The organism is Chitinophaga sp. sic0106 (assembly GCF_019219075.1).
GTDB lineage: Bacteria > Bacteroidota > Bacteroidia > Chitinophagales > Chitinophagaceae > Chitinophaga.
Map to the genome: position 1 here is coordinate 1 of NZ_JAHUWJ010000029.1, position 57,671 is coordinate 57,671.

General features: G+C 48.5%; 38 protein-coding genes (1 of these 38 running past the window's edge). 24 read left to right on the forward strand and 14 right to left on the reverse strand.

Annotation, left to right across the window (positions count from 1 at the left end):
• Positions 1 to 286 precede the first annotated feature (286 nt).
• The 7 genes from KW844_RS27390 (at position 287) to KW844_RS27420 (ending at position 9,539) form a co-directional block, all read left to right on the forward strand.
• The gene (locus KW844_RS27390; RefSeq protein WP_218379962.1) at positions 287 to 1,165 is read left to right on the forward strand and encodes an energy transducer TonB; all 879 of its coding nucleotides are present in this window, start codon (positions 287 to 289) and stop codon (positions 1,163 to 1,165) included.
• A 363-nt stretch (positions 1,166 to 1,528) separates the two neighbouring features.
• Positions 1,529 to 4,108, forward strand: a complete 2,580-nt coding sequence (locus KW844_RS27395; protein WP_218379963.1) for a phosphoenolpyruvate carboxylase — start codon at positions 1,529 to 1,531, stop codon at positions 4,106 to 4,108.
• A gap of 380 nt (positions 4,109 to 4,488) precedes the next feature.
• Positions 4,489 to 5,910 (forward strand): NADP-dependent phosphogluconate dehydrogenase, encoded by a 1,422-nt coding sequence (gene gndA, locus KW844_RS27400; RefSeq protein WP_218379964.1) that lies wholly within the window; start codon positions 4,489 to 4,491, stop codon positions 5,908 to 5,910.
• A 19-nt stretch (positions 5,911 to 5,929) separates the two neighbouring features.
• Positions 5,930 to 7,435 carry a glucose-6-phosphate dehydrogenase gene (gene zwf, locus KW844_RS27405; RefSeq protein WP_218379965.1) on the forward strand — a complete coding sequence of 502 codons (1,506 nt, stop codon included), beginning with the start codon at positions 5,930 to 5,932 and terminating at the stop codon, positions 7,433 to 7,435.
• Between the two features lie 96 nt (positions 7,436 to 7,531).
• Entirely contained in the window at positions 7,532 to 8,254 is a 723-nt protein-coding gene (pgl, locus tag KW844_RS27410; RefSeq protein ID WP_218379966.1) for a 6-phosphogluconolactonase, read from the forward strand.
• 182 nt (positions 8,255 to 8,436) lie between these two features.
• Complete coding sequence (locus KW844_RS27415) at positions 8,437 to 9,210, forward strand: amidohydrolase family protein (RefSeq protein ID WP_218379967.1); 774 nt, start codon at positions 8,437 to 8,439, stop codon at positions 9,208 to 9,210.
• Between the two features lie 152 nt (positions 9,211 to 9,362).
• Complete coding sequence (locus tag KW844_RS27420; RefSeq protein WP_218379968.1) at positions 9,363 to 9,539, forward strand: hypothetical protein; 177 nt, start codon at positions 9,363 to 9,365, stop codon at positions 9,537 to 9,539.
• Between the two features lie 85 nt (positions 9,540 to 9,624).
• Here KW844_RS27420 and KW844_RS27425 read toward each other — a convergent pair whose 3' ends face one another.
• Positions 9,625 to 11,208, reverse strand: a complete 1,584-nt coding sequence (locus KW844_RS27425; protein WP_218379969.1) for an FMN-binding glutamate synthase family protein — start codon at positions 11,206 to 11,208, stop codon at positions 9,625 to 9,627.
• Positions 11,209 to 11,602: 394 nt separating this feature from the next.
• Between KW844_RS27425 and KW844_RS27430 the strand changes: the two genes are divergently transcribed.
• From KW844_RS27430 to KW844_RS27450, 5 genes are all read left to right on the forward strand, one after another.
• Entirely contained in the window at positions 11,603 to 14,203 is a 2,601-nt protein-coding gene (locus tag KW844_RS27430) for a family 20 glycosylhydrolase (RefSeq protein ID WP_218379970.1), read from the forward strand.
• 246 nt (positions 14,204 to 14,449) lie between these two features.
• Positions 14,450 to 16,627, forward strand: a complete 2,178-nt coding sequence (locus KW844_RS27435) for a DUF5916 domain-containing protein (RefSeq protein ID WP_370626520.1) — start codon at positions 14,450 to 14,452, stop codon at positions 16,625 to 16,627.
• Positions 16,628 to 16,963: 336 nt separating this feature from the next.
• Positions 16,964 to 18,289, forward strand: a complete 1,326-nt coding sequence (locus KW844_RS27440; RefSeq protein ID WP_218379971.1) for a TlpA disulfide reductase family protein — start codon at positions 16,964 to 16,966, stop codon at positions 18,287 to 18,289.
• Between the two features lie 240 nt (positions 18,290 to 18,529).
• Entirely contained in the window at positions 18,530 to 18,808 is a 279-nt protein-coding gene (locus KW844_RS27445) for an HTH domain-containing protein (protein WP_218379972.1), read from the forward strand.
• Positions 18,809 to 19,245: 437 nt separating this feature from the next.
• Complete coding sequence (locus tag KW844_RS27450; RefSeq protein ID WP_218379973.1) at positions 19,246 to 19,947, forward strand: LytTR family DNA-binding domain-containing protein; 702 nt, start codon at positions 19,246 to 19,248, stop codon at positions 19,945 to 19,947.
• On the opposite strand, the gene KW844_RS27455 is transcribed toward KW844_RS27450, so the two are convergent.
• From KW844_RS27455 to KW844_RS27485, 7 genes are all read right to left on the reverse strand, one after another.
• A complete protein-coding gene (locus KW844_RS27455; protein ID WP_218379974.1) occupies positions 19,944 to 20,642 on the reverse strand; it encodes a virulence factor in 699 nt (232 codons plus the stop codon). The genes KW844_RS27450 and KW844_RS27455 overlap by 4 nt on opposite strands.
• Positions 20,643 to 20,717: 75 nt before the next feature.
• Positions 20,718 to 23,240, reverse strand: coding sequence for a phosphatidylglycerol lysyltransferase domain-containing protein (locus tag KW844_RS27460; RefSeq protein WP_255578657.1), 2,523 nt, complete (start codon positions 23,238 to 23,240; stop codon positions 20,718 to 20,720).
• Between the two features lie 157 nt (positions 23,241 to 23,397).
• Complete coding sequence (locus tag KW844_RS27465) at positions 23,398 to 24,942, reverse strand: hypothetical protein (RefSeq protein ID WP_218379976.1); 1,545 nt, start codon at positions 24,940 to 24,942, stop codon at positions 23,398 to 23,400.
• Positions 24,943 to 25,048: 106 nt separating this feature from the next.
• Positions 25,049 to 25,699, reverse strand: a complete 651-nt coding sequence (locus KW844_RS27470) for a hypothetical protein (RefSeq protein ID WP_218379977.1) — start codon at positions 25,697 to 25,699, stop codon at positions 25,049 to 25,051.
• A 34-nt stretch (positions 25,700 to 25,733) separates the two neighbouring features.
• The gene (locus KW844_RS27475) at positions 25,734 to 27,392 is read right to left on the reverse strand and encodes a hypothetical protein (protein WP_218379978.1); all 1,659 of its coding nucleotides are present in this window, start codon (positions 27,390 to 27,392) and stop codon (positions 25,734 to 25,736) included.
• A gap of 184 nt (positions 27,393 to 27,576) precedes the next feature.
• The gene (locus KW844_RS27480; RefSeq protein ID WP_218379979.1) at positions 27,577 to 28,002 is read right to left on the reverse strand and encodes a universal stress protein; all 426 of its coding nucleotides are present in this window, start codon (positions 28,000 to 28,002) and stop codon (positions 27,577 to 27,579) included.
• Positions 28,003 to 28,057: 55 nt separating this feature from the next.
• Positions 28,058 to 28,630: a TetR/AcrR family transcriptional regulator gene (locus KW844_RS27485; protein WP_218379980.1), complete on the reverse strand. Its 573-nt coding sequence runs from the start codon at positions 28,628 to 28,630 to the stop codon at positions 28,058 to 28,060.
• A 706-nt stretch (positions 28,631 to 29,336) separates the two neighbouring features.
• On the opposite strand from KW844_RS27485, the gene KW844_RS27490 reads away from it, so the two are divergent.
• The 9 genes from KW844_RS27490 to KW844_RS27530 all read left to right on the forward strand — a co-directional run bounded on the left by KW844_RS27490 (position 29,337) and on the right by KW844_RS27530 (position 45,153).
• Positions 29,337 to 31,121 (forward strand): alpha-L-fucosidase, encoded by a 1,785-nt coding sequence (locus tag KW844_RS27490; RefSeq protein WP_255578658.1) that lies wholly within the window; start codon positions 29,337 to 29,339, stop codon positions 31,119 to 31,121.
• Positions 31,122 to 31,136: 15 nt separating this feature from the next.
• Complete coding sequence (locus KW844_RS27495; RefSeq protein ID WP_218379981.1) at positions 31,137 to 33,284, forward strand: alpha-galactosidase; 2,148 nt, start codon at positions 31,137 to 31,139, stop codon at positions 33,282 to 33,284.
• A 31-nt stretch (positions 33,285 to 33,315) separates the two neighbouring features.
• Entirely contained in the window at positions 33,316 to 34,659 is a 1,344-nt protein-coding gene (locus KW844_RS27500) for an alpha-L-fucosidase (RefSeq protein ID WP_218379982.1), read from the forward strand.
• Positions 34,660 to 35,548: 889 nt separating this feature from the next.
• Entirely contained in the window at positions 35,549 to 36,157 is a 609-nt protein-coding gene (locus tag KW844_RS27505) for a response regulator transcription factor (RefSeq protein ID WP_218379983.1), read from the forward strand.
• Positions 36,158 to 36,678: 521 nt separating this feature from the next.
• Positions 36,679 to 39,135, forward strand: a complete 2,457-nt coding sequence (locus KW844_RS27510) for a glycoside hydrolase family 2 TIM barrel-domain containing protein (protein ID WP_255578659.1) — start codon at positions 36,679 to 36,681, stop codon at positions 39,133 to 39,135.
• A gap of 18 nt (positions 39,136 to 39,153) precedes the next feature.
• The gene (locus KW844_RS27515; protein ID WP_218379984.1) at positions 39,154 to 41,691 is read left to right on the forward strand and encodes a glycoside hydrolase N-terminal domain-containing protein; all 2,538 of its coding nucleotides are present in this window, start codon (positions 39,154 to 39,156) and stop codon (positions 41,689 to 41,691) included.
• Positions 41,692 to 41,703: 12 nt separating this feature from the next.
• Positions 41,704 to 43,578, forward strand: coding sequence for an alpha-L-fucosidase (locus KW844_RS27520; RefSeq protein ID WP_218379985.1), 1,875 nt, complete (start codon positions 41,704 to 41,706; stop codon positions 43,576 to 43,578).
• 64 nt (positions 43,579 to 43,642) lie between these two features.
• Complete coding sequence (locus KW844_RS27525) at positions 43,643 to 44,770, forward strand: alginate lyase family protein (RefSeq protein ID WP_255578660.1); 1,128 nt, start codon at positions 43,643 to 43,645, stop codon at positions 44,768 to 44,770.
• A 149-nt stretch (positions 44,771 to 44,919) separates the two neighbouring features.
• Positions 44,920 to 45,153: a hypothetical protein gene (locus tag KW844_RS27530; protein ID WP_218379987.1), complete on the forward strand. Its 234-nt coding sequence runs from the start codon at positions 44,920 to 44,922 to the stop codon at positions 45,151 to 45,153.
• Here KW844_RS27530 and KW844_RS27535 read toward each other — a convergent pair.
• Positions 45,150 to 46,451 (reverse strand): tol-pal system YbgF family protein, encoded by a 1,302-nt coding sequence (locus tag KW844_RS27535; protein WP_218379988.1) that lies wholly within the window; start codon positions 46,449 to 46,451, stop codon positions 45,150 to 45,152. The two genes, KW844_RS27530 and KW844_RS27535, sit on opposite strands and share 4 nt — an antisense overlap.
• A 195-nt stretch (positions 46,452 to 46,646) precedes the next feature.
• Here KW844_RS27535 and KW844_RS27540 point away from each other — a divergent pair, with 195 nt between their 5' ends.
• Positions 46,647 to 47,570 carry a FecR family protein gene (locus KW844_RS27540; RefSeq protein ID WP_218379989.1) on the forward strand — a complete coding sequence of 308 codons (924 nt, stop codon included), beginning with the start codon at positions 46,647 to 46,649 and terminating at the stop codon, positions 47,568 to 47,570.
• Between the two features lie 284 nt (positions 47,571 to 47,854).
• Here the strand turns inward: KW844_RS27540 and uxuA are convergent, their stop codons facing one another.
• From uxuA to KW844_RS27555, 3 genes are all read right to left on the reverse strand, one after another.
• The gene (gene uxuA / locus KW844_RS27545; protein WP_218379990.1) at positions 47,855 to 49,030 is read right to left on the reverse strand and encodes a mannonate dehydratase; all 1,176 of its coding nucleotides are present in this window, start codon (positions 49,028 to 49,030) and stop codon (positions 47,855 to 47,857) included.
• A 246-nt stretch (positions 49,031 to 49,276) separates the two neighbouring features.
• Positions 49,277 to 50,596: a glycerate kinase gene (locus KW844_RS27550; protein ID WP_218379991.1), complete on the reverse strand. Its 1,320-nt coding sequence runs from the start codon at positions 50,594 to 50,596 to the stop codon at positions 49,277 to 49,279.
• A 71-nt stretch (positions 50,597 to 50,667) separates the two neighbouring features.
• Entirely contained in the window at positions 50,668 to 51,093 is a 426-nt protein-coding gene (locus KW844_RS27555) for a hypothetical protein (RefSeq protein WP_218379992.1), read from the reverse strand.
• A gap of 195 nt (positions 51,094 to 51,288) precedes the next feature.
• Between KW844_RS27555 and KW844_RS27560 the strand changes: the two genes are divergently transcribed.
• A complete protein-coding gene (locus tag KW844_RS27560; protein ID WP_218379993.1) occupies positions 51,289 to 54,336 on the forward strand; it encodes an amidohydrolase family protein in 3,048 nt (1,015 codons plus the stop codon).
• 24 nt (positions 54,337 to 54,360) lie between these two features.
• Positions 54,361 to 55,638, forward strand: a complete 1,278-nt coding sequence (locus KW844_RS27565) for an amidohydrolase family protein (protein ID WP_218379994.1) — start codon at positions 54,361 to 54,363, stop codon at positions 55,636 to 55,638.
• 69 nt (positions 55,639 to 55,707) lie between these two features.
• Here the strand turns inward: KW844_RS27565 and tyrS are convergent, their stop codons facing one another.
• On the reverse strand, positions 55,708 to 56,991 hold the full coding sequence (tyrS, locus tag KW844_RS27570) for a tyrosine--tRNA ligase (protein WP_218379995.1): 1,284 nt from the start codon (positions 56,989 to 56,991) through the stop codon (positions 55,708 to 55,710).
• A 192-nt stretch (positions 56,992 to 57,183) separates the two neighbouring features.
• Positions 57,184 to 57,671, reverse strand: partial view of a dTDP-4-dehydrorhamnose reductase gene (rfbD, locus tag KW844_RS27575; protein ID WP_218379996.1) — the 3' portion only. Its footprint extends 382 nt past the window's final position; only the last 488 of its 870 coding nucleotides appear in the window; its start codon lies off the right edge, out of view; its stop codon occupies positions 57,184 to 57,186.

The window sequence follows — 57,671 nt, forward strand, 5'->3', positions numbered from 1 at the left end:
AACTACTACTATTGGAAAACAACCCACCAAATGAACTTATTCTAACAAACCGCCGTATGCGGAACCGCATGTACGGTGGTGTGAGAGGACAGTGAGGGAAATAATCCCTCACTTCCTACTCGATTTATATAGATCTTCGCTGTATTGATTCTACTGTGCCGCATGCTGTTGTAGGGCGTTCATTGCTTACATTTCTTAATTGCCTCTTGTTATATTTCTTATCATACCGCGAAACCACGGCACCAACAGCATTCCCATCTCCCGAAAAAAAATTTATGAAAACCGTATGGAAAAATATTTTCTGCATCATCTAGTAGAAAAGCAATTTACCATGGACTCAACTAAAATCCCACGGGAAGAATTCCTCGACATCCTCTTCGCAGGCAGGAACAAGGACTATGGCGCTTATGAACTGCGTAGCCGCTATGATCGTCGTGTACGCAATGCCGTTATAGGTACTGCATCAATGGTGATGGTATTAGTAGGTGGTTACCTGGCTAACATCTCCATGGCAGCTGATAAAGATGGTATCAAACCCTTTGTTCACGTGCTTCCGCCGCCAATAGATCCGATTTACGAAAGGCCGGAGGATGCTCCACCGCCACCACCACCACCTCCTGCAACGCCTGCACCACCACCTGCTGCACCAACCAGCCAGTATGTAGCACCAGTAGTTGCTGAAGACAATGAGGCAACCGATTTACCGCCACAGGAAGAATTACGCAACAACGTAATTGGCTTTGAAAACAAAGCAGGCGTAGAAGGTGGGTCAGATGTGTTGACTGATCTGGGACCTGGTACCAGCGGCGTTGTAACACCACCGGTAACCCACAGAGAAGAAGGCCCTGCAATCTTTGTAGAGATCATGCCTGAATTTCCTGGTGGAGAAGCTGCCTTGTCTAAATTCCTGCAAAACGCGGTTCGCTATCCGGTAACAGCCCAGGAAAATGGCATTGAAGGAACTATTCCTGTACAATTTGTGGTAGGAAAAGATGGTAGTATCACTGACGTGAAGTTGATCGGGGCACATAAAGGCGGAGGCCTGGAAGAAGAAGCACTGCGCGTAATCCGCAAAATGCCTAAGTGGAAACCCGGCCGCCAGAATGGTCAAAATGTAGCTGTGTATTTCACGCTTCCCATCCGTTTCACATTGACTCATAACTAATAATCATCGAAAAAATAGTACACCTTCCGCCAGAAGCCTGATACTTTATTATTAGTTAACACGAATCAATCAACATTGGTAACCCCGGGTGCCTCTGCAATTATGTAGGGGCATCCGCATTTTTTGCACTCCCCATACCGGCCTCAGCTTAGAATTCTACTATAAATACCCGATTTTCGCATTCATAATCCTAATATATTTATAAAATCAGCTATTCTTATTAGATAAAATTCAAACAATTAGTTTATCCGTGAAAAAATAATTAAAAAATAATGAGTTTGGTATATAAACAACTAAACGGAATTATTATTAATTTAACGGCCGCTTAGTTAGGCAAGTACAACCAAACCAAGGATAATAGTTATGGAAGCTCCGGTAAATAATTCGCTGCAACAGTTTAAGAATCTGGTTGGGACAAAGTTTCAGCTTTATAACAGCCTCTTCACCTCGCTGCCTTTTCACAGGGTGGAAAAGACAGGGATATTCCTGTCCCTATTCCTCCTCCACTGCGAAGAGAGCTACGCGAAGGGTATGAGTCCACAAGAAATCATGGACTCCTTTTTCGACCAATACACCACCTATACAGAGGACCAAAAGAAGGTGGACCTGCTCTTCAGGTTTGTGCAGTACGCGGAAAGACAGGTAGTATTGTTCGACGCCCTCGAAGATGCTGCCTTCCGCCATATTCGCGACATGCAGGGAACCGGTACCCTCCGGCACCTACAGTCCGAAGTGGTCCAGGAACAGGCGCAGGACAGGTTAAGGGAGAAGTTGAAAGACTTTTCTGTACGACTCGTACTCACCGCACATCCTACACAGTTCTATCCAAGCGAAGTACTGGGTATCATCAACGATCTGGCTAAAGCCCTCATCGAAGACAATACCGCACAGGTAAATATGTACCTCCAGCAACTGGGTAAAACACCTTTCTTTAAAAAAGAAAAACCAACCCCATACGATGAAGCCATCAGCCTCGTGTGGTTCCTGGAAAATATTTTTTACCAGGCCGGCGGCCGTATTATGTCGTTTATGAAAGCGCAGTTCCCTGACGCGATCAGCGATGATACAGACGTGCTGAGGATGGGATTCTGGCCAGGCGGGGACCGCGACGGGAACCCGTTCGTAAACGCGCCTACCACCATAGAAGTAGCCGCAGCACTGCGTAACAGCATCCTCAAATGCTACTTCCGCGAAGTTCGCAACCTTAAACGCCGTCTCACCTTTAAACGGGTGGAAAACGTTGTGACAGCCCTGGAAGCAAAGCTCTCCCGCAACCTCTTCCAGCCAGGCCACGTATTCGATATCTCCCAGAAAGAAATACTCGAAACCCTGGCGGATATACGAAAAACCATCATTGATGAGCATAACGGCCTCTTTGTACACCTGGTAGATAACCTCGCCAGCAAAGTGCAGATCTTCGGTCTCTTCTTTGCCACACTGGATATACGACAGGATAGCTCCGTACACGAAGCCCTCCTCGATACCATTGCGACCGTTTCTCCTGCGCTGCCGGATAACTACGCCAGCCTCGATGAAAACGGGAAAATCAATGCCCTGCTGAATGTAAGCCAGAAAGTAGATACCGCACTGCTGGAAAAACAGCTGCATAAAGACACCATCGACACCATCGGCTCCATCAAACAGATACAGCAAACCAACGGAGAGGAAGGGTGCAACCGCTACATCATCAGCCACAGCACCAGTGTACTCAACGTTATTGAAGTATATGGCCTGTTCCTGCTCAGCGGCTGGAAAAAAGAAGAAATCACGGTAGATATTGTGCCGCTCTTCGAAACCATCGATGACCTCCGCCATGCCGGCCAGGTAATGAAAAACCTGTACGAAAACGCCGACTACCGCGAGCACCTCCGCAGAAGAGGATGCAAGCAAACCATTATGCTCGGCTTCTCCGACGGTACCAAAGATGGTGGCTACCTCATGGCCAACTGGAGTATCTACAAAGCAAAAGAAGAACTCTCCGCCATTTCCAAAGAATACAATATCAGCGTCGTATTCTTCGACGGTCGTGGAGGTCCTCCTGCACGCGGTGGTGGAAAAACCCACCAGTTCTACGCCAGTATGGGTCGCAACATTGCCAATAAAGAAATACAACAAACCATACAGGGCCAAACCATCAGCTCCAACTTCGGAACAGTGGACGCCGCCCAGTTTAATATGGAACAACTGGTGCATGCCGGTATTTCCAACGAATTGTTCTCTTCCCGGGAAGTCACCCTCTCCAAAGATGAGGAGCAACTGCTGCAATCCCTCGCGGATGCTGGTTATACCTCCTATAATAAATTAAAAAATCATCCTTTCTTCCTCGAGTACCTGGACCACGCCAGTCCGCTCAGGTACTACGCTGAAGCAAATATCGGGAGTCGCCCGAGCAAGCGCAATGCCTCTGCCAAGCTCAATCTGAACGACCTCCGCGCCGTACCATACGTAGGCGCCTGGAGTCAGCTGAAACAAAACGTTCCCGGCTATTATGGCGTGGGTAGCGCATTGCAGCAGCTCGATGAGCAAGGCAAGTGGGAAGCCCTGGAGCATTTATATAAACATTCCCTGTTTTTCCGCACCCTGCTGGATAACTGTGAAATGGCCATGAAAAAAAGCTATTTCCCGCTTACGGCATACCTGTCCAAACATCCGCAGTACGGAGAAGTATGGAATATGATTTACAGTGAGTATGAACTGACCAAAAAGTACCTGCTTCGCCTCAACGGTGAGTCGGAACTAATGGCCGGTAGCCCGATAGATCATTTGTCCATCCAGATGAGGGAAAGGATCGTGCTGCCATTGCTCACCGCCCAGCAGTTTGCGTTGCTGCGTATCCGTGAGCTGGATGCACAGCCTGGCAACGGCCATGGCAAAGAAGTATGGGAAAAACTAGTCATGCGTTGCAGCTTCGGCATTATCAATGCCGGCCGCAATAGTGCCTAGGCCAACTATATACAGGTAAAGATTGTTGGAACTTGTGTAGTTGTTTGTTTAGAAGAGGAGTTTGTTGATAATAGCCTTTTGTATCGGTAACACAGATAGGGATGAACAGGTGAACACTGTTTTGAAATTGTAAAAATTTTGATAACAGCCTGATTACCATATTCCCATTTTTATGCTGTACCCCGGTATTTTAATAACGGCGCTATTATCGGCAAACTCCTTTACTATTACCGGCTTCAGGCACCGGTACCAGCATGTGGTAAATGGCCTGCCCATAACAGCACCGGGCTCTCGGGACGGTGCGGAACATTAAAAAAATTGCGCCCTGCGCGAAAAACTAACTACTTTTACACCTCCATTTATAGTAACTATTCTTCATTATGGCAAACAGCTTATATGATTTTGGAATGATCGGACTGGGAGTAATGGGTCGCAACCTGTTGCTCAACATGGCTGATCATGGCTTTTCCGTTATCGGCTTTGATAAAGACGCCACCAAGACAGGCGCACTGGAGTCCGCCGCTACCCCAGGTACTACCGTTAAAGGTGTAGCTGACCTGGCAGCTATGGTTCAACAACTGGAGCGCCCACGCAAATTAATGATGCTGGTGCCTGCAGGCCAACCTGTCGATGATGTCATCGCTTCCCTGCTGCCTTTACTGGAGCCGGGCGATGTGGTAATAGATGGTGGGAACTCCCACTATACCGATACACTCCGCAGGGTAAAATACCTCCGCGAAAAAAATATCCACTTCATGGGTATTGGCGTTTCCGGTGGTGAAAAAGGCGCCCGCACCGGCCCGAGCATTATGCCGGGTGGTGACCTGGAAGCCTATGCTAAGGTGAAACCTATGCTGGAAGCTATTGCTGCTAAAGTAAATGGTACGCCATGCGTAGCCTACCTGGGTAAAGAAGGTGCCGGACACTATGTGAAAATGGTTCATAACGGTATCGAATATGCCATTATGCAGCTTATCAGCGAGGCATACTCCCTCCTGAAAAAAGGTGCAGGCCTCGATAACGACCAGCTCCACAAAGTATTCGACAGCTGGAACAAAGGCTCCCTGCAATCTTTTCTCGTAGAAATTACCGCAGATATTTTCCTGCAAAAAGATGATAAAACCAGTGCACGCCTGGTAGATGTGATTTCCGATAAAGCTGGTTCCAAAGGTACCGGTAAATGGACCTCACAGGATGCCATGGAACTGCCGGTAGCAGTACCTGTAATCGATACAGCGGTGGCTATGCGCACCATCTCCGGTTACAAAGATCAGCGCATCGCTGCTGAACAACTCTACCCGGCACCTGACACCACTATTCACCTGAATACCGAACAGTGGGTCCAACAGGTACACGATGCCCTGTACTTCGCTACCATCCTCAGTTACGCACAGGGGCTGGCTATGCTCAACGAAGGCTCCCGTGAACTGCAGATGGAAATTCCTCTGCCGGAAGTTGTGAAAGTATGGCGCGGCGGATGTATTATTCGTTCTACCCTCCTGGAAGTTTTCACAGAAGCTTACCAGCAAAATACTGACCTGGCAAACATTCTGCTCGACAAAGGTGTTGCCTCCCTGGTATCATCTGTTATCGCTAACACCCGCAGCGTAGTAGCCCATGCCGCTAACGCAGGTATTCCGGCCGCCGGATTTATGTCCGCATTGTCATACTTCGATGCATTCCGCACCGGTAGAATGGCTACCAACCTGATTCAGGCGCAGCGCGATTACTTCGGGGCACATACCTATCAGCGTACAGATATGGCCGGCACTTTCCACACTGAGTGGGAGCATCATAATTAATATCACTAGAATTAAACATATGCAGATCCATAAACGCCCACCTGCCAGCGTACTCTTTATCTTCGGTGGCAGCGGCGATTTAAACTACCGGAAACTTACACCTGCGTTATATAACCTGTTCCTGGACGACTACATGCCGGAACAATTCTCCATCGCAGGCCTTGGCCGCAGTCCTTACAGCGACGAAGACTATCGTAAACACCTGCTGGAAGGTATCAGCAGGTTTAGCCGCCGTAAAGGTGAGCAAAACGGCCACTGGAATGATTTTAGTGGGCATGTGAACTACCTCCAGATGGATGCCGAAGATCCAACCGCTTACGATAAAATCACCGAATACGTAAAAGAGAAAGAGGCAGAATGGGGCGTACATCCAACGGTGATTTTTTACCTGGCAGTAGCACCACAGCTGGTGCCAAACATCGCCACCCATCTGGGTAATCTGAACCTCTGTTCCGATAAGCATTGCACCCGTATCGTGGTGGAAAAGCCATTCGGACACGATCTGCAGAGTGCACATGAACTCAATGAGCTGCTGGCATCTAAATTTACAGAAGAACAAATCTATCGTATAGACCACTACCTGGGTAAAGAAACCGTACAGAACATCCTGGCATTCCGTTTTGCCAATGCCCTGTTCGAACCCGTGTGGAACCGTAACTTCATTGACTTTATCCAGATCACCGCCGCCGAAAGCGTAGGCCTGGAAGGACGTGGCGGTTATTACGAAAGATCCGGCGCCCTGCGTGATATGGTGCAGAACCACATCCTCCAGATCCTTTGTATGGTTGGGATGGAAGCACCTGTTTCGTTCGATGCCAACGAAATCCGTAATAAGAAAGTGGATGTGCTCAACGCCATCCGCCGCATCTCCCCTGAAAAAGTACATGAATACGCGGTACGTGGCCAATACTCCGCCGGCTGGATGAAAGGCCAGCAGGTAGTAGGCTACCGCCAGGAGAAAGGTGTGGACCCTAAGTCCAACACCGATACCTACGCAGCGGTAAAATTCTATATCGATAACTGGCGCTGGCAGGGCGTACCTTTCTATGTACGTACCGGCAAATACATGCACCAGAAAGCGACCAATATCGTTATCCAGTTCAAGGAAGCGCCGCATTACTCGTTCCCTGCGGAAGCTGCACAAACATGGCGTCCTAACCGACTCACCATCAGCATTCAGCCGGAAATGGATATCCGTATCCGCTTCCAGGCAAAACGCCCTGGTCAAACCATGACCCTGGACCCGGTAGATATGACCTTTAACTACGACGCCGCTAATGGTGAACATGCCCCTGAAGCATATGAAACCCTGCTGCTCGATGTGATGGAAGGTGATGCTACCCTGTTTATGCGTGGCGATCAGGTGGATGCAGCCTGGAAAGTAATCATGCCAATCCTGGAAACATGGGAAAACCGCACACCGCAGGACTTCCCTAACTACGCCCCTGATTCATGGGGTCCGGATGAAGCAGATGTACTGGTAGCGCGCGACGGTCACAGCTGGATCAACCTCCCTACCAAGTAATTTTATCGCTCCTGATATTACCTGACTCGGAAGAATTTTTATCCCGTATAAATCTTCTTCCGGGTCATCTTGTTTAATGAAGAAAATTCTGATCACATGGAAATCCATATTGCCAAAGATCCTGCGCAGCTGAGCGAAAACGTAGCCGCCTGGATCAGTAACTATATACTCGAAGTATTGCAGCAACAGGAACGCTTTACCCTCGTGCTCTCCGGCGGAAGCACGCCTAAAGCCCTGTTCGCACTGCTCGCCAAAGAGCCATACAGCCAAATGATTCCCTGGGAACGTATTCATTTTTTTTGGGGAGATGAAAGGGCCGTTCCTTTTGAAGATGAACGTAACAACGCCCGTATGGCCTACGAAGTGCTCCTGGATAAAGTTCCTGTAAACCCGGATTATATTCATGTGATGCGTACCGACATCGATCCGGAAAAATCAGCCGAAGAATATGCGGCTATCCTGCACAAATACTTCGGTAAGGAAGCTACCACCTTTGATCTTGTACTGCTGGGTATGGGAGATGATGGTCATACTCTGTCACTTTTCCCGGGCACTAAAGTAGTGCACGAGAAAAAAGCATGGACGAACGCTTTCTTCCTGGAAGCACAAGATATGTACCGCATCACCCTCACAGCCCCGGTAGTAAATAAATCGGCTGCAGTCCTGTTTATGGCCACCGGCGCCGGTAAAGCCATTACCTTAAAAAATGTAATCCAGGGTACTTTTGATGCCGAAAAATATCCTTCCCAGCTGATTCGCCCTGAAAACGGTGAATTACACTGGTTTGTGGATGAAGCGGCAGCTTCAGCGATGGAGTAAAATCTAAGATTTATTCCGACTGGTTGCCACCACAGGCGGCAACCAGTCGGAATTTGACCGGCCCCGCAGGCGCTGGTCTAATTCCGGCCTCAATAAAAAATCCTTCACATTTCCTTCACGAAATACTGCTTCCCTGTTTCATCAAATTTCAGTAGCTTACATAGTACACAAGCGAAGAGATTATGTTTGAAAAACCCGTGTTCGATGCACATTTGCATATAATTGACCGTCAGCATCCCTTACAGCCGAATCAAGGTTTTCTGCCGTCACCATTTACTGTTACCGACTATCAGCAGCGTACCGCTGACATGGATATAGTTGGTGGCGCTGTTGTATCAGGCTCTTTCCAGGGATTCGATCAAACCTACCTGTTAGCAGCACTGGAGCAACTGGGACCTTCTTTTGTTGGCGTTACACAAATTCCTGCCAGCACCAGCGATGAGGATATTATAAAACTGAATGATGCCGGTGTCAGAGCGGTACGCTTCAACGTACAGCGCGGCGGTTCGGAAAGTATCCGCCACCTGGAAAACCTGGCGCTGCGTGTATACGATCTCGTGAAATGGCATGTGGAGCTGTATATCGATTCCCGCCAGCTCCCGAGTATCTCTACTACACTGAAGAAACTGCCTAAAGTGGTGATTGATCACCTGGGGTTATCCAAGTCAGGGTTTAAATACCTGTTACAGCTGGTGGATAAAGGAGCGATTGTAAAAGCGACCGGATTTAGTCGCTGCGACTTTGATGTGGTGCCTGCCATGAAACAGATTACAGCTATCAATCCGGCAGGGCTGATCTTTGGAACTGATTTGCCGTCGACCCGTGCACCACGGCCGTTTTCCATGAATGATCTGCAGCTGATCCTTCGTAGCTTTTCTGCGGATATGCTTACCCGTGTTTGCAGGGATAATGCACTAAGATTATATAAGCCAGCCGGTACTCCGGTGGCTGGGTAATAATCAATGTAAAAATTTACATTTGTATAAAATTTGTTTGCATTTTATTTTACAAAATTTGTTTGTTGTTTAGGAGTTAATTAATTTTACAGTAATTAAAACTTTGAATCTAACACACAGATAAAATGTCTCAAAATCAATTTAAGTCGATAATGACAGCAATTGGCGCTTTGAATAACAGATTTGACAAGGTGGATGACAGATTGGAAAAGGTTGAAGTTGAATTAAAAGAAGTAAAGGAAGGATTAAAGAAAATAGAACACTGGATTCCATACGAAGCAAACGGGGATATAGCTGCCAACTTAGCCAGAATCACCGGCAGGAATTAAACACTCCAATAAAAATAATGAAGGGCTGATGGCAATTTTGCTATCAGCCCTTTTTCTTTGATACAATATGCTGCAAGCAAGACGCTTATCCCCACTTCTCAATACTAATACCTTCCAGCTGCTGCCGCAAAGCCTCCGTCGCATTACCGTTTACCAGCGCACCCTGCGCAGTGCTGGGATAAATATCTTCAAAAGTTCTTACCTGGTTCATAAACACCCTGCGGTACATATGCCTGCGGGTAACCTGGTGCGGATCAGGCAAGCCCGCCGCTGCAGCCAGTTCCATAGCACTCTCAATAGTATCTCTGTGGTAGTTGGCTACCCGTTGCTTTTTATCACTCACTACCAGGCCTTCCATTAACCACTTGTTCTGTGTGGCCACGCCGGTAGGACAGGTATTGGTATTACAAAGCAATGCCTGAATGCAGCCAATGGCCATCATCATGGCACGGGCGCTGTTACAGGCATCCGCTCCCAGCGCAAGTGCGCGCAGGATATGATAACCTGTCATCACTTTGCCGGAAACAATCAGCCTGATCTCTTTTCGTATATTGAATCCCGTTAGCGTGTCATGTACAAACGCCAACCCATCCATCATAGGCATACCTACTGAATTGGAAAACTCCGGAGGTGCAGCACCGGTGCCACCTTCACCGCCATCCACCGTAATAAAATCCGGGTAAATATTGGTGGCAATCATCGCTTTGCAGATAGCGTAAAATTCGTTCGGCTGACCTATACACAACTTAAAACCTACCGGTTTCCCCTTACTCAATTCCCGCAGCTTTCCAATGAACAGCATCATTTCCCTGGGACTATTGAAAGCAGTATGATAAGGAGGGGAGAACACGGTTGTTCCTGGTTTTACATGCCGGATGGCGGCAATTTCCGGTGTGTTCTTGGAAGCAGGTAATATCCCACCATGGCCTGGCTTAGCACCCTGTGATATTTTCAGTTCCACCATTCTTATCTGTGGCAAAGCCACTTTTTCCGCAAACAGCTCCGGGGAAAAATTACCATTGTCATCCCGGCAACCAAAGTAGCCGGTGCCTATCTGCCAGATGATGTCGCCGCCCTGCCTGAGGTGATGCTCGCTGATGCCACCTTCGCCGGTATTATGTGCGAAGTTGCCGATTTTAGCGCCGCCGTTCAAGGCTTCCACCGCGTTGGCACTGAGGGAGCCGTAGCTCATGGCGCTCACATTCAGGATGCTGGCAGAGTAAGGTTGTGTACAATCTTTACCACCAATCAGCACCCGCGGGTCTTTATCCATTTTGTCAAAATCCTGCGGCTGTATGGAATGGGCCATCCATTCATACCCTTCCGCATATACGTTAAACTGCGTCCCGAAAGGTTGGGAGTCCAGCTCCCGTTTCGCACGCTGGTATACAGTGGATCTGTCGATCCGGTTGATCGGTCGGCCATCAATATCACTCTCCACAAAGTATTGATGCACTTTAGGCCGCATAGCCTCCATCCAGTAACGCATCCTGCCCAGCACCGGGAAGTTGCGGATGATGGCATGCCTGGTTTGCATCATGTCAAATATTCCCATTACAACAATCGGTAAGAGGAGTAGCAACAACCACCATACCCAGGGGAAATAGAACCCCAGCACAATAACTCCTAAAAGACTCAATGCAGAAAAAATGATAAATCTCTTAGCCATAGGACAGATTATTTCCTTGAATTTAAGTTATTTATGTGTGACGCTGAAATTCCGCTGCAGTAGAGCCGCAATGCTTGCGGCTATCCGCTTCAATCCCACTGATCAATAGGATAGCCGCAAGTATTGCGGCGCTACGGTGCCAAAACAAGAACCTCCGACCCACCCAATAGTTCACTAGAAACTGAACCATTGAAATCAATTGCAAAAATTGCAAATTCAATTTTTGCAACGTTTGCATATTTGCATTTTAGTAACTATATTACAACGCGCTACCGGCAATTCAGCCGCCAACCGCATCAACCAGGATTGATATGCCATTATACATAATCCCCGAAGGGACCCGTCTGTGTAGTAGAACATACCATTTTCAGATCTTACATAATTCATCCAATTAATGATGTTTAAGCATTTAAGTAAACTGGTTGCAGTACCTATGGTGATGGCCGCCACAATCCATGTGCAGGCGCAGCAAACACCTTACGATCTCTCGCGTTTAAAATCATCCTGGGAAGTAGTAGAAAATAACTACCAGGGAAAAATGCAGTTCCTTTCTTCTTTTACTTTTATTAACAACGGTAGTAATCCGTTTCCCTCAAAAGACTGGCAGCTGTATTTCAACTTCGTTCGCATGATCAAGCCGGGACAACAACTGCCAGGCGTGAAACTCGAACATGTAAACGGCGATTTGTATCGACTTTCACCTACCGCCGAGTTTAAAGGCATTGCCCCTGGCGACTCCATCAAAGTAAATTTCGCCAGCGATGCCTGGGCCGTAAACTTTACAGATGGTCCTACAGGTATCTACGTAGTGTGGGCAGGACAACCTACCAAAGGTTTTCCTTTGAAAGATTACACCATCCGCCCTTCTACCTCTGCCCGACAGCTGATGCGCTATCCCGGCGATAAAAGTGCGGTAGTAACACCCACACAGATATTTAAACAGAACGCTGTTACCAAAGATATTCCCCTGGCCCAGCTGCCACTGGTTTTCCCAACGCCGGTATCCTACAATACCACCGCGGGCAACCTGGTGCTGGACGCATTCCCGGACATCAAAGCTGATGACCGGCTGGCCGCAAGCGCCCGATTCCTCAATAATGAACTGATTACATTGCTTGGTAAACGTGCTACAGGTAAGGTGGTTATCAATTTCAAAGTGGACGAGTCCCTGGCTGCAGATGCCTACAAGTTAGATGTAACACCGCAAGGTGTCACCATCGCCGCCTCCGATAATGAAGGGGCGTTTTACGGTATTCAGTCCCTGAAAGCCCTGATATCACCTGCCGCATGGGCCGGTATGCCTAAGACTATCAGCATCCCGGCCGTGCAGGTGAGCGATTACCCGCGCTTTAAGTACCGCGCATTTATGATCGATGTAGCCCGCAACTTCCATGATAAAAAGGACCTGCTGCGACTCATCGACGTAATGGCACTCTACAAGCTCAATGTCCTGCACTTCCACTTCAGCGATGATGAAGGCTGGCGCCTGGAAATTCCGGGACTGCCTGAACTCACAGACGTAGGCGCCCGCCGTGGTCATACGCCTGATTTCAAATCTATGCTGCCTCCGTCCTACGGCTCTGGTCCCGACTCTACCAACGCCGCCGGTACCGGTTATTTCAGTCGCGCCGATTTTATCGAGATCCTGAAATATGCAACGGAAAGGCATATACGCGTATTACCCGAAATCGAATCCCCAGGTCACGCACGCGCCGCCGTTAAGTCCATGGAAGTTCGTTACGACCGGCTCGCAGCCCAGGGACGCCAGCAGGAAGCTGCCGAATACCTGCTGACCGACCTCAAGGACAAATCTACCTACCACTCAGTACAGTACTGGAACGACAACGTCATGAACGTAGCCCTTCCATCTACCTATAAATTCCTGGAAAAAGTAATTACTGAAATACAGGCCATGTATAAGGAAGCAGGCGCACCGCTTGCCGCTGTACATATGGGGGGAGATGAAGTGCCACACGGCGTATTTGAGCAGTCGCCGGCTTGTATTGCACTGATGCAGCACGACAAAAACATTAAAAACGTGGACGACCTCTGGTACTACTTCTATCGTAAAGTACACCAGATCCTACAGGCGAAAAACCTGGAAGTAGCAGGATGGGAAGAAACCGGTATGCGCAAAACCACGATTGATGGTAAGGCCGCCAGCATTCCTAACCCCGACTTTGCCAATGATAACTTCCAGCTGAACGTATGGAATAACGTGATTGGTGGCGGACAGGAAGACCTCTCGTACCGCCTCGCCAACGCAGGTTATAAAGTTATCCTCTCCGGCGTGAGCAACTTCTATTTCGATATGGCATACATGAAATCCTTTGATGAACCTGGGTTCTACTGGGGTGGATTTGTGGATATCGATAAGCCGTTCTACTTCATACCGTTCGACTACTACAAAAATTCAAAAGTAGATGGTAAAGGTGATCCCGTTACTGCCGCTACTTTCATGGGTAAAGACCGCCTCACCGGTTTCGGTCAGTCCAATATCCGCGGTATCCAGGGCCTGCTCTGGAGCGAAACGGTGACCAACTCCGACCGGATGGAATATATGATCTACCCTAAAATGTTAGGACTGGCAGAAAGAGCGTGGGCACAAGATCCGGCATGGGCTACAGAAAAGGATTCCGCGAAAGCAGAGCAGCTGTACAGCCAGGCCTGGAGCGTGTTTACCAACGTGGTAGGCAAGCGTGAACTCCCTCGCCTCGATAAACTCAACGGTGGTTATAATTACCGCATCCCTACTGCCGGTGTGCAGGTAAATGAAGGTGAAGTAAGCGTAAACTCACAGTTCCCCGGAATGGTGATCCGCTATACTACTAACGGTGACGAGCCTACGCAGAAAAGTCCTGTTTATACCGCTCCATTTAAAGCCGGTGGTAAAACGGTGAAAGTGCGCGTGTTCGATACCCGTGGACGGAGCAGTCGCAGCACAACTGTAAAAGTGCCGCAGCCGCAGGAACAACTGAGAAATAACCGCAACTAATAAAATATCTTAAGCTGTTGTTTTCCCGCCGTTGGCGGGAAAACAACAATTGAGTGAAACCAAAAGTGCCACTCCGAAAAAAAACACAAAACACAAACACAAAACACAAGCCTTAGCTGCTTACCTGCTTTGCTGCTTTGCGAGCAAAAAAGACAAACCACAATTCCTTGCAGAAAAAGATCCGCCGCAGGCGGATGACAGATCAACAGTGAGCCGGATATTTCTACGACCCATAATAGATTAACTGTGTTACGAATTCCACGATTACTATGCTTATGCCTCTGCTGGCCAGCATTACTATTTGCACAAAAGAAAAATGAAGCCTGGAAGCTCCCGCTTACCCGTGCTGTATCTCCTGTTAAAATTGATGGCGTCATCGACGAGGAAGCCTGGCGCAATGCCCCTGTGGCAAAGGATTTTCGCATGGTACTACCCATGGATACCAGCGCGGCTAAGCTGCGTACAGAGGTGCGCATGGTGTATGATCAGCAGCGCCTGTACATCCTGGTGGAAAACTATACCGATGGCAGCAAACCTTATATGGTGGAGTCGCTGCGCCGCGATTTCTCCTTCCTGAAAAACGATAACTTCATCCTTTTCATGGACCCGTTTGACGACCAGACCAACGGTTTTGCCTTCGGTGCCAATGCTGCCGGCGCCCAGTGGGACGGCCTCATGTACGATGGCGGTAAGGTGGACCTCAGCTGGGATAACAAGTGGGTGAGCGCCGTGAAAAATTACCCGGATAAATGGGTGTTCGAAGCCGCTATACCGTTTAAGACTATACGATATAAGAAAGGGGTGACCCAATGGGGGATCAACTTTAGCCGCAATGATCTTAAAACAACGGAGAAATCGGCCTGGGCGCCTGTTCCGAGGCAGTTTCCTACTGCCTCCCTGGCCTATACAGGCACTTTGCAGTGGGACAGTACACCGCCGCCTGCGGGCCCTAATATCTCCATAATACCATATTTGCTGGGTGGGGTATCAAAAGATTATGCCGCACACGGCAATACTACCTGGCGCCGGGATGCCGGCCTGGATGCGAAAATAGGTATTACCTCCTCGCTCAACCTGGACCTCACCGTTAACCCTGATTTCTCGCAGGTAGATGTGGATAAACAGGTGACCAACCTGGATCGGTTCGAATTATTTTTTCCGGAGAGACGTCAGTTTTTCCTGGAAAATGGTGATCAGTTTTCCAACTTTGGCTACAGCACGCTAAGGCCCTTTTTTTCGCGGCGTATAGGCCTGGGAGTACCTATTCAGTTTGGCGCCAGACTGAGCGGCAAGCTGAATAAGGATTGGCGGCTCGGTCTTATGAATATGCAAACCGCTGCGAAAGATGAACTGCTGCTGCCGGCGCAAAACTATACGGTGGCCGCTTTGCAGCGCCGTATGTTTACCCGTTCCAATCTGGGTTTCCTGTTTATTAATAAGGAGTCGCTGAACTATACACCTACACAGGAAGCGGGCAAGCCCGTGTATAGCCAGTATAACCGCAACTTCGGGCTGGAATACAACCTGGCCTCCAGCAACAACTTCTGGACGGGCAAGGCGATGGTACTAAAATCGTATAGCCCTGACCGTTCGGGCAGCGACTGGGCTACTGCTGCTAACCTGCAGTACACCAGTAAAGTATGGAACATAGGCTGGCAGCACGAATACGTAGGCCATAATTATAATGCCGAAGTAGGCTATGTGCCACGCCGGGGATATATTAAAGTAGCACCTACTGCTACCCGCTTGTTTTTCCCAGTGTCCGGGCAGGTGCTGAGCCACGGGCCGCAGGTGACTAGCACCTGGTTTATGGATGAGCAGTTTCATCGCACGGATAATGAAACCATGCTGAATTATGGTTTCGTGTTCCGGCAGCGTAATACTTTGAATGTATGGACTTCCAATACCTATATCAGGCTGCTGCAGGAGTTTGATCCTACCAATACGGGGAAGGACAGCCTGGCCGTTAATAGCACGCATAGCTGGAATACCGTGGGGGCCGACTATGTATCACAGCCGCAGCAACTGTTTACCTACGCATTTTCTGCCCGTTACGGCGGCTATTATGCAGGCGGGCGGCGACTCATGCTCAATACCGAGCTTGGCTACCGTTTTCAGCCTTATGTGAGCATTGCGTTGAGCGCCAATTATAATGATATCCGGTTAGGAGCGCCATGGGGCTATAATTCTTTCTGGCTGGTAGGTCCCCGTTTGGATGTAACGATGACGAATACACTGTTTTTCACCGGTTTCATGCAGTATAATGAGCAGATGAAGAACATTAACCTGAATACCCGGCTGCAGTGGAGGTACCGTCCGGCGTCGGATTTATTTATTGTTTATACGGATAACTACCTCCCGGAACCCTTTTACGTCAGGAACCGGGCGCTGGTGTTAAAATTAGTCTACTGGTTTAATCTGTAAATTCTGCAATGGGTTGCGTAGTTGCTAAGTCTTGCTGGTTGGGAGTTCTGATAATTTGATTATCACTCCTAACCAAAATTTTATTTGTTAATCACGCCGTTGTTAAGAAATAATTTACATTCTCACCATTTCACTCATTTATTATTGTATCACAATACGCGGTTAATTTTCTCCACTGCACTAAGCAAGCATTGGGCTACGTAAAGTTTTCATTTACTATCGTTGTGAATACAAGCCCCCTATGGTGTCTACCATGGGGATTTGTGTTTGTATATTAACCGCTGCTTAACGACTGCATAACAATTTCACGATTGGAATGATATTATCATTGTAACAATGTTGTTCTCTAATACCTCCATATCACTATACTTTATTGGTGTGTTATTGTGTATGCAGGCCACTGCGCAGCAGGCCTGTATCACGGGAAAGGTGCCTGGTGGCCGTAATGGGCAGCAGGTGTCGGTGTCCTACTGGGTGCAGCCGGGCATATCCCCGGCGATTACCCAGGAAACGGCCCTGGTGCGGGATTCTTTCTATTGCAGCATTCCGGAGGCACAGGCAGGCCCGTTGTTCTTTTATGCGGATGCAGGGGAGGGCAGGAGCTTTCAGGGCATTATAGGCAGGAATGATAGTATTCATATTATTTTTTCGGGAGATACTATTTTGCTCTCTGGCAGAGGGGCCGCGTGTAGCCGTGTACTATACGTCTGCAAACGTTCCCTGTCCGCCACTACGGGAGACGCTACCCGGCAAATGGAACGGGAAAAGCAGTCGGTGCAGGCAATTGAAACGCAGTTGAGCCGTTGCCGTGATAGTATGCCGGCGGACATGCATGCCTTACTGCGGGCGGATTTGCTGGGACAGGTAGGCTCTCGCATGATCGGTACTTTCTGGCAGCAGGACCCAGACCTCCAGGAAACAATATACCAGCAGCACATCCGGCCGGCCTTACCGGATATTCCGGGTAGTGAACAAAATGCTTTGTCTGCACGCTTTCTGGCTTATCAGCTGGAAAAAGCACAGGTAGATTATTACCGGAGCAGTCATCTGCAATGCACCAACAGCGCCGTGTATGAATGGATTAAAACCCATTATAGCAGCGGGTTACAGGAAAAACTGCTGGCACACCAGCTGTTGATGGCCTTTGCCATGGGCGGCATGGAAGAGGAACTGGAAAACTGCGCAAAGGATTACCTCGCCTTTGTGCACGACCCTATCTGTAAACAGGCAGTAGCCATTCCATATAATAAGATGAAGCGGGGCATCCGCAAAGGCATACCGGCACCGGCTTTTAGTCTGCCCGATTTGCAGGGTAACCCCGTGTCGCTCAGTCAGTTCGCCGGTAAAGTGGTGCTGCTGCACTTTTGTTCCGACGATGATAACCTGTTACCCACCCTCGATGAAATTTCAAAATGTTTTCAGAATGATCCCGTTGCCTTTTTGCATATAGGTATGAAACCCTTTGCTGTAAAGGGTGTTGGGATACAGTTATATCCCGGTGCACAATTTGCCACCATGCAGCAGCAATATAACGTGAACGCATGCCCCACATTAATTGTAATAACCCGCGACGGCAATATTTTCGCAGTGAAGCCGCCAAACCCCGCAGAGGACTACGGTACAGCGCTTACCAATATTATTTACGAGGCATTGCAGCAGTAAAAAAATATGGATTCCTTCCAATAAATAGTGGGGCACTGCGTTTATTATGCGGACTCAGTATAACCGAAAGGACGCGACTGTAGCGCATACGCGCTATTTACATGCAGCAAAATTTATAGAACTACAATTAAATCAAGTTACTAATATTTACATTAAAATATATATATCACAAGCTTGGTTTAATCAGTACAATTCCGTAAATTAAATATTATAACTCATCGTTAAGCCCCTCTATGCCACATGCCAAAGCGTTATTTTGACCGTTTACAGACCATTGATTACCTAATCAGGATCAAAGGCACCGGGAAGCCCGCTCAGTTAGCCAAGCGGCTTCGTATTTCCGAAAGAACACTCTATGAATTCCTCAAAATGATGAAGGAGTTAGGTGCTCCCATTGAATACGACCGGTACAAGGAAAGCTACTATTACTCGGAAAAAGGTGGATTCAATATCAGGTTCACGAAGAACCTGGTCACCGCGAGTGCAGTACTCCTTACCTTCCTGATCACATTGTGGTAATCACGGCCTGATGCTCACTCACTTACGAGTGATGCCGCCGCATTGCACCCCAGGTGCCCAAGATGCCGCAGCCCGACCTTAACCCGCCGGCCGTCAGCATCTTTTGTTAGATCCATCAAACATTGGTGGACAGGGATACTTTTTGTATTCCTGTTCACCTTTTTTTGTTAATTCCTGTTCCGTTAACATTGAGTAAACAATTGACACTTTTATTATCGCCAATTTTATAGCCGGAAGAGTCCTAAAGCAATGTGCCAATGACAACTAATAACAGCCATCAGTGATCGATGAAACAACGAATTTTTTTTCATAACGCGGTTTAGATTAGATTTTTAATACTACGCAGGTTTCTATCGAGTCACCTGCTACTTTTTTAGTCCGGTAAAGCAACCGCACCGGTTTGTGCTTCGTAATAAAAAAAATAATACATCAACTGTATGATGTTAAATTGCCTCATCCTTGGTGACATACCCAACGGATTCCAAAACCTGAAAAGGTTTATCAATGATACCTCCTTTACTTTCCTGGCCAAACACTGCCAGAGCTTCGACGTGGCCATGCCACTCCTCGATACCGAAACCATTCACCTCATCTTCGCCGGTACCCCACCGCCAAAACCGGAAACGCTATTCACAGAAGAACAGCATAGCATGACCGTACTAGTATTATCGTACCCGGACAACAATCCCTACCCGTTCTATGTTTGTCACGAAGAGGTACTGTTTCCCCACCTTACCTACGAAGCTTTTTATAATCTCGTTTACCGACTATATAATATCATCAACATGGAAGGACAACAAACAATTCCCCCAAGAACAACCGATCACTTCATGATCCGCTGTGAAAACCACTTTGAGAAAGTAAAATATGCAGACCTGCGCTACCTGGAAGTAATGGACGATCACATTCTCCTCCATACAAAAGACCAGAAAATAGCCACAAAAGAAAAGCTGGACTGGATCATGGCTCAACTGCCACTGAGCGAGTTTATGCACGTACACCGCTGGTACGTAGTCGGATTTCACCACATCGATCAGCTCGAGGCCGATCACCTGTTCATCGGCTCCGTAAGGATTCCGGTATCCAAAAATATACAGCCGGAAATTGAAAAACGGTATAAAAAACGCTGGACAAACTAATGCGAAAAGCCGGCAATCAACTTACCGGCAACACCCGCCGCATCCTCATCGTAAGTATGCCCGCCAGGTAAAACCAATTTCCTGTAATGCGAAATCGTTAGGTCTGAAAGATTAAAATCTTTCTCTCCTTCCCCAAATACCAATAACAACGGCCTGGAAATCTTATTGATCTCCGCAGGCACACTCATGCCCTTATTGCCGCCCTTACCCATCATATCCGATAAATGTACCTCCAGATCAGTCACCTTACTGGGAGATAAAAGCACCACCTCCTGCACCTCCGCCGCCATAGCCGCCGGTAAGTGAGTGTAAATAAACGGCATTACATCCGCCCCCATCGAATAACCGATCAAAATAATTCCATGATGCGTATTCCACTGCGCCTGGTAAAACCTGACCAGGTTAGCCACATCCCCAGCCGCCTGCACAGGCGTCTTTTTGTTCCAGAAATACTTTAACGCATTCAACGCTACCACAGGATAACTACGCCGCTGGAACTCATCTATCACATTCGCAGAAAATTTCTTCATCCCACCATCACCGGTGATATAAAATATTAAGGGAGATGTAGAGCCCGCCGGTGGCGCTTTTGCCAATACGGGTAAGTTACCTGGCACCGATTGCGCCCCCGCTGAAAATACCCCGGAAAGCAATAGCAACGCCATAAACGTGATAGTAATAAACCTGCTTGTCATAAAATTTTCCATTCATCAAAGGAACAAAGTCCCCCTCGCATTGTTCATGCCAAAAAAACAAGCCTCATCAACGCACTACGGCTGCATCACCTTATTCAGCGCCACCGGCAACTGTAGCAGGTCAAAGTCGTGCTCATACACCAGGTACTTATTGGTCCACTCCGTAGCATATTTACCCTTAAACTCACGCAACCCCTGGTAATGCCGGAAGAAACGCAGCTTTTCATATGCGTACTTCACCATTTTTTCAGCGGTATTCTGAGGCTGACTAATACCAGACATCGGTACCATGCCCAGGTTCAGCGTTTCCAGCCCCTTGGCCTGGGCCTCCTGGATCAGCGCAATAATCAACGCATCCATTACCCCACCCGGTGCGTCGGAACGCTTACGGATCAAATCATAGGTGCAGGCACCAGGCGTATAATCAGGGATGATATTTAAAAATGCCACCACCTCACCTTCGGCATCGGTAACTGTAAACACATCCTGAAGACGGATTTCCGCGGTATCAAAAAGCCCCTGTGAAAAAGTCATTTCCTTTACTTCGTATTGTGCCAGCCACTCGTCGCTCACCGACTTCAGATCAGCCAGCAGCTGGTCCGTTTGTGGCGCCGTGTGCAACTGCGTAGTATAGCCTTTATTGGCCAAACTGTTTAAGCCGTTACGGAGCGATTTCTTGTCCTTACCACTCAAGGTGAAATCACGCAAGTCCATAATGGCTTCTTGCCCAATCAGCATTTTCTTCTTCTTAAGATGATTAAAATAGTAAGTACTATCCTCATCTACCCGGTAAAAAGCAGGACGCAGCCCCATCTTCTTGCATTGCTCCTCAAATTCACTCAGCAAACCTTCCTTATTCAATTCACTGCAAACCGGTTCCTCCAGCACAATTGCAAAACTGCTGGCTACCCGGTACGCCACAAATCCTTCATAGGTATCAGATACAAACAGCAGCTTGTCGCTCCCCACCTTAAAATAATCCATAGGCGAATTGCCATACTGACTCAGGTAGAAACGCGCTTTCTCCATAGCACTGTTACTATGTTTCGTTACTTTCAGATAGGGTCGTATGACGGTATAGAAAAGGAACGCCCACGCACCTACGCCCAGCACCCGTATGGCCGACATAAACTCCTTCCCGAACCGCGTTACCGGCACCAGCCCGTCATCATCCAGCAGCATAAAGCCATGGAATGCATGGCGCAGCGATTGCAGCCAGGTGAACTCCCTGCCAAAATGTTTCACATTCAGAAAATAAAATCCTACTGATCCAAACAGCAACACCACCCCAAAAGTGGCAATGGCCGTTACCACGCCAATATTCACCAGCTGTGGATTACTTTTTACACGGTATTGCCTGGCCGTAACAATCAATATAACGCTGGTCACAAGCGCCAGGGTGGCCTCCTCATAATCGAGTGCCTTACTGATATGCCCTATCACCGATAACAGGGAAACCGACAACGCCACTATCCACGCACTCCGCAAACCACGGAACAGGAAGGTGGCCGTCACCAGCAACACCAGCCCGAGAAATACCACCAGCAGGTTGGAAGCATGTATGGAATCACCGGGAATAAGCGCACGCAGCATATGCATACGTGAAGCTAAAGGCGGCGTTAACACCGAAAAAATATTTACCATCCCCAGTAAGAAAATCAATATCGGAGGTAATATGCGCAGTACGAGATCTTTCCCCTTCAGGGCAAAGGCAAACATACCGGCAATCAGTGGCAGCCAGAATTCAAATAAGCGGAACAATAAGGTGATTTCCAGCGCCTGCAACGACGTATAGCCGTAATTGGTAAGCAGGTAGGCAAGCGATAACTCTATAGCTCCCAGCCCACGCAGGAATGGAGAGATGATCAGGAAAATGGTAGCCACAATGTAGCCTACACAGGCCGCCTCCATACTGGGCGTAGCTCCTACTGCCAGCATGCTGAGGTACAAATGTGCAATGCCCGCCACCTCAATCAGCACAGAAGCCAATATGGTTTTGGTGAAGGCCGGCATCTGCAACTGAAAAGTAAAAATCTCATCAATCTGATGTGCCGCACCAGGAAAGTATTTCGTAAGCAGGCGGTATAAACGCCCCTTGTGCTGCATGGAACGTACAAACAGTACCACGCCTCCCAGCAGCAAACAAATAGTTACCAGCCCCCACGCCGCGTCCCGCATGGAACCGGCATGCAGCATCGCATATAACACAACAGGGATGCCTACCACAAAAACAGATAGTATACCCACAAAACCGTAGATGCCGGAGGCCTGATGAATTTGTTGTTTGTGCAGCTGTTCCTTTTTAAGGCTCTGCGGAAGATAAGCCAGTGAACTGATGCCTCCGGCTGGCAGGAATACAGACAACAGGTTGCGCTTCAGAAAAAGCTCCGTGCTTTTTATCAGGTTCAGTTTTGCACCAATTGATTTAAAACTGTAGACGTACATCGCCGCCTGAAAAAGTATATAGGCTGCCGTTATGACTACACCCAGGAGCACCCATTGACGGTCGGCCCGTTCTATAGCTGGTATCAAAGCTTTGAGCTCATGGCGCTCCGCCCGGAAGAAATAAATTGCCAGGAGTATGAACAGTACTGCCAATAGTTCTTTCCAATGTAATTTTCGTAGAAATGCAGGTATATTAAATTTGTTTCCGCCAGACATAGCTGTATGCTTCAGTGTATTTTATAACTGCAAAGTTAGGTCTTGTTATGCTGCGCCAGCCGCTACCGGTGTACTTTAAGGGGATTTTAATTTCTTATAACCTATTGATAATGATTACTTTTTCAACGTGAATGATTTGACTGTCTTCTCCTATGAACTGCAGGAAGTAGGTGCCGGCGGATAATCCGGACGGTACATTTATTTCGTAGTAGTTGCGGTTTTGCAACGGCTGCGGGAAGGCGGTATAGCCAGCCCGGCGGCCCGGTACATCAATAAGCGCCATCGCTTTAATATGTAATGCGCCTGAATAATATACATGCAACACCGTACCAGCCCTGACAGGATTTGGCCACACCCTGATCTGCCCGTCTACAAATTTGCCTTTCACAAGGCGTATCGGACTGTAAAAGAAGGAACCATCAGTCATGATCACTTTCAGGCGATAGAGCAAGCTTTGTTCTGTGTCCTGTATGTCCAGGGAGTCGTACCCCACAGATACATAGCTGATGCCGTTTGGACTTTTGGTAACCACAAATCCAACTGAATCGAAGTTGGCGGCATCTAACAATTTCCGCTCAATGGAAAATCCGCGCAGAAAATATTCCCGGCTGGTAGCCCAACGCAATGTGATGGAGTCAGAAGCAATATCATTCCTGAAAGCATCAAAAAATTGCAGGGTAGTTTTGCTGGGGCTGTTAAGGATTTCGGCCACCATACTGGTAAAAAATGCACTGTTGCCCTGGAGTTGAAAGCTACGGGTATTGAAAGCGGCATCTGCATCCGGCGCACTGGTGGTGTAGGTACTGGGCGACACTGGCGCGGACCTGGTACGGGAAGTATCCCAGTTACTGCCATTGAAGTAGGCCACGTAGCTGCTGTTGCGGTTAGCTTCAAAATCGGGCCCTTCGTCTGACAATTTATGCACCAGCGTTATACCCATCTGCGTATTGGTTGTTAGCGGATCTATTTGCCAGGTCTTATTTACGGTAGTGCCAAACAAGTTCCGGCCTTGTGTGAGCTGTGCCAGCACACTATCGCTCACGGCTGTACGAACAGTGCTGGTGCCCGACTGCATGCTTACCACGGCAGGCGTATAGGAATCAGGCCGGGTGCCTACCGGGAAAACAATCAGGCCATTGGCGGGTTGTATATTGGAGCGATAAAGGAAACCACTGCCAAAACGGCCCCCGGTAATAATGAAATTACTATCGGAGTAATTGGTGATGATGCCGGGTGTATGATGTCCTACCACCAGGTTCCAGCCGTTAAGAAAAATACTCCCTTTTCGCAGGTCCAGCTCATGGCTGATCTTGAGATCGTTGAGATCGTCGAGCACCAGTCCGGGCGAATTAAATACGCGCAGGTTTGGAAAAATAGTGCCTGCGTTTTGTGTCACATTAAAGCCTCCGCTCACATATTGATACACCACGCCAGGATTTGATCTGCCTGGTTGTATAAACTGAAACCAGCCACCGGTGCCGCTCAGGCCGTCGTTACTTTCATCAAGGATGGAGGCTCCTGTGTTATTGCGCCACCTTAATCCGTAGAAGTTGAGCACAGAACCGGGCATGGAGAGGATGTTGCCTTCATGCGTCATATCACCAAACACAGCCACTGTATCCTGGCCAAACAGGGCCATATGGCCGCCGGGATGCAGCCATGTGCCTGATTGTGCCAGCAGCAGTTTGCAGCAGCAGGTAAGCAGGAATGTTAATATGTATTTACGTATATGCGTAAACGTGTGTTTAATACCCGGTGATCGTGAAATAGATTTTATGCGATGTTTGAGCGTCCATTCCCACGCTGTTACCTAATCCGAGAATTCCCGGATCTCCCAACACAACCGCAAACGTGATGCGGGTGGTGGTAATACCCAGTATGCCTACAAAAGGGACGGTGTTAGGAGTAGTGCCTCCCCTGGCAGTGGCTTGTACACTGAGTATTCTGGTATAAAAGCCTGCAGGCAGGTTGATAAACGGAAAGCCGGTACTGATATTACTGATGGAGTCGGTAATCACTTTAATAGGCTGGGTGATTACCGAGGTGGTAGGTGTGGCGGTGGTCGCATTTGCCAGGCTGTAAAACGTAGGCGACGTAAGGTTAGGCGCCGTCAGTTTTTGCCATGTTGATCCCACGCGTACGTATAAACTGGTGTCTGTAGTATTAAAAACAATCATGCCGGCAGGCGCAGTATTCAAAGGCGTTGCAGCCAGTGCTGTTCCTGGCACGCGTGTGAGTAGCAAACCTTGTTTGCTGGAGTTTAGTTCCAGTACGGCGGCCTTGCTGGTCACGGAGGTGCCCAGGTCGCCCAGCCGGAGCTGTTGTGCATGTACACTGTTAAAAAGAAATACCAGCATGCATACCAGCAGCCATCTTTTGATACAGGCTATTTGCATATGCCAAACGATTTGGTGATCGGATAAATGCCGGTTATTTCCGGATTACATACCAGTTGCTGCCATCGGTTTGGAGGGTAACGTAGGTGTAATCATTATAGATAACGTAAGTGCTGGCGCCATCAATGGTGCCACCGGTAGGGGTAATGGTCAGGCTGTTATCGATGCCGCCGGTACCTATTTTTTTAATAGTGTATATTCTTCCTCTTATTGATGTGGGAGATGGAAGCGTTACGGTGATACTACCGCTGCTGGTATTAACGAGTACGGTGTTGTCAGTAGCTGCCAGGGTACCATTTGAGGAGAGGGTAGTGATGTTCATGGCTACGGAGCCGCTTACCTGCAGGGTGGAATTAGCTGCGGCGGTGCCGCCCACGTTAGCCGCAAGGCCTACCTGGAGAGAATCCCGCACGGTCTTATTACCCGCAAATGTTTGAATGGAATCTGTTACAATACCGCGTGCAGTGGTGCTGGCATCGGGGATATTGATGACGATTCTGTTGGCGGTAGTGGTGCTGTCGATATTCACATTCGTACCTGCCTTACCGTTAACAATGCTGATGGCGGGTCCGGTTTGACTATTCACGGATTTAATACCGGAGCTGAATGCGGAGGAATCCACGACTCTTTTTTCAATGGCGCCGGTAGTGGGGTTTCTGAATAAGACGGTGGTGGTAGCAGTGCTTACATCATTGGGAACTGTGCCAAGTACTACACCGCCGGTGATATTGGCGCCGCCGCCGGTTACATTTACACCGTTGGTGATGGTGGAGCCTCCGTTGATGCGTAAACCGGCATTAGCGGTTAGGCTGTCCTGGAAGGTTTTTTGTCCACCGAAAGTTTGTGCCGCTATACTCACTGCGCCGGGGTTGGTTGCATCCGCGGGCGCCAGTTGTAGCACGCCATTGGTGATGGCCATACCATTGGCGTTGGGGGCAGCCAGCAAGGCACCGATGGTAATTGCCTGCTGCTTGCTGCTGAACGAGAGCCAGTCGGCATAGGTGAGCAAACCTGTTTTCAGCGTAGTGCCGTTCACGATAGGAATGTTCATGGTCACGGAGCTGTCGGCTGCATTGGCAGTAATACCAAAATTCGCGTTCGCCGTATCGGCTTTGATGGTAATGCCTTTGTTGGTAAGTCCGTTGATGTTTTCAATGGCGCCGGCGAAGGCGGAGGTGCTTAATGAACGCTGACTGATAGCTCCTGTGGTGGGATCGATCACCAGGGTAGATACCAGTGTAGTCGTTGAAGGAACGTTTTTGAGTTGAACGGTTTGATCAGCATTCACGTGAATAGCTTCCGTTGCATTGGTGCGGATGGAGAGCGGCTGACCGTCTGTTGTTCCGAGGTAGTTGGTGGCGGTGGTGCCGGCGTTTCCGGTGAGCTTCCAGCCGGAGGCGCTGACGGAGAGGCTGTCGGCGAGTCGCGACCAGTAACCAGCGCGGCGTACCAGTAAGCTCTGGTTACCGATAAAATAGATGATCATACCATCCGGCGCTGTATTGAGCGGGGCGAGGGTGGTATCGGCGATACGTGGCAGGAGTAAACCCTGGCGGCCACTTTCCAGTTCCAGTACGGATGCTTTGTTGATGGTGCCGGGGTTGTCGCCCACTTTAAGCTGTGCTATAGCGGCGGGGGCCAGCAGAAGGAAAAATAAAACTAAGAGCAATGAGGGTGCGTAGTAGTTCTTCATGGATGTGTGATTGAGGAATAAGCAAAAGGGGATAAGTCCAGATTTTGGGATACTGGGTCAGGCGGGGGTATTGATAGTTATTCCGTTTTAAAGATAAGCTAATAATGTACGAGGCACAAAAAAAGGCCGTGGTATTTTCGCCACAGCCCTTGTTGTTTTAGTGATTGTTGAGTGTTAGTCAGGATTAGTGATCCGCTTTGTTGTATGGTACAACGAGCACGGGTATACGTGCGTGGCGGATGATGGATTCGGCGGTGCTGCCTACCAGCATATGATCGATACCGGTACGGCCATGCGTGCCTACCACCAGGATGGCGGTATTGCCTTCATGTGCCTGTTCGAGTGTCACCACTTTTGGATTGCCGGTGGCTACAACGATTTTTATGTCGGCGCCGGGATGTTGTGTCTTGTAATCTGCTAATGCTGCTTCTGTTTCGCGGATTCGTTCTGGAAGGTCTGATACCGTTTCAGGTAATGCCATGCCAAGGCCTACTTCCACTACGGAGAAGAGGGTAACGCTGGTCTGCATTCTTTGAGCCAGTGCTACGCCCTGACTGATCACTTCTGCTGAAAACGGGCTAAGGTCTACCGCGATCATTATTTCGGACATACGACTTTAATTTTAAGTGGTTAATGTTTCCGTTATGCTGAATGTTTATTCATTGCTATGCTTTGAGTGCATCCCAGCAGAGGTTAAACGTAAGGTCTATCTTTCGTTTGCTCAGTGTTTCGTTGCTGTAATGCGTTTGTTTCACCAGTTCATTGAGCGCTCCCATGATGAAGGTGAGGAGCAGACTTGTGTCGGCCTGTTTTACCAGTTGTTCCTGCTGACCTCTTTCAATGAGTTCGAAGAAGGGGGCGGCCAGCTCTCTGGCTTTTTCCCTGGTTTCGGCAGTGATATAGGGTGAATGGAAGCATTGTTCCACGAATACCACCTCTTCAAAATGCTGAAGTTTGTATCTGAGGATATTCATCCATACTGTTCTGAATCCTGGTTTAAAAGGCTGGGAGGCATCATATCCCCTGAAGGCTACCTGCACGGAGTTGGCCCGGCTGCAGGCGAAAAGAGCGTTGATGAGTTCGTCTTTTCCGGTAAAGTATACATAGAGGGTGCCGGTGGCGATGCCGGCTTCCCGGGAGATGTCGCCCATGGTGATACCAGCGAGCCCCTTTCGGGCTACCAGCTTGAGTGCTGCCTGGTAAATCAACTCCACTTTCCTGTCATCCTTCAATTTCATAGTACAAAGGTAAGCGAATAATTATTCATTTAAGCGCAAGGGAATCTTAAAACCATCAAAACAACGGTCACCGCTCCGGCGGCCAAACAAAAACGCCTCCCAGGAATGGGAGGCGGGTACCAGTGTTATCTAGTATTAGTAGTAATGTTAAATTGCTAAGTGGGGGACCTTAGCAATTTGAATGCTAATTAAACCATGTTTGTAAACCTGTTTTCTCAGAAAAATGAGTTAAAGAATTCTGAAAATACCTGATACACAGCTTGCCCGTACATCAGACAATACAAATGTACCCCCCGGAAAATGGTCAAATGTTAATAGGAAGTGTGTTAATCCGTGATTAACAAAAAAATAAAAAGAAAATGCCCTTGCAATCGGATGCAAGGGCGAAAGTGAACATTCACAGATAATGTTCCCCGATAATGGAACTATAACGAATAAGTTGATAAAAACAGGCACAGACACCGTGCCGCTAAAAAAGGTGATTGCTAACCGTGCTTCAGCACTACTATTAATCGTGCAGTACTACGGAACTAATATGAAGTTATAAAGATTGTTCGGTGTTTTTAGTTAACCATTAGTTAACCCTGGAAATTACCGTCCTTTTCATAGGATTTTCCCTTTCCCTGATACCTTTTTTTAATTCACTTGCTCAACCCGTCAGGTATCAGTATTTTTTCACTTACGCATTTACCAGCCTATGTTCCACATGATGAAAAAACTGCTTTTCTTATTACTAACGTGCACGTGTATACGTTCTTACGCCCAGGATATGCCCGATATGTGGACCAAAGGAGCCGCAAACTCCAATAATCCTAATCTGGAATGGTTCAGGTCGGCAAAATTTGGCCTCTTTATCCACTGGGGACTTTATTCTAAACTCGGCGGCCGCTGGAACGACTCCAGCTACTACGGCAGCGGCGAATGGATCATGAACCGCGCCAAAGCACCCGCCACCGAATACGCCAAAGTAGCGCAAACATTCAATCCCACCGGATTTAACGCCGAAGAATGGGCCGGCATCGCCAAAGAAGCCGGTATAAAATACCTCGTGATCACCGCCAAACACCACGAAGGCTTCAGCATGTACGATTCTAAAGTCACCGACTTCGATATCGTAGACGCCTCCCCCTATAAAAAAGACCCCATGACGCCACTGGCAGCTGCATGCCGCCAGCAAGGTATCCGCTTCGGATTCTACTATTCCCAGTTCCTCGACTGGCACGAACCTAACGGCGGCGGCAACAGATGGGACTTTAAAGAACAGAACAAAGATTACCAGCAATATTACCGTACCAAATCAGTTCCACAGCTGAAAGAACTGCTTACCAACTACGGTCCGCTCGATATCGTATGGTTTGATATGCCCGGCGGACTCACCCCGGAACAAACTAAATCAATGATCGACAGCCTGCGCCAGCTCCAGCCCAACTGCCTCTTTAGCAGCAGGGTAGGGCATAACCTCGGGGATTACCGCGACTTTGGCGACTCCGAAGTACCGCCCACACCGATCTCTGGCGCATGGGAGTCGATCTATACACACAACGACTCCTGGGGATACATCCAGCATGACCTGAATTTTAAATCTCCCAAAGAAATAATAAGACTACTCTCCAACGTTGCTTCCAAAGGAGGAAACCTCATGCTCAACGTAGGCCCTGACGGCAACGGCAAATGGCCTGAATACAGCATCAAATACCTCCGCGAAACCGGAAAATGGCTGAATAAATACGGCGAATCCATTTACGGTACCACCTACGGCCTCATCCCTACGCAGCCATGGGGCGTAACTACCAGCAAACCCGGTAAACTCTACCTTCACATCTGGAATAAACCTGAAAACGGACAGCTGATAGTACCAGGCGTAAATGCAAAAGTAAAAAGCATTAAAATCCTCGGTGATAACAAATCGCTGGCCTGGAAGCTCAACGGAAAGGACGTAATAATATTACTGCCAGCCACCCTGCCGGACGATAGAAATACCGTGCTGGTGATGGAATATAGTGGTCAGCAACAAGACCTTTCCCAGCTGCACACACAAACGGTAAGCAATCAATATCCAGCTACTACGATGTCGCCGGTATGGGCCGTGTTCAATGGTGCCGCGGAAACAAAATCATTCACCTATTCGCATTATTTTGGCGACTGGAAACACGATAACTGCGCCATCAATATGCTGAAACCGGAAGATGCGCTGGTGTTTCCCCTACACGTACAGGAAGCCGGCGATTATAAGGTGGTACTGGATTACAACTGTGAAACCACCGGCGCCACCCAGCCCGGCCTGGTAACACTCGGCGCACAGCAACTGCCCTTCCTGACATTGGCCACCGGCACCTACGACAGTCATAAACCCATGCTGTTTATCGACCATGCCGTAGGGGTGATCCACATTGATCAGCCTGGTGAATATAACCTGACTGTAAAGCCTGCAAAGGCGAATAACAAGGAGTTGTTCAGACTGCGTAGTGTAGTCCTGCAGCCTCTCCGATAAAAGAACAAGTGAACAATGAAAAACATAAAAACTATTGTAATAGCCGCAGGATTGATCTGGCAGATGCAACCGCTGCAGGCCCAAAAGGCTGACAAACCGGACTGGCTGATCAGCAACAAAGGTTACAAAGCCACTGTAACCCAAGCGGGAAAAGAGGTAGTGATCTCTAATGGCCTCCTGAGCAGAAGCTTCAGGGTTGCTCCTAACGTGATCTGCACGGATTTCAGGAACCTGGTGAGCGGGGAGCAGCTGCTGCGCGCAATCAAACCGGAAGCACAGCTGCTGATCGACAACGACACCGTTAATATCGGTGGCGCCTATACGCAGCCGCAAAAGGCTTACCTGATGCCTGCATGGCTCGATCATATGACAGCCGGGCCCAAAGATCTGCGCTACCTGAAACATGAAACCGCAGACCTGAAACCCGCATTGCCGGACAATGGGCATAGCAAAGCCGCTTCAGGGAAATCACTGATTTTCCATTATACGACGGCGGATAATTCGCCCTACAAAGGAATGGTGGTAAAGGTACATTACGACTTGTTCGACGGTGTTCCGGTGATTTCAAAATGGTTGGAGATCACGAATAGTACTGGCCGCGCGCTTCAACTGAAACAAGTAAAAAACGAAATCCTGGCCACCCCGGAAGAAGAATCAGCCGTGGTAGGAGGAGTAACGCAAATGGCTACACCGCACGGTTTGTATGTGGAAAGCAACTATGCTTTCAATAACGCCATGAAAGCCAATCTGAGTGATCAAACCACTCACTGGAAAGCGGATAGTACCTACACTTCGCAGGTAAATTACGACCTGCAAACACCTTGCGTGCTGGAAGTGTACCCGATAGTGCCGGTAGGTATCCAGCTGGATAAGGGAGCACATTTTGAATCCATCCGCACCTACGAACTGCTGCTGGATGGTTATGACCGGGAGCGCAACGGATTGGCGCAAAAGGCGATGTACAGGACCATTGCACCCTGGACGAAGCGTAACCCCATCTTCATGCACCTGGTAAGTACAGACCCGGAAAAGGTGAAAACAGTAGTGGACCAGTGTGCGGCCACCGGTTATGAGGCGGTGATCCTGAGCTTTGGGAGTGGATTAAATATGGAAGATACCAGCGCGGCTAATATCGCTAAATATAAGTCCCTGGCTGATTATGCTAAATCGAAAGGGATAATGCTCGGCGGCTACAGCTTATTTTCCAGCCGGAAAATCAGTGACGAGGATGATGTAATTAATCCGGCAACCGGTAAGCCCGGTGGTGCATTTTTTGGCAACGCACCTTGCCTGGGAAGTAAGTGGGGCCTCAGTTACCTGGCAAAAATCAAATACTTTTTTGACGCTACCGGCTTCAGCATTTTTGAAAACGACGGGCCATATCCCGGTGACGTATGTGGTTCCACCACACACCCGGGGCATAGCGGAAAAGACGATTCCCAGTGGAAACAAATGTTGCTGCAAAAAGAACTATATCACTGGATGTACGCCAGAAACATCTATGTAAACGCGCCGGACTGGTACTTTCTGGATGGCACCAACAAGATTGGCCTGGGCTACAGGGAAGTGAATTTCTCCCTGCCACGTGCGGAGCAGCAGATACTGAACCGGCAGAATATTTACGATGGCCTGTGGGAAAAAACGGGACCGATGAGCTGGGGCTTTGTACCGCTCACGCAATACCAGGGCGGTGGTGCGGCTGCTACGCTGGAGCCGCTCAAAGACCACCTCGATGATTATGAAAAGCTGATGATGCAGTATTATGGAGCGGGAGTGCAGGCATGCTACCGTGGGCCCCGTTTGTATGATACGGATGCCACCAAACAGTTGGTGAGTAATGTGATCAGCTGGTATAAAAAATATAGGGAGATATTAAATGCCGATATGATTCACCTGCGCAGGCCTGATGGGCGCGACTGGGATGGGATGATGCACGTAAGTGCCGGCTTGCCGCAAAAAGGGCTGGTGATGTTATATAATCCTACTTTACAGGCTATTACCAGGGAGATAAAATTGCCGCTGTATTATACTGGTCTCGCTCAAACCGCGCGCATACGTGAGAAAGAGGGTATAACAAAAACGTATAGTCTTGACCGTGGGTTTAACGCCACTGTTAAAGTAACCATACCAGCATCAGGCTACACCTGGCTGGTGGTTGAATAACCTTGATCAAACCAAAAACTATAATCCACTCATGAAAAAGATCACACTTGGGTTTCTTACGCTGCTGATGTTGTTAGTGTCGCAGCTGCAGGCCCAGCAAAAGCTTACGAACGAAACAGATGCCCAGAAGGAGCAACGCATGGCCTGGTGGCTCAACGACCGCTTTGGTATGTTTATTCACTGGGGACTTTATTCACTGCCTGCCCGCCACGAGTGGGTAAAAAGCCGTGAGCGTATTACTGACAGTGCTTATCAGAAATACTTCGATAACTTCAACCCTGACCTGTACAATGCACGTGAATGGGCACGTATGGCAAAGGCTGCCGGTATGAAATATGCCGTGCTGACCACCAAGCACCACGAGGGCTTCTGCCTGTTTGACTCCAAATTCACCGACTATAAATCTACCAATACCGCCATCAAAAAGGACCTGGTAAAGGAGTGGGTGGACGCTTTCCGCGCCGAAGGCCTGAAAGTAGGATTCTATTATTCCCTGATCGACTGGCATCATCCAGATTTCACCATCGACCAGCACCACCCGCAGCGCCCGAATAACCCGGCAGATTACGAGAAGCTGAACAAGGGCAGGGATATGGCTAAATACAGAACCTACCTGCACAACCAGGTAAAGGAGCTGATGAGCAACTATGGAAAAATAGACATCCTCTGGCTGGACTTCAGTTACCCGGGTGAGCATGGTAAAGGTCATGAAGACTGGGATTCCAAAAACCTGCTGGCAATGGTGCGCAAGCTGCAGCCCGGCATCCTGGTGGATGACCGCCTGGACCTCAATAATTATGATGATGGCTTTGACTTTGTGACACCTGAGCAATATAAAGTATCAGAATGGCCGGTGCGCAATGGCAAACGGGTGCATTGGGAAACCTGTCAGACTTTCTCCGGTTCATGGGGTTATTACCGCGATGAAACCAGCTGGAAGGATAACAAGCAACTGCTGGTGCTGTTGATTGAGTCCGTAAGTAAAGGCGGTAACCTGCTGCTGAACGTAGGCCCTACCTCCAGAGGTTTATTTGACTATCGTGCCAACAAGGCACTGAACGGCATGGGCGATTGGATGACGGTGAATAGTCGCGCTATTTACGGTTGTACCCAGGCACCGGCTGAGTTCAAAACGCCTGACAATACGCTACTGACCTACAACCCAACCACGAAGCGCCTTTATGTGCACTTGCTGGATTATCCATTGCAGCGCTTTGATCTCCCTGGAATGAAAGGAAAGATCAAGTATGCACAATTCCTGCATGATGGTTCAGAGATCAAAATGAGAGCTACTGAAAAAGGAGATGTTGCGATGGAATTGCCGGTGTTGAAACCAAATGTGGAAATTCCGGTGATTGAGTTGGTGCTACAATAAAAATTGGATTAAAATTTTGTTATATGCTGGTATAGTCCGCCTTTGGAAGTAGAATTCCGGGGCGGATTTTTTACTTTTATGGGGGTGTGATGGCGGGCGGCATCCCGCCTACAGGTCGATATTTGCTTTAGTTGGTAAACGCCGCGGAGGTTTGCAGTAAAACTGGCGGCCTCCCTGCTGCTTGCATGAGGTACTATGTTGGAAATGGCCGTGAATAGAGTGCAGTCAAACCGGTGGCCCATAGGCTGCTGCTTGCATGAGGTACTGCGCTGGTAATGGCCGTAAATGAATTACTCTAAACCGGCGGTAGCCCCCGCGCGAAGCGCGGAACTACTCCCATGACACCGAAGGTGTCATACAAAATCACAAAAAATCAAAAAACTGTTTTACGATTTCCGACGTATATTATTTATATTTATCTGACGATAGCTGATGAAGGAAAGAAAAGACAGCAAATCCCGTTAATGTTATCAAGATCCCGTGTTGTTGCACCATATTTTTTACATGGACTTTTTAAAGAGAAGAAAAGCTTACCTGAAAAAAATCCATACATATAATTAAAATTAATTTGATCAAATATTAATTATTGCCAACGATATCTTCATTGATTATTAACGAGTTATATTATTGTTGATCCAGAGTTATATTAATGTCAACCAGGTTATGATTATATCTTTATTGTAATATAAAATATATTGATTATTAGTATTTATTGAAAAACCATATACCTATCCGATTGACTACTGCTGGGATTTGTTTCAAATTTGTTTCGGTATGGAAACCGTGTATTTAATTCCAATAATAATTTTAATGCCATACCAGCTTCCAAAACCAGCAGTTTACCTGGAGGAACTTTCATATGAAAATCACATAACCCAAAAGGAATATTATGAAAAAAGTGGGGTCTTTAAGTGCTGGTAACTGGAGCGGAACAAATGTGCTGGAGATCGGAGAATTGCATTCTGAAACAACAATTGCGTTACAACAATTAGCAAAAGATATCTGTAACCTCGTTTTTATGGATATAGAAATACCAGGTTTAACATCGATAGAGGCTGCCAGCATTGTAAAGGCAGCTTATCCTGAAATAAATGTCATTCTGCTTACTTTAAGAGAAGATGTGAAAACAGTGACACAGGTACCGGTTCCGGAAGCCGGCATCACGATGGAAAAAATTCCACCGGTTACTTTAACTGAATTTATCTCTCAGGTATATGAAACAGCCCTGCATAGTAATATGGTGGCCGTTAACAAAGTACTTGCCTTCTTTAATAAAGAGAAACAGCAGCCTATTATTAATGACACCTACGGACTTTCGCCCAGGGAAAAGGAAATACTCCGATGCCTGGTGAACGGAGATACTTATAAACAGATTTCAGAACACTGCCACATCAGTGTAGGTACCGTGCGTTCTCATATCATGAACATTTATAGAAAGCTGGATGTGAACTCCAGATCCAATGCCATCGTAAAAGCAATGAAAGAACACCTGATCTGATACACCCCTGAGTAACCCCAGATGTACCTGCCAATTTCGATGCATCCGGTTTTTCATGGAATTTGTTTTTAAATTGTAATCAACCGATCTCAGGTTGTTGTATTGCCATGTACCTAACTGGCTGCGCTGTCTGCACACGCAGCCGGCTAGCGCTGCACGCAACACCACCCACAAAGTCAGTACCTCTGCACGCAGCACCATGCATTAGCATTTAGAGGCAGCCTCCGCGCGCAGCGCGGAACCCACACCAGCAAAACCGAAGGTTTTGCGTCTGCAACTCAGGTGCAAAACCTACATCCAACAAATCCAATTTCACCACCTATCCCACATTTTCAACCGCTTTTGAAAATGCTACGCATAAAAGAGAAAATATTACCGTATTTTGTGCAATCGATTGCGTAATTTGGAGTCCTGAATCAGCAAAGATCAGGCTATTCCGTTATATGCCGTAAATTGAAACCGGTGCATACGTTTGCACCTACCTGATTTTATCGCTCGACATTTAAAGCTGCTGTCCCGTTATGATGAGAAAAGCATTGTCTCTTTGGCTCTTAGCCTTTACTATTTCCAGCCAGGCCATCAAAGCCCAGCAATCTATACGTGTTACCAACCAATGGGATTTCCTGAAAAGTGATCTCGGCAGCCCTTGGGAAGCGGTACGCCCCGCTACCGAAGGAAGCCCCGAAGCAGTGCCCCTGTGGCAAAAAGTAACCATCCCGCATTGCTTCAACGACCGCGATGCCGTAGACCCGGACGTCAACTACTACCAGGGCGCCGGATGGTACCGTACCAACCTGGAGGTTAAAAATCCTTACCAAAATGGTCGCACCTTCCTGCACTTCCTCGGCGCCGGACAAAAAACTAACGTATATGTATATACGCAAAAAGTAGGAACCCATACCGGTGGCTACGATGAATGGACCATTGACATCACCGACGCTGTGGAAAACTTCCTGAAATCACCGGAGGCCAAACGATATAAAGGGAAAATACCACTGGCCATCCGCTGCGATAATACCCGCGACCAGGAAATGATTCCTTCGTCCATGTCCGATTTCAACGTGTACGGCGGCGTTTACCGCCCGCTGGAAATCGTATATACGCCGGCGTTAGCATTCAAGGAAGTACACCTACAGGCCACCACAGACGCTGCCGGCAATGAAGGCCAGCTCCTGGTATCCGCTTCCTTTATCAACGCCCGTAACACCAAAGATGCCACCATAGAAATTAATCTTCTGGACCCCCGTAACCAGGTGGTTAAAACAGTGAAACAAGCGCTCAACCCCGGAACTACTGAGCAGCAGATCACCAGCATCTCCCTGAAAAAACCAGTACGCTGGTCACCTGATCAGCCACAGCTATATAAAGTACAGGCTAAAATAATTTCGGCAGAGGGTACCGCCGAATGGACCGGTAACACCGGCTTCCGCCACTTTAAATTCGAGGAACACGGTCCCTTCCTGCTCAACGGTAAACGCCTGCTGCTGCGTGGTACACACCGCCACGAAGATCACGCCGGTGTAGCAGCCGCCATGGAGGATGCCACCATCCGCGAAGAAATGATCCTTATGAAAAAAATGGGGACCAACTTCATCCGCCTCGGTCACTACCAGCAACATCCACTCGTACTGCAACTGTGCGACAGCCTCGGTATCCTCGTATGGGAAGAAATTCCATGGTGCCGCGGTGGCCTCGGCGGTGATATCTATAAAGAACAGGCACGCCGCATGCTCACCAACATGATCAGCCAGCACCGCAACCACCCCGCAGTAATCCTCTGGGGCCTTGGTAATGAAAACGACTGGCCGGGCGACTTCCCCGATTTCGATAAGGAAAAAATCCGCGCCTTTATGTCGGAACTCCATCAACTGGCGCACCACCTCGATAGCACCCGCCTCACCACCATCCGCCGCTGCGATTTCTGTAAAGACATTGTGGATGTTTACTCCCCGTCTATCTGGGCAGGCTGGTACCGCGGTCGCTATACCGAATACAAACAGGAAAGCCTAAACGAAATTGCCAAAGTAAAACACTTCTTCCATGCAGAATGGGGTGCAGACAGCCACCAGGGCCGATATGCAGAAAATCCTGAATTCTTCATACAAAAAATTGCTACCGGAAAAGGTACCGACGAACGTACCGGCGACTTCGCCCTCACCGGCGGAAATGCCCGCGCCTCCAAAGACGGCGATTGGTCAGAATCCTATGCAGTAAATCTGGTAGACTGGCACCTGAAAGAACAGGAAACAATGCCTTCCCTCACCGGTAGCGCCTACTGGGTGTTTAAAGACTTTTCCACACCACTGCGTCCGGAAAACCCGGTGCCATACGTGAACCAGAAAGGTATCGTTGCCAGAGACCTCACACCTAAAGAAATCTACTTCGTTTTCCAGTCATACTGGCTCACGCAGCCTATGGTGCACATATACGGCCATTCCTGGCCAGTGCGCTGGGGCAATGAAGGCGAAGAAAAAGAAGTACGGGTATACTCTAACTGTCCGGAAGCCGAACTGTTCGTCAACGGTAAAAGCGCCGGCACTAAAAAACGCGACAGCCAAAACTTCCCGGCCGCAGGCCTGCACTGGAAGGTAGTACTGCAGCCAGGGCAGAATAATATCCGCGTGGTAGCGCGCCAGGGTAAAACCACAGTGACAGACGAAACCACCTGGACATACCAGACCGCCAAATGGGGTAAGCCGGTGAAACTCGTGGTAGAAAAAGAAAATCAGGGTACCACCACTTTAGTAAAAGTAAAAGCCCTGGATGCCAATGGAGTCCTTTGCCTCGATGCTGCCAACCTGATCACCTGGTCAGTAGCCGGAAACGCTACCCTGATCGATGATATGGGTACTGCAGGCGGCTCCCGCAAAGTGCAGCTCGCCAACGGCCAGGCTTCCATCCGCGTAGTGAACAACACCGGTAAGAGTGTAGTGGCTGCCGCTGCCAGCGGTCTCGCCACAGGTCTTACCGAACTATAATACTAATCTACTTCCGATATGAAATACTTTGTAACCATCGGCCTGTGTATCGCTGCGGGCGCTGCACAGGCTGCCACGCCAGATTCTTTACTGAAGCTATGGTATAAGCAACCAGCTACCCAATGGGTAGAAGCCCTGCCACTCGGCAACGGCCGTATAGGCGCCATGGTTTTTGGCGGCACCAAAACAGAAGAACTGCAGCTCAATGAAGGCACCATCTGGTCCGGTACTCCCCGCGACGGGAACAATCCCAAAACGAAAGAACTCCTGCCACAGCTGCGCCAGCTGCTCAATGAAGGAAAATATATGGAGGCCGATAAGCTCTCCCGTGAAATGATGGGTAAATACAGTGCCCGTTATCTCACGCTGGGAAGCCTCTTCCTCGAAAGTGATATCCCCGCTGACGTGCAGGATTATCACCGCGAACTGGACCTGAACACCGGCGTCAGCACCGTGAAGTTTACTCTTAACGGTATTGCCTATACGAGGAAAGCATTTATCAGTTATCCTGCACAGCTGATGGTAGTACGCTATACCGCCAGCAAACCAGGAGCCATTAGCTTTAAGACCCGCTTCGCCAACCAGATGCCGCATAAAAATAGTGTGGTTGACAGGGCAAAGCACTACATCGCAATGGAGGGTACCTGCCCATCCTACGTGGCAGCGCGCGCCTACGAAAAAGATCAGATTGTATACGGCAAAGGTGAAGATGGCAGCGAGCCGGTACGTTATTCCGTACAGTTACAGGCACGTTCCAAAGACGGGGTGATCAGGGAAGATACCAGCGGTATCCAGGTGAAAAACGCTACTGACGTGACCCTGCTGCTTTCCATCGGCACCAGCTATACACGGGAAGGTAACGATGGTAACCCTTTCCTGCGGGCTAAAGAAGCGCTCACAAAAGCAGCAGCACAAAACTTTGACCAACTGTTAGCCATACACGAAAAAGATTATACCTCCCTGTTTAATCGCGTGAAGCTCGACCTTGGTGACGATGGCAACGCACACCTGCCTACTGACAATCGACTGAAAGACTATACCACCGCCGGTGGTAACCGTGATCCGCAACTCACCGCGCTGTTATACCAGTACGGCCGGTACCTGATGATTTCCGGTTCCCGCAAAGGCGGTACCGCTATGAACCTGCAAGGCCTTTGGAATAAGGAAATGCAGCCACCATGGGGTTCTAACTATACGATCAATATTAATACCGAAATGAACTACTGGCCGTCAGAATCGGCTAACCTGTCCGAATGTACGGAGCCACTGTTCAATTTCATCTCTTTGCTGGCTAAAAACGGTCGAACTACTGCCCGTGTCAACTATGGCGCCAATGGCTGGGTAGCGCATCACAACTCTGATTTGTGGGGCATGACTTATCCTGCGGGCGGTATCGACTTTAAAGATCCAAGCGGTAACCCTAAATGGGCACACTGGCCTATGGGCGGCGCCTGGCTTACCCGCCACCTCTGGGAACATTATCAGTATACCGGCGATAAAAAATTCCTTGCGGAAGTATACCCGCTGCTGCAAGGCTCCTGCGAGTTTATGCTGTCGTTCCTCACCCGCGATGCAAACGGTTACTGGGTAACCAGTCCATCCACCACACCTGAGAATAATTTTTGGGTAGATGGTAAGCAAACTGGTTCTGTCAGCATCGCTACCACCATGGATCTTTCTATTATCCGCGACCTGTTTAACAATACCATCAACGCTTCCAGGGCACTCGGAAAATATCCTGAGTTTGAAGAACGCCTGCAGAAAGTGCTGAGTGAAATGTATCCGTTCCATGTAGGCCAATATGGTCAGCTGCAGGAATGGTATAAAGACTGGGATGATCCGAAAGATCATCATCGCCACGTATCGCATGCCTACGGCCTGTTTCCGGGGAACTTCATTTCCCCGCGCAGAGATACCGTACTATCGGAAGCGGTTAAACGTAGTTTGATCCTTCGTGGAAACGACGGTACCGGATGGTCCAAATCATGGAAAATAAATTTCTGGGCACGCCTCGAAGATGGTGACCATGCCTATACCATGCTGAATCAGCAGTTATTCCTGGCCACCTCCCAGGCGGTAACTGTTAACGGTAACAGCAGCGGTTCCTATCCAAACCTTTTTGATGCGCATCCTCCTTTCCAGATCGATGGAAACTTTGGTATCACTTCCGGCATCACTGAAATGCTGCTCCAAAGCCACGACGGTACACTGTACCTGCTACCGGCATTACCATCTGCCTGGCCAACCGGTTCTGTTAAAGGCCTGAAAGCAAGAGGAGGATTTGAGGTAGATATGGAGTGGAAAGATGGCGAACTGACCAAAGCGGTAGTGAAATCAGCACTGGGCGGGAACTGCCGTATCCGTGTGAAACAACCGGTAAAAATAGCCGGTGCTAAAACCGCTACCGGCGCAAATAATAACAAATACTATGTGCTGGCCATGAAAGGGAATACCGAGGTAAAAGATGCGTCTAAACTGCCGGATCTGGACCTGAAACCAGCATTTGAATATGACCTGCCTACCACCGCCGGCAAGTCTTATACCATCAACCGCTAAGCAATACCCACTATGCACGTTCTGAAAAACTTAGCACTTAGTATAGGCATGAGCGTTATAGCCATCCCTGCTTTTTCCCAGTTTAAGGGAGATGATGATGGTGTGTTAAGCCAAAAGGCCGCGGAACGCGATAGGGCAGCTATTAACACCGCTGTCAACGGCTGGTGGACGGCCAGCATGAAAAATCATGACCAACGCATTGCCTGGTGGAGAGAAGCACGCTTCGGCTGCTTCATCCACTGGGGCGTGTACTCCGTGCCCGGTGGCCTCTGGAAAGGGAAGCAGGTAGGCGGCTATGCCGAACACCTGATGCGTAAAGAAAAAATTTCCAGAGGAGCATACGACTCCCTGCTCATACGCACTTTTAACCCGGTGGATTTTGACGCTGAGGCCTGGGTGAAACAAATCAAAGCCGCCGGCATGCGCTACGTGATCATCACCGCCAAACATCACGACGGTGTGGCCATGTACCCTACCGCCATCGGAGATTATAGTATCAAAAACTCGGCTTTCAAAAGAGATCCGATGGCCGAGCTGGCAGCAGCCTGCCATAAAAACGGACTGAAGTTCGGATTCTATTATTCCCACGCCTTTGACTGGGAACATCCGGACGCGCCAGGTAACGACTGGGATTATGATAATCCGGGCGGCGATAAAGACCTGCACGGTGGCCGCACCTGGTATGATGTACACCCGGAACTGCTGCCCAAAGCCGTGAAATACGTCAACGAGAAATCAATTCCGCAGATAAAAGAACTGATCGCAAAGTACCATCCGGATATCCTCTGGTTTGATACGCCGCATAAGCTGCCACTGAGCGAAAATATCCGCATCCTCGAAGCCATCCGCGCTGTGGATAACAACGTGGTGGTCAATGGGCGACTGGCACGCAGCAACGAATATTCCTTCGGTGACTATATCAATACCTCCGACCGCCCTGCGGAGTTTTACCCGGTAAACGACGACTGGGAAGCAATACCAACCACCAATGAATCGTACGGCTATTCCCGTTACGATGAAAGTCATAAACCAGTTTCCTTTTTCATACGCCTGCTGGCAAAAGCGGCGGACCGTGGAGGGAACCTGCTGATGAATATAGGGCCGGAAGGCAATGGTGTAATAGATCCCAGAGATACCATCATTTTACACGGCATTGGAGCCTGGATGCAACGATACGGAAACAGCATATACGGCACAACAGCATCACCATTACCCATTCAGCCGTGGGGCGAGATTACCGCAAAAAATAACCAGCTATTCCTGCATGTATTTTCATGGCCCGCCAATAAAACACTGACTGTTGGCGGATTACAGGGAAAGGTGAAAAAAGCCTGGCTCATGAACACTGCTACAGTCCTGAAAACTACGGTGGTTAATAACGGTACTGATGTGAACATCTCCCTGCCGGCAACAGCACCGGATAGTATTAACAGTGTGGTAGTAGTGGAAATGGAGCAGGTAAAACCAACAGCCGCTACAGTTTCCCGGCTGCTGGATGGTTCCGGTGTTACCAACCGCTTGCTGGCTTACGATGCACAGTACCGCAAAGGTCTCACCAAAGGAGATGGAAAAATCGCCAACTATTTTGTAGGTGACATCGCCAATCCTGCTGATAAGCTTACCTGGAAAGTACGTGTAACCAAAGCCGGTAGCTATAGTGTAACGTTGAAGTACCGCAGCACCTTACCTGACGCCGCTTTCGAGGTTACAACCGGTTCACAGTCCCTGAAAGGCAGTACGACTTCAAAAAAAGAAATCCTGACCGTGAAGCCCGGCGTGCTTAAATTGGCAGCAGGTGAAAATGAAATTGTATTAACGCCGACTGCCGCCAACAAGGAAGAAATCATGAAAGTCTTTGAACTACAGCTGGAGGCCTTCAATAAATAGTGCTGACTTTTAAAAGAGCTACACCATGACAAACCGCATATTACTTTTTTCTATCCTGATAATAATGATGACTCTGACCGCCGGCGCTCAAAAGCGCTGGCGGGATCAGGTGATAAAAGACATGCAGCCTGCCATCCTGGAAAGGGCTGCCTGGGCCAAACAACTCCAGCCGGAAACAATTACAGCGTATAGCTGTGCCCGTAGTGCCGGTGGGGCGCATGATTTTTATTCCGAAGGAGATTATTGGTGGCCGAACCCGGTGAGCGTGGATAGTCCTTACATTCAGCGGGATGGACAAAGTAATCCGGAAAATTTTGTAGCACATCGCCAGGCGATGATTCGTTTTAGCCGCATCATGGGCGCGCTGGCAGCAGGTTACATGGCCAGTCAGGATAAAACCTACCTGGAGCAGGCATTGGTACATGCCAGGGCCTGGTTTGTGAATGCAGATACCCGCATGAATCCTAACCTTCGGTTTGCACAGGCGATTAAAGGTCGTGCTACCGGCCGTGGTATTGGTATCATTGATACCATCCAGCTGCTGGAAGTAGTGCAGGCACTGCGCATCATGGAAAAAGCCGGAATGGTGCCCGCAGCGGACCTGGTGGCCATCAAATCCTGGTTTAGTGAATACCTGCAATGGCTTACCACCCACCAGTATGGAAAAGATGAAATGAATGCGGCCAACAACCATGGTACCTGCTGGGTAATGCAGGTGGCCGAGTTTGCGGTGTTTACCGGTAATGATACGCTCACCCGTTTTTGCATCGACCGTTATAAGAATGTATTGCTGCCTTCACAGATGGCCAACGACGGCAGCTTCCCGCTGGAACTGAAACGTACTAAACCATACGGCTACTCGCTCTTTAACCTGGATGCCATGACTACTCTTTGTCAGATATTGAGCACCCCAAAAGATAACCTCTGGAAATTTACTGCGGACAAAGTGAAAACTATCAGCAAAGGTATTTCCTGGATGTACCCTTACGTAAAAGATAAAAGTTCATGGCCGTTTGCTCACGATGTGATGTATTGGGATAACTGGCCCGTGGCACAACCGTTTCTGATTTTCGGCGCTGCTGCGTATAACAATAACGATTATTACAAAACCTGGCTGCGACTGGATCACGATCCGCAGGTGGAAGAGGTACTGAGGAATATGCCGGTTAGGAATCCTTTGATATGGCTTTAAAAAAGTTAAAAAACCGGACTTTTATTTACGAAAATCAAAAAAATGATCCATTGGCAGGCCCATCATTTCCAAAAAGTTAAATCTCCAGATATTGTTATTTTTCACAATGTAAATCGGTAACTTTAGAGTCTATGTAAAAACTTTAGAGTATGAGTTGGATGAACGACCTCTATGTCATTTATCAAAAGCTGGATGCCAACAGCTGTCAGGAGGTAAAAAAAGAAATTATCCAGGCACAGTTAAACGGCTGTAGCGATGGCACGATTTACTACCTTGTATTACAACAATTAGTAAAATTAAAGGGCGATAAAGCGCCGGTATACGAACTGATCAAAGGTGAAGTGGAAAATATTATTCACGCACAAAGCACCTACGCACACTAAGCTTTTAGTTCTTCAATCAGTTTCTGCACTTTCAGGTAATTGGGTGCGCCTTCCGGAATTTTTAAGAGCCATTCGAGGCATTCCTGTTTATGTCCTTCCTTGAGGTAACTCAAGGCAAGGTAGAAAGCTGCTTCGTAGCGGATTTTGTTATCACCGTTGTAGACGGTGAGCAGGTCCTGGCGTGCCGCAGCGAGCTGGTTCAGGTCCACCAGGCTTACGCCGCGGTAGTAGCGGGCGTATATATTATCCGGATTGGCTGCCAGTTCCTGGTTCAGCAGGCGGAGGGCATCACTGAAGTGGCCTCTGTTAAATTCCCTTTTTACTTCTTCGGAAAGGCCCAGCGTATCGTTTTCCATCGCATGCATTTCGGTGGAGGAAAACTGGCTGTAGATATTTTTGCGCCATGGGCTGATGTACAACAGGGTGGCCAGGGTAATAGCTATGATGGCGGTGCCTATCACGTAATTTCGTATAGGCGCTATGGAGCTGTCTTTTACGGCAAACCAGGTGTTACGGTGGGCATATAGCTGGTGTTGCAGTTCGTCTCTTTCTGTATCTGTACAAATTCGCTGGGCCAGGAGTTGGCGGATCAGGTCGAACCGTTTTACCTGGTTGGCCAGGGGCGTATTTGTTTTTAGTTTTTCGGTGTAGGCGTTGCGGGCGGCTTCTGACATGATGCCGCAGAGGTAGGCATCTGCCGTTTGGATTTCTGATTCCAGCATGCTGTCCACCGGTTTGAGCTCTCCATCGATGCGCAGTAACAGGTTTTTGAAGCAGGAGGCGCGCCGTGTCGGTAAATCTTTTACAGGTATTTTGGTTTCCGCTGCAATATCTTCTTGCAGGCAATCGGTAAGTGCCCAGCGGATCAGCTCTTTACAATCATCTCCCAGCTGGAGATATTGATGATAGGCCACTCTTCTCTTTTCCCCTTCTTTCAGTACATATTCCAGGTCCTGCATATCTTCCCGGCTCAGGGCAGCAGTTTCGTCGGCCTCCAGGCCCGGAATACGTCCGCCTCTGCGCTCCACTTCCTTTTCCCATACACGTTTACACAGCAGGATAAGAAAGGCTTCAAAAGAGGCTACTTTCAGCGGATGGCGGCGAACAAAGAAATAAATATCCAGCAGCACCTCCTCAAAAATGTGTGCTGCATCGCGTACGGTTCCTCCTTTTTGCTGGATAAAACGTTGCGCTTTTATCGCAAAGCGTTGATAGATAGAATCAATAACATCTGCCTCGTGATGAAGTAATCCGTTAATATAGTCCTGTTCGTTGCTCGTTAATGATTCAGGTGTCATACATTGGGGATTTTACCTGTTCTCTGATTACTAATTTATTAAACCTTACAGAGCTGACCTAATTATTTTATTCTGCGCCTCACATGTAGATTTTTCCTATATTAGCTGCCGCATTGCAATCTATGTATTCAATGCCTAATAGGACAGAGACTTCAGAGAATACACCTCAGGTCTTGTACAGGAGGGAACCTAATTATGTACCAGCCGAATACTGACGCTACTGATCTGATAGTTCGATTTATTAATGCACCTCACGATCCGCATTTACAGGATCAGATAGCCGCTTTAAAGAATCAGGGACCAGAGCAGGCCGCTTATGTTGAAAAGTTGTTGCAGGATTGGTTACAGGATGATATGCAAAGAACTGTGACCACCAGGCCAACAAAGAAAATAATCCCGATATGTAAATGGTGCGCAGTGGTAGTGATACTGCTGCTAATGGTGGCCTGTTACCTCCACTTCTGGAGTCGCTCGAGCCTGATCGTGAACACCAATCAAACCGGTTATATAGATTCATTTCTGCTGGCAGATGGAAGCAAAGCCATTTTGAACAGCAGTGCCAGCATTGCTTATCCCAAAAGTTTTGATAAGGAGCTACGTCAGGTATACATGCAAAAGGGAGAGGCCTTTTTTGCTATCCGGGTAAAAAATGACCAGCCTTTTGAACTGATCGTGGGGGATGCCGTGCATCTTAAACTGGAGGCCGCTGCATTTAATGTGCGCATGGATCAGCATAAAATAGCTGTGTATGTAACCGATGGTAAACTGAAAATGAAAGGCGCCGGCGAAGATGAGCTGCTGCTTACCCCGGGATTACAAGGCATTTATAGCAAGAAGGGTCTGGAACAGGAGATCATGATGAGCGACGGCGCCCTGGCCTGGAAAACAGGCCGGCTGCGGTTTGTAAATGTCCCGCTTAAGGAAGTATTACAGGTGATCCGTAACTATTACGATATCCAGGTAGATGTACCCCCATCTGCCCATACCATCCTGAAAAAAAAGGTAACAGCCAATTTTGAATCCGAAGGTCCTGAGAAAGTACTGGAAGTTGTGAGTAAAAAAATTGGCGTCTATCTTTCAAAAGATAAAGAGGGGAGATATTACCTTACACTGAAGTAAGCAGCCGCATACCGGCACATGTTGCCATCAACATAAACATGAAAAAATAATTCATTGCAGGACGCATTTAGTCCGCATCAGCTGCAAAGAGAAAGCCTCCTGTGCAACACAGGAGGCTTTCTCTTTGGAATAATATATTAAAGCAGCACTTGCTGTACCTGCGATTAGCGGTCGCCGTATTATTCAGTCACTGTTTCTGCTTTGGCGTAATATCTCAAACCGGCGGTAGTATTGCTGATCCCTACCTTGAATCCTTGCACGGTTCTGATATTGGTGGATTTAAGTCAATCAGCGCTCAATGCACCGGCGATACCCATTTCCAGTCCGCGCAGTTCTGCCAGTCCGCGCAGGCGGCCAATGGCACTGTAACCTGGATTGGTTTTCTTGTGCAGGTCATCCAACATCTGGTGGCCATGATCCGGGCGCATAGGAATTACTACATTGCGGCGTTTCATGGTGAGCAGGATATTTTTGATCACATGGAACATATCTACATCGCCTTCGAGATGGTTGGCTTCATGGAAGTTGCCCAGTACATCACGTTGCGTGCTGCGGAGGTGAATGAAGTGGATATGATCACCGAGGCGCTCTACGATGCCTGGCAGGTCGTTATCAGCGCGTACGCCATAAGAACCGGTGCAGAAGCAGAGGCCATTGGATTTATAAGGAGCTGCAACCAGCAGTTCTTTTGCATCTTGTTCGGTGCTTACCACGCGTGGTAAACCAAAGATTGGGAACGGAGGATCATCCGGGTGGATGGCGAGTTTCACACCTACTTCCTCTGCTACCGGTGCAATTTGTTGCAGGAAGTAGAAGAGATGCAATTTCAGTTGAGTTGCATCAATGCCTTTGTAGGTATCGAGTGCAGCCTGGAATTGTGCGAGGGTGAAAGATTCTTCAGAACCGGGCAATCCTGCAATGATATTTTTTTGCAGCAGTGTTTTGGCTTCTGGCGTCATGCTATCGAAATGTTCTTTAGCACGGGAAATATCTTCTTCAGAATAATCTTTTTCAGCATTTGGACGTGCGAGAATGAACAGGTCAAATGCCATGTAGGCGGCCTTTTCAAAGCGCAGCGCTTTGGAACCATCTTCCACGGTGTAAGCCAGGTCAGTACGTGTCCAGTCCAGTACCGGCATAAAATTGTAGGTAACAACTTTTACGCCGCATGCCGCCAGGTTACGGATCGACTGCTGGTAATTGGCGATATATTCCCGGAAACGACCTTTTTGTGTTTTGATGTCTTCATGAACGGGAATGCTTTCCACTACTGACCAGGTGAGGCCGGCAGCTTCTATCAGCGCTTTGCGCTGCATAATTTCTTCTTTCGACCAAACCACTCCGTTAGGCACATGGTGCAGCGCTGTAACGATGCCAGTGGCACCTGCCTGTTTGATATCAGACAGACTAACCGGATCATTAGGCCCGAACCAACGCCATGTCTGTTCCATTCTCAGCATATTGCTATTAAATTTATAATTCCAAAAGTAAGTGATCCAAACCCCAAAAATAAAATCAATCTGCACATATACAAAGTTTATGTTGAAGAAATAATTTGGGTACTGTTTTTTGTGCTTACTTCCTGTAATAGTAGTGATGAGCCTTCGGGGACCCGGGGGAAGGCATTGCCTGCATTAATGCCGGAGGCAACCCGCGCGCAGCGCGGAACTCCGCGTAACGACACCGAAGGCGTCGTTCAAAAAATACTAGGTTATCAGTACAATCTGAATATCCATCACATTCGTTTGCGTAGCACCTGTAATAAACAACCGGTCTACCTGGTTAAAAAAATTCCAGGCATCATTGTTATCCAGAAAAGCAGTGGTACCCAGTTTTAGCAGGCTGGCTTGCTGTAACGTGTAGGCATCAGCGATGGCACCGGCTGCATTCGTCGGCCCATCGGTACCATCCGTGCCGGCGCTGAGAAAGGTCAGATTATTTCCGCTGTAACCCTTTTCCTGTAAGGTTTTTACTGTTGAGAGCATCAGCTCCTGATTGCGTCCGCCTTTGCCGTTACCTTTAATCGTAACAGTGGTTTCACCACCCTGCAACAGGCAGGCTGGCACTTTCTTATCATATTCCAATGCAGTATTGGCTAATTCTTTTCCCGCAATTTTTGCTTCGCCGGCAATAACATCTCCCGATAATACAACCTCATAACCCAATGCCATAGCCTGTTTGGCGGCAGCGGTCAGCGCTACCCGGTTACTCCCGTTGAGGTAATTATGCACATTGTTGAAAATCGGATCACCGGGCTTGGGTGTTTCCGGCACCTCACCGGCAAGGCCCTTGCGGAAATATCGTAGGATAGCAGCCGGAATTTTTGTAGTCAGCTGATAACGTTCCAGGATCGCCATCGTTTGCGCAAAGGTAGTAGGGTCGGGCACTCCGGGGCCTGAGCCGATTACCTCCAGCTTATCACCGGGAACGTCACTGATGATCAGCGTACATAACGTAGCCGGATATATGCGTTTGGCCAGTTGCCCGCCTTTTACGGCGGACAGGTGTTTTCGCACGGTATTCATCTCTTCAATGTTGGCGCCGGAATGCAGCAGTAATTGAAAAAGTTGTTGTACGTCCGGTAAAGTACAACCCTCCGGCACATCGGCCAGCAGGGCAGAAGCGCCACCGGACAACAACAGAATGACCAGGTCGCCCGACTGCAGCCCGCTCACCGCTGCCAGTATTTTTTGGGTAGCCAGCACACTGTTTTCGTCCGGCACGGGGTGCGCTGCTTCCAGCAGTTCCAGCTGCTGTAACGGCAACGCATGATCGTACTTGGTGACCACCACGCCGCTGATGGGTAGGTGTGGCAGCAAAATATTTTCCAAAGCAGCTCCCATCGCTGCCGCCGCTTTGCCGGCGCCTATGACTACTACCCGCGCGTGTGGCGCAATAGGATAGGTATCGTCGTTAAAGGTGATACTGTGGTTATCAGCCGACACCGTTTGACGGATCAGCGTCTGCGGATGCACCGCAGCCACGGCGGCGCTAAAAATCTTTTGTATATCGTCGAATGGGTTCATGGTAAATAAAAACAGCCACACAAAGGTAGTAGTGGCTGTTACAATATTTTTTAGGGAGATGTAAATGCTGTTTATTGAGGTTGTCCTTCCTGCTTCTGTCGTTTCTTCTCAATTTTTGCCTCCAGGTGTTCCTGCTTGTTGAGCGACCAGTCCGTCCATTTTTTATACTGGGCGGCCGTGAGCACTGTTTTGAAGCGTTGGTTCCGTTCGTTATTCAGTTTGTTCATTTCTGACATCGCTTTGGAATTATCTCCTTTTGTGAATTTAACTTTTTCACTTTTTTTAGCAATGTCCAGGTTGATCGCGTAGATCTCTTTGGTTTGTGCTTTGGAGAGTTTCAGTTCCCTGCTGATTTTATCTGTCAGCTTATCAGCTACCCCTTCGGAGTCCCATCGGCCACGAATGGCGGCGCTGTCTTTCTGTTGTGCTACAGCAGTTGTATAGCTGATAGCCAGGCTACTCAGCAATAATATGGCATATGCGGTAAATCTCTTCATAGTCTATAGCATTGAAACAAACATAACGGCTATTCGTAATTTAAATTATCCCTTTTTCGTGTTAATCCAAAATGTTTATCAGGATCTTAGGTAACCCATTAGTACCATTTATAAAAAAATCGATTTATTACTGGTATCCGCTGGGATGATTTGTTAAATTAGGGCCCAAGTCTAAATCGTATAAATATAGTTTTCATGAAAAAAGCTTTTGAGAAACCCGGGCTGGTATTACCCTCCCGTGGATTAACCTATGCCCTGAAGCGGCATCGCAGTCAGCTGCTGCTGGCGGCACTGCTGCTGGCCGGCACCCAGGCCGGTGCGCAGGTCACCTTCCCCACCAACGGTATCTCCGAACCTAAAGAAGGTTGCTACGCCTTCACCCATGCCACCATCGTAAAAGATCCGCAAACAACTGTTACGGATGCCACCCTGGTTATCAGGGATGGAAAGATCGTAGACCTCGGCCCTGGCGCTGCCATCCCCAAGGATGCAGTGGTAGTGGATTGTAAGGGAAAATATATTTACCCTTCCTTTGTGGATATCTATAGCAGCTATGGCCTCGGTGAAGCTAAGAGAGGCGGCGGCTCCTGGAATGCAGCGCCACAATTTCTCTCCAACACCAAAGGAGCATATGGCTGGAACCAGTCCATAAAAAGTGAAGTAAACGCAGTGAGCCTCTTCAACACTGATGCCGCCAAAGCAGCATCACTGCGGGGTGCTGGCTTCGGTACAGTACTTACCCACCAGCAAGACGGCATCGCCAGAGGTACCGCCACCCTGGTTACCCTCGCGGACGACCGGGAAAACAACGTGATCATTCGTGAAAAAGCTGCCTCCGCTTTCTCCTTCGATAAAGGTACTTCTACCCAGAATTATCCTAACTCCCTGATGGGTACTGTTGCCCTCCTGCGCCAGACTTTCCTGGACGGCCAATGGTATAAATCACGCCCGGCCAAAGAAGGTGTGAACCTCAGTCTGCAAGCCTGGAATGATAACCTCCAGCTGCCACAACTATTTGCCGTTAATGATAAATGGGACGCCGTACGCGCCGATAAAATCGGGGATGAATTTGGGGTACAGTTTATCATCAAAGGTGGTGGTAATGAATACCAGCGCATCGCCGAAATTACCGCTACAAAAGCAGCTTATATACTGCCACTGAATTTTCCGGCCGCCATCGACCTGGAAGACCCTACAGACGCACGTTTTGTAGCACTGGCAGATATGAAGCACTGGGAAATGGCACCCAGCGAACCGGGAGCTTTTGAAAAAGCCAATATCCCGTTTGCCCTCACCGCTGCCGACCTGAAAGATGTAAAACAATTCCTTGCCAACGTACGCAAAGCCATTGAATATGGCCTCTCCGAGCAAAAAGCGCTGGAAGCACTTACCAAAACACCTGCTACTTTAATCAAAGCATACGATAAAGTAGGTAGCCTGGAACCCGGTAAGCTGGCGAACTTTCTCATTGCCTCAGGGCCGGTATTTAAAGAAAATACCATCTTACTACAAAACTGGGTGCAAGGGAATAAGTATCAACTGAAAAGTGAAGGCTGGAACGATGTAAGAGGTACCTATAGTATTAACCTCAGTAACGGACAGGCCTATACGATTGAGGTAAAAGGTGCTGCCGACAAGCCACAGGTATCCCTGCTGCAAAAGGATACACTCAGCGGTAAAATCGATATCTCCGATAACCTGATTAACATGGTGCTGCCACTCAGCAAAGGCAGCAATAATGGCCTGCGCCTCAGTGGCATCATCGGTCAGGATAAATGGATGGGCACTGCCGCCGATTCTGCCGGTAACAGTCTCCGCTGGACAGCCATGCTCACCAGGCCATTCCAGCAGAAATCAGACAGCACCAAAAAGATAGCAGCCGCCGAAATTGGGCAGCTGCTGTTTCCATTCAATGGCTATGGCTGGGATAAACTGCCGCAGCAGCAGGACCTGCTGATCCGCAATGCTACCGTATGGACCAACGAAAAAGATGGTAAGCTGGAAAACACAGACGTGCTGGTAAAAGGCGGAAAAATTGCGCAGATAGGTAAGAACCTGTCCGCCGGAAATGCCCGCGTGATCGATGGTACAGGCAAACATCTGTCTGCCGGTATTATCGATGAGCACTCTCACATCGCTATTTCCAAAGGTGTAAATGAGTCGTCGCAGTCGGTTACCGCCGAAGTGCGTATAGCCGATGTCGTGAATCCGGAAGATGTGAATATCTACCGCCAGCTCAGTGGCGGCGTTACCGCTTCGCACCTGCTGCATGGCAGCGCCAACGCGATCGGTGGCCAGAGCCAGCTGATAAAACTGCGCTGGGGACAGTCGGCCGAAGAGCTGAAAGTAGCCGGCACAGATGGTTTTATCAAGTTTGCACTGGGGGAAAACGTGAAGCAGTCCAACTGGGGCGACAGAAACACCGTTCGTTTTCCACAAACCCGTATGGGGGTGGAGCAGGTATATATGGATGCGTTTACCCGTGCCCGTGACTACGAAAAACAAGGTGCCGGCAAGCGCCGGGACCTGGAGCTGGACGCACTCGTGGAAATCCTGAACAGCAAACGCTTTATCACCTGCCACTCCTACGTGCAGAGCGAAATAAATATGCTGATGCATGTGGCAGATACTTTCCACTTCCATGTAAACACCTTTACGCATATACTGGAAGGTTATAAGGTAGCGGATAAGATGAAAGCGCATGGCGCCGGTGCTGGCACCTTTGCGGACTGGTGGGCGTATAAGATGGAAGTACAGGATGCCATTCCACAGAATGCAGGTATTATGCATGAAGTAGGGGTGGTGACTGCTATCAACTCCGATGATGCGGAAATGGCGCGCCGCCTGAACCAGGAAGCAGCCAAGAGCATTAAATATGCCGGCGTTTCAGAGGAAGACGCACTGAAAATGGTGACGCTTAACCCTGCGCGACTCCTGCATGTGGATTCCCGCATGGGCAGCATCAAAGTAGGCAAGGATGCAGACCTGGTGCTGTGGAGCAATGAGCCGCTGAGCATCTATGCGAAAGCTGAAAAAACTATTGTGGATGGTATCGTGGAGTTTGACCGGGAATATGATCTGCAGCTGCGCCAGCGCATTGCAGCAGAGCGTAGCCGACTTACTGCCAAACTGCTGAATGAGAAGAAAAAAGGTACGCCGGTGGAAAAAGCATCTTACCGTCCGGAAGAGATCTACCATTGTGAGGACCTGCAAGGTGGCCATCAGCATGAAGTAATCCAGTAGCCATTAACATTAATCAAGGAAAAAATGAAAAGACAATATATCATTTATACTGCGGCCCTGGCCATGTTCCTGCATAAAGCACAGGCACAGGAAACCGTGTATCCCGCGCCGGCACAGCAAAAGCCGGTGTACCTGACTAATGCCACCATCCATGTGGGCAACGGGCAGGTGATCTCTAACGGCACCATCGCATTCGATAAAGGAAAGATCATTGCAGTAGGCAGTAATGTGAGTGCGGCTGCCAATGCTACCGTGTATGACCTGAAAGGACAGCACGTGTATCCTGGCGTGATTGCGCCGGAATCCAACCTGGGCCTGGTGGAATTCGAAAGTGTGCGTGCTACAAAAGATGAGCGGGAGGTGGGAGAAATCAATCCTTCTGTGCGGTCGTTGATAGCTTATAACACAGATTCAAAAGTGATCAATACCCTGCGTTCCAATGGTATCCTGCTGGCGAGTGTTACGCCTACCGGCGGTATTATCAGCGGTACTTCATCCGTAGTACAACTGGATGCCTGGAACTGGGAAGATGCGGCTTATAAAGCGGATAATGCCCTGCATTTATTTTTACCACGACTGGTGTCGGTGGGCAGTGCCAGCAATGATCCATTTAAAAATTCACTGGCGCAGGTGGAGAGTGTACGTAGCTTTTTCAGAGAGGCAAAAGCTTACCTGGCGGAGCCAAAACATACTGCTACTAACCTGAAATATGAGGCCATGCGTCGCCTGTTCAGCAAAGAGCAGAAACTGTTTATTCATGCGGAGCTGGAAAAGGAAATGTTGCTGGCGATTGACTTCGCAAAGGAGTTTAATGTGGACGTGGTGATAGTAGGTGGTGCGGATTCCTGGCGGATCACCGATCTGCTGAAAGCGAACAATATAGCAGTAATCCTGACGCAGCCACATAGTTTACCGCTCATGCAGGATGATGATGTGGACCAGCCGTATAAAACAGCGGCGCAGTTGCAAAAAGCCGGTGTGTTGTTTTGCCTGAGCAACGAAGGCTTCTGGCAGCAGCGCAACCTCGGATTTGAAGCAGGTACGGCGGCTACTTATGGTCTTACCAAAGAGGAGGCGTTGACTGCTGTAACCTGGAATGCAGCAAAAATCCTTGGTATTGATCAGCAAACAGGTACGCTGGAAACCGGCAAGGATGCGAATATTGCAGTGAGTGCCGGGGATATGCTGGATATGAAATCCAGTGTGATTACCCAGGCGTTTATCCAGGGCCGTGAGGTGAATCTGGATAATAAGCAGAAGCAGCTGTATGAAAGGTATAAAAAGAAATATGGGTTGAAATAGCCTGGCCGCGCGGAGCGCGAAGACCCAAAGGTTATGCACAAAAAAAAGAGCGCCATCGGCGCTCTTTTTTTATATCGTTTTAAGGAGATAATAGTTTTTCTTTCCTTTCTGGATAAGAATGTATTTATCTCTCAGCAGCACTTCGGTGTTTACCACCTTGTCAATGCCTTCTACTTTAATTTTATTCATGCTTACTCCGCCACCTTGTACCATTTTGCGGGCCTCTCCTTTGCTTGGGAAGATGCCGGTGTCGGCCAGGAGGGATACAATGTCCTTACCAGCTTCCAGCTCAGCTTTGGCTACTTCCACCTGTGGAACGCCGGCCATTACATCCAGCAATTGTGCTTCAGTAAGTGACAATAGTAATTCAGCGGTATCATTTCTAAACAGCATTTCAGAAGCCTGTACTGCAAAGTCGTAGGCCGCTTCACCGTGGATAAATACGGTTACTTCCTGTGCGAGGCGTTTCTGTAAAATGCGTTTTTCAGGAGCTTCGCGGTGTTGTGCAATCAGTGCTTCCACTTCCGGTTGTGTGAGGAAGGTGAAGATTTTGATATAGCTTTCCGCATCCACGTCTGTGGTGTTGAGCCAGAACTGGTAGAAGGAATAAGGAGAGGTGCGGCTGCTATCCAGCCATACGGTTCCTGATTCTGTTTTACCGAATTTGGTACCATCTGCTTTTTTGATCAGCGGGCAGGTGAATGCAAAGGCTTCACCGCCGGCTTTACGACGCACCAGCTCTGTACCGGTTACGATGTTGCCCCATTGGTCGGAGCCACCCATCTGCAGTTTACAGTTTTTGGCAGTATACAGGTGGAAGAAATCGTAGCCCTGGATGAGCTGATAGGTGAATTCAGTGAACGACATGCCATTATCGCCTTCCAGTCTCTTTTTTACGGAGTCTTTGGACATCATGTAGTTCACGGTGATATGTTTACCGGTATCGCGGATAAAGTCGAGGAAGGTGATGTTTTGGAACCAGTCAAAGTTATTCACCATTTCCGCAGCGTTAGGCCTGGCGGGGTCGAAATCGAGGAATTGTTCCAGTTGGGCCTTGATGCCGGCTACGTTTTTAGCCAGTGTTTCCAGGTCCAGCATTTTTCTTTCTTCTGCTTTGAAGGAAGGATCGCCCACCATGCCGGTAGCACCACCCACCAATGCCAGGGGTTTATGTCCTGCCTTCTGAAGGTGTACCAGCAGTAGGATAGGGACCAGGCTGCCGATGTGCAAAGATGCCGCAGTAGGGTCAAAACCGATATAAGCGGTGGTCATTTCCTTTTGCAGTTGCTCTTCGGTGCCGGGCATCATATCCTGTAGCATGCCACGCCAGCGCAGTTCTTCTATCAGATTCATGAGTCTAAAAATTTGTCAATTTTGCAAACCTACTGAAATAATAGGAATGGTTATGGAATAAATGAATTTGAACTTATGTACTGTCTATTTTTAATATATGTATAATTTACTTAATCAAATAGAAGTAATAAGGTGTAATAAAAAAGATCGCACCTCATCAGAGGTGCGATCTTTTTTTATTACACTAATAATTTATTGAATAAATTTCAGACACACTGCCAGGCTATCCCGCCAGTAAGGAACTTCAATGCCAAAAGTAGCCTTGATCTTCTCCTTATTCATCACACTGTAAGCAGGTCTTTTAGCCGGTGTGGGATATTTGTCCGAAGTAATAGGTGATACCTTGGTGGTGGCGCCTGTAAGCTCTTTAATAGCTACCGCGAAATCGAACCAGCTGGTAACGCCTTCATTACTGTAGTGGTATACGCCACCGGTGGGCGCAGCAGGTTGTTCAAAACGTTGCTGCAGGATTTGCAGTAAAACTTTTGCCAGATCTACAGCGTAGGTAGGCGTGCCGGCCTGATCAAATACTACGTTCAGCTCAGGTCTTTCCTGCATTAGTTCCTTCATACGTTTGGCGAAGTTGACACCAAACTCAGAATACAACCAGGAAGTACGCACTACAATGTTATTTTCATTCACATCCAGTACAGCCGCTTCACCACGCATCTTGGAACTGC

What these genes read in the sequence shown, in the direction of transcription:
- KW844_RS27390 (WP_218379962.1), top strand. Translation starts at nt 287, where the DNA reads ATGGAAAAATATTTTCTGCATCATCTAGTAGAAAAGCAATTTACCATG.
- KW844_RS27395 (WP_218379963.1), top strand. Translation starts at nt 1,529, where the DNA reads ATGGAAGCTCCGGTAAATAATTCGCTGCAACAGTTTAAGAATCTGGTT.
- gndA (WP_218379964.1), top strand. Translation starts at nt 4,489, where the DNA reads ATGGCAAACAGCTTATATGATTTTGGAATGATCGGACTGGGAGTAATG.
- zwf (WP_218379965.1), top strand. Translation starts at nt 5,930, where the DNA reads ATGCAGATCCATAAACGCCCACCTGCCAGCGTACTCTTTATCTTCGGT.
- pgl (WP_218379966.1), top strand. Translation starts at nt 7,532, where the DNA reads ATGGAAATCCATATTGCCAAAGATCCTGCGCAGCTGAGCGAAAACGTA.
- KW844_RS27415 (WP_218379967.1), top strand. Translation starts at nt 8,437, where the DNA reads ATGTTTGAAAAACCCGTGTTCGATGCACATTTGCATATAATTGACCGT.
- KW844_RS27420 (WP_218379968.1), top strand. Translation starts at nt 9,363, where the DNA reads ATGACAGCAATTGGCGCTTTGAATAACAGATTTGACAAGGTGGATGAC.
- KW844_RS27425 (WP_218379969.1), bottom strand. Translation starts at nt 11,208, where the DNA reads ATGGCTAAGAGATTTATCATTTTTTCTGCATTGAGTCTTTTAGGAGTT.
- KW844_RS27430 (WP_218379970.1), top strand. Translation starts at nt 11,603, where the DNA reads ATGATGTTTAAGCATTTAAGTAAACTGGTTGCAGTACCTATGGTGATG.
- KW844_RS27440 (WP_218379971.1), top strand. Translation starts at nt 16,964, where the DNA reads ATGTTGTTCTCTAATACCTCCATATCACTATACTTTATTGGTGTGTTA.
- KW844_RS27445 (WP_218379972.1), top strand. Translation starts at nt 18,530, where the DNA reads ATGCCAAAGCGTTATTTTGACCGTTTACAGACCATTGATTACCTAATC.
- KW844_RS27450 (WP_218379973.1), top strand. Translation starts at nt 19,246, where the DNA reads ATGATGTTAAATTGCCTCATCCTTGGTGACATACCCAACGGATTCCAA.
- KW844_RS27455 (WP_218379974.1), bottom strand. Translation starts at nt 20,642, where the DNA reads ATGACAAGCAGGTTTATTACTATCACGTTTATGGCGTTGCTATTGCTT.
- KW844_RS27465 (WP_218379976.1), bottom strand. Translation starts at nt 24,942, where the DNA reads ATGGCCCTGTTTGGCCAGGATACAGTGGCTGTGTTTGGTGATATGACG.
- KW844_RS27470 (WP_218379977.1), bottom strand. Translation starts at nt 25,699, where the DNA reads ATGCAAATAGCCTGTATCAAAAGATGGCTGCTGGTATGCATGCTGGTA.
- KW844_RS27475 (WP_218379978.1), bottom strand. Translation starts at nt 27,392, where the DNA reads ATGAAGAACTACTACGCACCCTCATTGCTCTTAGTTTTATTTTTCCTT.
- KW844_RS27480 (WP_218379979.1), bottom strand. Translation starts at nt 28,002, where the DNA reads ATGTCCGAAATAATGATCGCGGTAGACCTTAGCCCGTTTTCAGCAGAA.
- KW844_RS27485 (WP_218379980.1), bottom strand. Translation starts at nt 28,630, where the DNA reads ATGAAATTGAAGGATGACAGGAAAGTGGAGTTGATTTACCAGGCAGCA.
- KW844_RS27490 (WP_255578658.1), top strand. Translation starts at nt 29,337, where the DNA reads ATGATGAAAAAACTGCTTTTCTTATTACTAACGTGCACGTGTATACGT.
- KW844_RS27495 (WP_218379981.1), top strand. Translation starts at nt 31,137, where the DNA reads ATGAAAAACATAAAAACTATTGTAATAGCCGCAGGATTGATCTGGCAG.
- KW844_RS27500 (WP_218379982.1), top strand. Translation starts at nt 33,316, where the DNA reads ATGAAAAAGATCACACTTGGGTTTCTTACGCTGCTGATGTTGTTAGTG.
- KW844_RS27505 (WP_218379983.1), top strand. Translation starts at nt 35,549, where the DNA reads ATGAAAAAAGTGGGGTCTTTAAGTGCTGGTAACTGGAGCGGAACAAAT.
- KW844_RS27510 (WP_255578659.1), top strand. Translation starts at nt 36,679, where the DNA reads ATGATGAGAAAAGCATTGTCTCTTTGGCTCTTAGCCTTTACTATTTCC.
- KW844_RS27515 (WP_218379984.1), top strand. Translation starts at nt 39,154, where the DNA reads ATGAAATACTTTGTAACCATCGGCCTGTGTATCGCTGCGGGCGCTGCA.
- KW844_RS27520 (WP_218379985.1), top strand. Translation starts at nt 41,704, where the DNA reads ATGCACGTTCTGAAAAACTTAGCACTTAGTATAGGCATGAGCGTTATA.
- KW844_RS27525 (WP_255578660.1), top strand. Translation starts at nt 43,643, where the DNA reads ATGATGACTCTGACCGCCGGCGCTCAAAAGCGCTGGCGGGATCAGGTG.
- KW844_RS27530 (WP_218379987.1), top strand. Translation starts at nt 44,920, where the DNA reads ATGAGTTGGATGAACGACCTCTATGTCATTTATCAAAAGCTGGATGCC.
- KW844_RS27535 (WP_218379988.1), bottom strand. Translation starts at nt 46,451, where the DNA reads ATGACACCTGAATCATTAACGAGCAACGAACAGGACTATATTAACGGA.
- KW844_RS27540 (WP_218379989.1), top strand. Translation starts at nt 46,647, where the DNA reads ATGTACCAGCCGAATACTGACGCTACTGATCTGATAGTTCGATTTATT.
- uxuA (WP_218379990.1), bottom strand. Translation starts at nt 49,030, where the DNA reads ATGCTGAGAATGGAACAGACATGGCGTTGGTTCGGGCCTAATGATCCG.
- KW844_RS27550 (WP_218379991.1), bottom strand. Translation starts at nt 50,596, where the DNA reads ATGAACCCATTCGACGATATACAAAAGATTTTTAGCGCCGCCGTGGCT.
- KW844_RS27555 (WP_218379992.1), bottom strand. Translation starts at nt 51,093, where the DNA reads ATGAAGAGATTTACCGCATATGCCATATTATTGCTGAGTAGCCTGGCT.
- KW844_RS27560 (WP_218379993.1), top strand. Translation starts at nt 51,289, where the DNA reads ATGAAAAAAGCTTTTGAGAAACCCGGGCTGGTATTACCCTCCCGTGGA.
- KW844_RS27565 (WP_218379994.1), top strand. Translation starts at nt 54,361, where the DNA reads ATGAAAAGACAATATATCATTTATACTGCGGCCCTGGCCATGTTCCTG.
- tyrS (WP_218379995.1), bottom strand. Translation starts at nt 56,991, where the DNA reads ATGAATCTGATAGAAGAACTGCGCTGGCGTGGCATGCTACAGGATATG.